The organism is Diaphorobacter sp. J5-51 (genome assembly GCF_001023515.1).
Lineage (GTDB): Bacteria > Pseudomonadota > Gammaproteobacteria > Burkholderiales > Burkholderiaceae_C > Diaphorobacter > Diaphorobacter nitroreducens.
The window spans coordinates 1-57,671 of sequence record NZ_JSYI01000032.1 but is presented as its reverse complement, the minus strand read 5'-3'; the positions used below and the strand labels follow the sequence as shown (position 1 = coordinate 57,671).

The window sequence follows — 57,671 nt, the reverse complement described above, 5'->3', positions numbered from 1 at the left end:
TTTCCTTGGCCAGGTAGCCGGCGGCCATCGCGGCGGCGGCCTTTTGCTGGCTGGCCAGGGCCATGCGGTCTTGCGCTTCGCGCTCGATCTTGAAATCGTCAGCCACGTTTTCGGCCGTCTCGGGCATCGAATCGACACCGTACTGCGCCTTCATCAGCTTGTTGACGAAGCGCCAGCCGATGGTCGTGTCGTACACGGCGTTGTTGCGGCTGAAGGCGCTTTCGGCCTTGGGCATCACGAAGGGGGCGCGGCTCATGGATTCCACGCCGCCGGCGATCATCAGGCGCGTTTCGCCGGACTTGATGGCGCGCGCGGCGGAGCCCACGGCATCCAGGCCCGAGCCGCACAGGCGGTTGATGGTGGCGCCCGGCACGTCGATCGGCAGACCGGCCAGCAGGCTGGACATGCGCGCCACGTTGCGGTTGTCCTCGCCGGCCTGGTTGGCGTTGCCGTACAGAACATCGTCCACCGCGGCCCAGTCCACGCCGGGGTTGCGCTCCATCAGCGCCCTGATGGGGATGGCGCCCAGGTCGTCGGTGCGCACGCCGCTCAGGGCGCCGCCGTAGCGGCCGAAGGGGGTGCGGATGGCGTCGCAAATGAAGGCTTGTTGGGCTTGGCTCATGGTGTCTCCAGAGTGGATTGATCTCAAAAATGTGAGCTGCCAGCGCTTATCCCATAAGCGCTGGAGGCGGTTTTGATGCTTGCTTTTATGCCGATGCTGCGGCGGGCTGAATCGGCAGGCCGACGATGCCCTCCAGCGCCTCGTGCGACAGGCCAGGCACGGTGTCGATCAGGCGCAGGCCCTGGGGCGTGCATTCCAGCGTGCACAGGTCGGTGTAGATGCGCTTGACGCAGGCCAGGCCCGTCAGGGGGTAGGTGCAGGCCTCGACCACCTTGCATTCGCCAGCCTTGCTGACCAGATCCATCATCACCCAGGTGGACTTGGCGCCCACGGCCAGGTCCATGGCGCCGCCCACGGCAGGAATGGCGCCGGGCTCGCCGGTGCTCCAGTTGGCCAGGTCGCCCGTGGCCGACACCTGGAAGGCGCCCAGCACGCAGATGTCCAGGTGGCCGCCGCGCATCATCGCGAAGCTGTCGGCATGGTGGAAGTAGCAGCCACCGGGCAGCAGCGTCACGGGCTGCTTGCCGGCGTTGGTCAGGTCATAGTCCTCCTGGCCCTTGGCGGGCGCGGGGCCCATGCCCAGGATGCCGTTCTCGGAATGCAGCACCACCTCGCGGCCTGCGGGGATATGGTTGGCCACCAGGGTCGGCTGGCCGATGCCCAGGTTCACATAGGCACCGTCGAAGATGTCCTGGGCCACTCGTGCGGCCAGTTCGTCCTTGGTTCGTTTTTGATAGCTGCTCACGCTGTATCTCCTTGGGCTGAACGGGCTTTACTTCTTGAATCCACCGGCCTGGGTGGCCACGCGCGGCACCTGGACGACCTTGCTCACGTAGATGCCGGGGGTGACCACGGCCTCGGGGTCCATCTCGCCCAGCTCCACCAGCTCATGCACGGTGGCCACGGTGTACTTGGCCGCCATGGCGCACACGGGGCCGAAGTTGCGCGCCGACATGCGGTAGGTCAGGTTGCCCCAGCGGTCGCCCTTCTCGGCCTTGACCAAGGCCACATCGCCGTAGATGGGGTACTCCAGCACGTAGTGCTTGCCGTTGATCTCGCGGGTTTCCTTGCCTTCGGCCAGCTGCGTGCCATAGGCCGTGGGGCAGAAGAAGGCGCCGATGCCAGCGCCCGCGGCGCGCATGCGCTCGGCCAGATTGCCCTGGGGCACCAGTTCCAGCTCGATCTTGCCGCTGCGGTACAGCTCGTCGAACACATAGCTGTCCACCTGGCGCGGGAAGCTGCAGATGATCTTGCGCACCTGCCCGCTCTTGAGCAGCGCGGCCAGGCCGGCATCGCCGTTGCCGGCGTTGTTGTTGACCACGGTGAGGTCGCGCGCGCCTTGGGCGATCAGGCCGTTGATCAGTTCAATGGGGTTGCCCGAAGTGCCAAAGCCGCCAATCAGTACGGTGGCGCCGTCCTGCACGCCCGCGAGCGCCTCGGCAACGGAATCCGCAATCTTGTTGATCATGTGTTGCTGGTCCAGTGAGGGGAAAAGGAGCCGGCCCGGGCCGGCTGTCGTGATCGTGTCACTTTGTTCGTATATAGAACAAATGTTCGTATAATGAATTTTAGGACGAACAGCCATGGATGACACTCCCCTTTCCGTAAGTAATACCCACAAGCCGGGGGATAGCTACGTGCAGTCGTTTGCACGCGGGCTGGAGGTGATCCGCTCCTTCAGCGCGGCGGCGCCGCAGCAGACCCTGAGCGAAGTGGCGGCACGTACCGGCCTGACGCGCGCAGGCGCGCGCCGCATCTTGCTGACGCTGCAGACGCTCGGGTATCTGGAGAGCGATGGCCGGCTGTTCCGCCTCACGCCGCGCATCCTGGACCTGGGCTTTGCCTACCTCAGTTCCATGCCCATCTGGGACCTGGCCGAGCCGCTGATGGAGGCCCTCACCGACCGCGTGCACGAGTCCTGCTCCGCCGCCGTACTGGACGGGCTGGACATCGTCTATGTGCTGCGCGTACACACCCACAAGATCATGAGCACCAACCTGGCCGTGGGCTCACGCCTGCCGGCGTTCTGGACGTCGCTGGGCCGCGTGCTGCTGGCCGAGCTGCCCGAGCAGGACCTGCGCGCCCGGCTGTCCGCGCTGCCGCGCCAGCAGTTCACGCGCCACACGGTGCTGGACGATGCGACGCTGCTCGCGCGCATCGCCCAGGCACGCGCCCAGGGCTGGTGCCTGGTGGATCAGGAACTGGAAGAGGGTTTGATTTCGGTGGCAGCGCCACTCAAGAACCGGGCGGGCCAGGTGGTGGCGGCCCTGAACATCAGCGGCCAGGCCAATCGCACCAGCACCGAAATGCTGCGCGAGCAGTTGCTGCCCGAACTGCTGGCCACGGCCCAGACCATCTCGCGCATGCTGGGCACGCGCCGGCCCTGACGCACGTAGGACCTGGGCCAACGCCCGCGCGCACGGCGCAAACCGTGCGCGGCCATGGAACCTGCGTCAGGGCTTGCGCATGCTGAGTACCAGCACCAGGGCGCCCACGGCGATCGCGCCAATGCTGAGCCATTGCGGCACATTGACGGATTCTTTTTCCTTCACCGACAGCTCCAGCGGCCCGATGCGGGCCTGCGTGGTTTCCTTGGTGAAGCTGAAGCCCCCGGTGAAGAACCCGGCCAGGCCCAGAATCAGCAAGATCACGCCCAGAATGCGCATGCCCGTCATGGTGTCCACCTCTTTTTTATGTTGGTCGTAGGGTCGGCAACCGCCAGCGGCGCCCGCCGCTACTGTAGAGCTGGGCGTAACCCCGCCGGCGTAGGAGGCCACCGCGACATCCCGCGGCAGAGCCGCCACGTTGCATGCTACTCTGGAATCCATGTTCAATCCCACCCAAGCCGACGTACGCCGCTTCTTCTGCGCCACGCATGCCAAGCAGCAGGCCGGCCAGCCCATGGAGGCCATCGAGACGCTGGCCGGCCTGTGGATCGCGGAGCACCCCGAGTACCAGCCCGAGCTGGCCGATGTAGATACCGCCCTGGCGCGCAACTACGACGAGACGCCGGACCGCACCAACCCCTTCCTGCACCTGTCGATGCACCTCTCGATCAGCGAGCAGTGCAGCATCGACCAGCCGCGCGGCATCCGCCAGGCCGTGGAACTGCTGGCCGCGCGCTTGGGGTCGTTGCACGACGCGCACCACGCCGCCATGGAGTGCCTGGGCACCATGCTGTGGGAGGCCCAGCGCGCGGGTCGGGCACCCGACGGCGACGCCTATATCGCCTGCGTCCAGCGGCGCGCCACGCGGGGCTGAGACGTGGTGCCGCGCGGTGCGGCGCCAGCGTAGTCGTGCGGGTACACCAGCACGTCGCAGCCCACACCCCCCAGCAGCCGCTGGGCTACGCTGCCCAGCAGCAGATCCAGCATCCATCCCCGGCGCCGGTGCATCAGCGCCACCAGCTCCGCGCCCGAGCGCTCCTGCTGCACGGCCACCTGCCGCGCCACATCGCCCATGCCGACGGTCATTCCCACGCGATTGCGCCGCGCCTCAAAGGCATCGGACAGCCGCACCAGCCGGTCGTGCGCATGCCGCTGCATTTGCGCGCGCCACGCGCGCACGGCCTGGGCCGATGCCTCGGCACTGCGCAGCTTGGCCTCATCGCGCAGGTCCACGGCATGGAACAGCTCCACCGCAGCGGCAGTATCCAGCCCGCTCGCGTAGCGCACCATGGCATCGGCCGCCGGCGAAAAATCCACGGCCAGCAGCACATGCGCATAAGCCTCGCGCGCCGCACGCTGCACCACCAGCACGGGGCACGGACTGCGCCGCAGGATCTGGCTCAACGTGCCACCGCGCCACAACTGCTCCACGCCCTGGTGCGCGCGCTTGTCCAGCACCAGCAGGTCGGCGCCCACGGCCGCGCGCAAGACCTCATCCACCACGCCGGCGCCGCGGTACGCCAGGGCCTTGACCGGCAGGTCGTGGCGGCGCGCCAGTTGGCGCGCGCGCTGCTCCAGCCGCGCCTGCGGGTCGACGAACTTCGGGTCCGGCTGCTCCGCACCGAACAGAAGATGCAGGCGCGCCTTGTGCTCGGCAGCCAACAGCGCGGCACGGTCAAGCGCATGCTCCGCCGCGGTCGAGAAATCGGTGAGGGCCACAATGGTCTGAAGGCGCATGGTCAAAACTCCTGGTCAACAAGCGGGAACAACGGCGCACAAAGCGACCGTCAGCGGCGCGTCATCGGCGGGAAGAAGGTGCGCATTCGGGATGCCGCACGGCGGGGCGCGCGGCAAGCAGGCCCCAGCGCACCGGAGCTGGCTGCCCGGCGGTACGCGTGACGCTTGGATGAAAGGAGTGGAGAACCGCCGGGCCTAGTGATCTGCGGCCGGCGAAGCTGGTTTCAGAACACCCATCCTGCGCATGGCGCGCGCCATCACGACGGCTGCAGATGCAAGCCGCGCGATACGGACGCACGGGGTGGAAACCAGGAAACGCATAGGGCCGATTGTAGGAAGTCCCTCTCTCTGGGGCAACCATTGCGCACCTGGGCGTGCCAGATAAGGGAACCCGGCCCGCTTGCCTCAACCGGGCGTAAAAAAACCCGCGTTGGCGGGCTTCTTCGGGTGCGTGCCACGGTCAGCGAAAGCGCGGCTGCGGAACGACCTGCAGGTCTCCATCGAGCGAACCCAGGTAACCCGCCAGCGCCTTCAGCTCGGCGTTGGAAAACTGCTTGGCGATGCCGGCCATCACGCCGTTGCTGCGGCCCACGTACGCGCCCTTGTCGGTCTTGTACGACTTGAGCGCCACGAACAGGTAGTCCGCATGCTGGCCCGCGATCTTGGGATAGGACGGGTCGATGGGCTTGGCGAAGTTCTCGCCGTGGCAGGACACGCAAGCGCCCTTTTGCAGCAGCTGCGCCACCTGGGCATTGGGTTCGCGCGAGGGCTTGGCGGGTGCCCCGGCGCTCGTGCCGTGCTCGGCATAGTAGGCCGACACATCGGCGATGTCCTGCTCGGACAGCGAATCGGCGATGCCGCGCATGGTGGGATGCTTGCGATCGCCCTTCTTGTAGGCGTCGAGTGCGGAGGCGATGTACTTGGCACCCTGGCCGGAAATCATCGGCACCTTGTGCACTTCGGGGAAGCTGGCCTGGTAGCCCGGGATGCCGTGGCACCCGATGCACATGGCGATCTTTTGCGCCCCAGCTTTGGCATCTCCCTTGATCTCCTCGGCATGGAGAAAACCGGTCGCACAAGCGACAGACAGGCCGAATATCGTGGTCAGTGTCTTCTTCATTTTGCGCGCACAATCAGGCGATTGGTTGTCTCCGCGTTCTAGTTCGTGGACGATTATAGCCAGCGCTTGTCAAGCCCTTTCATCAACGATTTCCCTATTCCCAGGCCCATGAAATTCCAAGGATCCCAGAATTACGTTGCCACCCAGGACCTGATGCTCGCGGTGAATGCAGCCATCACACTGCAGCGCCCGCTGCTGGTCAAGGGCGAGCCCGGCACGGGCAAGACCATGCTGGCCGAGGAAGTGGCCCAGGCGCTGGACATGCCGCTCCTGCAGTGGCACATCAAGTCCACCACCAAGGCGCAGCAGGGCCTGTACGAATATGACGCGGTGAGCCGCCTGCGCGACTCGCAACTGGGCGACGAGCGCGTCAAGGACATCCACAACTACATCGTCAAGGGCGTGCTGTGGCAGGCCTTCACGGCCGACAAGCCGGTGGCCCTGCTGATCGACGAGATCGACAAGGCCGACATCGAATTCCCCAACGACCTGCTGCGCGAACTCGACCGCATGGAGTTCTACTGCTACGAAACGCGCGAGATGATCCGGGCCAAGCACCGCCCGCTGGTGTTCATCACCTCCAACAACGAGAAGGAGCTGCCCGATGCTTTCCTGCGCCGCTGCTTCTTCCACTACATCAAGTTCCCCGAGGCCGAGACGATGAAGAAGATCGTCGACGTGCACTTCCCCACGCTCAAGAGCGAACTGCTCACCGTGGCGATGAAGACCTTCTACGACGTGCGCAACCTGCCCGGCCTGAAGAAGAAGCCCTCGACCAGTGAGCTCATCGACTGGCTCAAGCTGCTGGTGGCCGAGGAGATCCCTCTCGAAGCCCTGCAAAGCGCCGACAACAAGGTGGCCGTGCCGCCGCTGGTGGGCGCGCTGCTCAAGAACGAGCAGGACGTGAGCCTCTTCGAGAAGCTGGTCTTCATGAACCAGCGCAACCGCTGAGCCAGAGCCCGTCATGAGCACTGCACAGCGGCTTCTGATGGAAGGTGCGTCCGACGCGGTAGGGTTCGTGGGCGGCGCGCTCGCGGGCTATGGCGTGGGCCTGCTGCTGGGGATGGATATCTTCAGCGAGGGCTACGGGGCGGCCAGCATTGCAGGCATCGCCTTGGTGGGCATCGGGGGCGGGCTGGGCCTGCACCTGGCACGGCGCTGGCGCGCGGCCCGCAGCGCGCGGAAAGAATGAGCAAGGAGCGACAGTCCATGGCCTTCGTCGAGCCCGTCACCCTGCGCCAGAGCAGCCTGCGGCTGGAGCCCCTGGCCCTGGCGCATGAAGCCGGCCTCGCCGCCGCCGCGGCCGACGGCGAGCTGTGGAGACTGCGCGTCACCAGCGTGCCCGAGCCGCAGGACACGCGCGCCTACATCGAGACGGCGCTGCGCATGCGCGACGAGGGCAACCGTTTCGCGTTTGCCGTGCTCGACGATGCCACCGGCCGCGTGCTGGGCACGACGAGCTACCACGACATCCTGCCCGCCGTGAAGCGGGTGGAGATCGGCTACACCTGGTACGCCCAGAGCGTGCATCGCACGCATGTGAACACCACTGCCAAGCTGCTGATGATGGGCCATGCCTTCGACACGCTGGGCTGCCACGTGGTGGGCTGGCGCACGGACAACTTCAACTTTGCATCGCAGCGCGCCATCGAACGCCTGGGCGCGAAGAAGGACGGCGTGATCCGCGGCCATGCGCTGCGCCGCGACGGCACCATCCGCGACACGGTGATGTACAGCATGCGCAGCGGCGAATGGCCCGAAGCGCGCGCGCAGTTGCTATACCTTCTGCAGCGCCATGCGCCCGCTGAATAAGCGCTGGAGGCCTGTTTCATGTTGATCGACTTCTTCTACACCCTGCGCGCCGGCAAGCTGCCGGTGTCCGTGAAGGAATTCCTCACGCTGCTGGAGGCGCTGCAGGCCGGCGTGGTCGGCCCCAAGTCCGACGACGCCTGGAGCCTGGACGACTTCTACTACCTCGCGCGCACCGCGCTGGTGAAGGACGAAAAGCACTTCGACAAGTTCGACCGCGCGTTCGCGGCCTACTTCAAGGGCGTGGAGATGCTGGCCGACTTCCGCAAGGAGATCCCCGCCGACTGGCTGCGCAAGATGCTGGAGCGCGAGCTGACGCCCGAGCAGAAGGCCGCCATCGAGAAGATGGGCTGGGACGAGCTGATGGAGACGCTCAGGAAGCGCCTGGAGGAGCAGAAGGAGCGCCACGAAGGCGGCAACAAGTGGATCGGCACGGGCGGCACCAGCCCCTTCGGCCACGGCGGCTACAACCCGCAGGGCATCCGCATCGGCGGCGCGGGCAAGAACAAGAGCGCCGTGAAGGTGTGGGAGCAGCGCGCCTACCGCGACTACGACGACACGCAGGAGCTGGGCACGCGCAACATCAAGGTGGCGCTGCGCCGCCTGCGCAAGTTCGCGCGCGAGGGGCATGAGCTGGAGCTGGACCTGCCGGACACCATCCGCGCCACGGCGGCCAACGCGGGCTGGCTGGACATCAAGATGGTGCCCGAGCGCCACAACAACGTGAAGGTGCTGCTGCTGATGGACGTGGGCGGCACCATGGACGAACACATCCAGCGCGTGGAGGAACTCTTTTCTGCCGTGAAGAGCGAGTTCAAGCACCTGGAGTTCTACTACTTCCACAACTGCGTTTACGACTTCATGTGGAAGAACAACCGCCGCCGCTTCGCGGAGAAGTTCCCGACCTGGGACATCATCCGCAAGTACAACAAGGACTACAAACTCATCTTTGTGGGCGACGCCACCATGAGCCCGTACGAGATCCTGCAGCCCGGCGGCAGCGTGGAATACAACAACGAGGAGCCCGGCGCCGAGTGGTTGCAGCGCCTCACGCACGCCTTCCCCCGGTTCGCGTGGATCAACCCCGAACCCCAGGGCGTGTGGCGGTACCGCCAGAGCATCAGCATCATCCAGCAGCTCATGGGCAACCGCATGTACCCTTTGTCACTCAAAGGCCTCGAAGAAACGATGCGGCTTTTGTCAAAATAGCCCGCATGACCAAGCCAAGCTCAGCGCCGGCCCGGCGGCCGGCGTTGCTGTTTCTGCTGATCGGCCTGGCCCTCTTGCAGGGCTGCAGCCTGCTGCAGCGCCCCTCCCCCGCGCCGCACGACGCACCCTCTTCCATCACCTCCGAGGCGGGCCCGGACACCGGCCCCGATGCGTTCGCGCTGGATGTGCAGGTGGAGGACGACACCCTGCGCGAGTACCTCACGCGCCATCTGGAGCTGCAGCGCTTTCGCCAACTGCCCGACCTGCAGGCGCATGAACTCACGCGGCTGCTGGGTTCGGCCGACGCGAACGCCCGCGACCTGCTGGCCACGCAGGGCTACTTCAGTCCCGAGATCACCATCGAGCTGCGCGAGCAGGCCACCGACGCCGACGCGCCGCCGCGCACCGTGCTGGTCAGCGTGTCGCCCGGCCCGCGCACCCACATCGCCAGCGCCGACATCACGCTGATGGGCGAGGACGGCCACGGTGCCGACGCGACCGAGCTCGCGCGCCGCCAGGCCCGGTTGCAGCGCGGCTGGTCGCTGCCGCCCGGCGAGCCGTTCACGCAGGAGGGCTGGGACAGTGCCAAGAACCAGGGCCTGCGCGATCTGCAGGCGCGCCGCTACCCCACGGCGCGCATCGCCAGCAGCCGCGCCGAGGTGGACGCCGACCGCGCCGAGGCCAAGCTGCAGGTGGCCTACGCGCCTGGCCCGGCCTACCGTTTTGGCACCCTGCAGATCCAGGGTGGCGAGCGTTACGACAACGAGGGCATGCGCCGCATTGCGCGCCTGCCCACGGGCGAGGTCTACAGCGAGGCGCGCCTGCTGGACACCCAGCAGCGCCTGGCCAGCAGCGGCTATTACGACGCGGTGTTCCTCACGCTGGACACCGAGCACGGCGATCCGCAGTCCGCGACCGTGATCGCCCAGGTGCGCGACGCGCCGCTGCAAAAAATGGTCTTCGGCGTCGGCATCTCCACCGACAGCGGGCCGCGCCTGTCCATGGACCACACGCACAACCGCCTGCCGGGCTTGGGCTGGCGCGCCGTGAGCAAGGTGGCGGTGGACAACAAGCGCAAGCTGCTGTCCACCGACTGGACCGGGCTGCCGCATGCGAACGGCTGGCGCTGGTTCACCGGCCTGCAGCTGCAGCGCGAGGCCACGGGCAGCTACGACGTGGACAGCTCGCGGCTGCGCGCCGGGCGCACCAAGAGCACGGACCGCATCGACCGCAGCTACTTCCTGCAGCACGACACGGCCAAGAACCGCGGCGAGGACGCACCGCCGTCCAGCAGCGCGATCTCCGCCAACTACGGCTGGACGGGGCGCTACTTCAACAACAACACCAACCCCACGCGCGGCTGGGGCCTGGCGGCCGAGCTGGGCGTGGGCACCACGCTGCGCCCGGAGCGCGACCCCTTCGTGCGCACCCTGCTGCGCTGGCAGTCCTTCGTCGGGCTGGGCCGCGTGGACCTGGGGAACAACGTGCGCCGCGGCAGCCGCCTGTCGCTGCGCCTGGAGGGCGGCGCGGTGCTGGCGCGCGACGGCGCCGACATCCCCGTCACCCAGCTGTTCCTGACCGGCGGCGACACCACCGTGCGCGGCTACGGCTACCGCAGCATCGGCGCGCGCACCGACGCGGACAAGCTCTTCGGCGGGCGCTACATGGCCGTGGGCAGCGCCGAATGGCAGCGCCCCATCACCGTGCGCGGCAACCGCACCGACTTTGAGAGCGCGCTGTTCATCGACGCCGGCGCCGTGGCGGACAAGCCCGGTGAGCTGACCGCGCGCGTGGGCGTGGGCGCCGGCCTGCGCTGGCAAAGCCCGGTGGGCCCGCTGCAGGCAGACCTGGCCTACGGCCTGCACACGCACCAGGTACGGCTGCACCTGCGGCTGGGCTACACGTTCTGACATGCAAAAAAGTGAGCTGCCAGCGCTTGATACACAAGGGATTTTGATAGTTTTCATTCCGAATTCCTTTTCTGGCAAGCGCTAGCAGCTATTGTTTTTAAACCTCCATGACCCACCCCTTTAGCCACCAGCCCTACGCCGCAGGCGCGACGCCCACGCCGCGGCCGCCGCCGCGCCGCCGCGTCGGGCGCTGGGCGCTGGCTGCGCTGGGGGGCCTGCTCATGGCGGCGCTGGTGCTGCTGGGCGGGCTGTGGTGGTGGGCCGGCAGCAACACCTCGCTGGCCAGCGCACTGGCGCGCGCGGCGCAATACCTGCCCGAGGGGCAGAGCCTGCAGGCGCGCGACGTGAGCGGCTCGCTGCGCTCGGGCGGCACGATTGGCTGGCTGCGCTGGAGCAGCCCCACGCTGGCCGTGGAGGTGCACGACGCGCGCATCGCCTGGAGCGTCGCGCCGCTGCTGCGCCGCCAACTGCGCCTGGGCGAAGTGCGGGCCGCGCAGGTGCTCATCACGCCGCAGGACGTGCCCGGCCCGCAGGAGCCGCCCACTCCGCCGCTGCAGCAGCTGGTGCTGCCACTGCGGATCGAGCTGCCCTTCCACGCGGACCGCATCGACTGGGCCGGCAGCACCGTCGCCGAGCAACTGGAGGGCACCTACCGCTACGACGGCGAGCAACACCGCCTGGCGGTGGACCAGGTCACGCTGGCCCAGGGCCGCTACGCGCTGCTGGCCACGTTGCAGGCCCAGGCGCCCATGGCGCTCACCGCCACGCTCAACGGCACGCTGCGCACGCCGGTGCCCGGCAGCGCGCAACCCTTGCAGGCCCTGGCCCAGGCCAGCGCGCAGGGCACGCTGGCCGGCGCGGGCGCACAGATCCAGCTCACGGCCCAGCTGCGCGGCACCGATGGCGCAGGCCCCACCCATCCACCGCTGCGCGCCGACCTGCAAGCGCGCATCGCCCCCTGGGCCGACCAACCGCTGCTGCAGGCCGCGGCCGAGGTGCAGGCCCTGGACCTCGCCGCGCTGTGGCCGCAGGCGCCCGCCACCCAACTCAGCGGCACCGCCGCGCTGGAGCCCGCCGAGGCCAACGCGCCCGGCTGGCAGATCCAGGCCGCGTTGCGCAACGCCCTGCCCGGCCCGTGGGACCAGCAGCGCCTGCCTGTCGACACACTGCAGGCCCGCGCCGCGTTCGATGGCGCCACCTGGACCGTGTCCGAATCGCTGGCGCGGGTGGGCAGCGGCAGCGTCACGCTGCAGGGCGCCTACACACCCGCCACGCGCGCGCTGCAGGGCCAAGCCGAGGTGCGCACCCTCAACCCTGCGGCGCTGCACACCCTGCTGGACGCTGCGCCCGTGAACGGCACCGCCAGCGCCGAAAGCCGCGACGCTGCCGAGGGCGGCGCCGTGCGCTTCAGCGCCGACCTGCGCGCCGCCGGCCGCCCCGCCCCCACGGCCGCGGCGAAGGCGGGCGCCCCCGCGCCGCTGCGCCTGGACCAGTTGACCGTGCAGGGCCAGTGGCAGGGCGATCGGATCGACATCGCCCGCCTGCAGCTGGACGCCCTGCGGGCGCAAGTGCGCGCCCAGGCGCTGCGCATCGACCTGGCGGGACCGGCCGTGCAAGGCGCGCTACAGGCCACGCTGCCCGGCGCCAGCGCGCAGTTCGACGGGCAACTCGCACCCCAGCGCGGCAACGGCACGCTGGACCTGCGCATGACGGACGCGCAACGCGCGCAGCGCTGGCTGCAGGGCCTGCCGGGCCTGCCCGCCGCATTGGCGGGCTGGAGCCTGGACGGCAACGCCACGCTGGCCGCCACCTGGCGCGGCGGCTGGCACGACCTGCAGCGCCAACTGCAGGCCGCGGGCCTGCCGGCAGGCACGGCCGTGGCTGCCGCAACCGCGCCGCAGCGCTTTGACCTGCAGGCCCAGCTGTCCGCGCCGCGCCTGCAGATCGCGCGCGCACCCCAGCCCGGCACGGACGCGGGCCCCCTCACGCTGGAACTGCGGCGCACCACCGCCACGCTGCAGGGCTCGTTGGCGCGCGCCGCGCTCGACTGGGATGGCGAGCTGCGCCACGGCCCGCAGCCTGACGAGGGCCCTTCCGCCCGCAGCGCCACCCTCACGGGCCAGCGTGCCCAGTTGCGCCTGCGCGCCACGGCGGCCAGCCGCGGCGCGGGCCAATGGCAGGCCCAGTTGGAATCCCTGCAGATGCAGGCCGACGCGGCCGGCCAGCCCGGCCCGTGGAAGCTGCGCCTGGCCGAGCCGGTGGCCATCCAGCTGCGCCAGTCCCCCCAGCTGGTGGTGGAGGCCGGCGCCGGCCAGGCCTTCGTCGAAGGGCCGCGACCCGGTCATCTGCAACTGCGCTGGCAACCCCTGCGCTATGCCCAGGGCGCGCAGGGTGCCCTGCAGCTGCGCAGCCAGGGCGAACTGAAGGGCCTGCCGCTGGACTGGGCCAACGCCTGGCGCATGGACGGCGACGGCATGCTGGAGCGGGCGGGCCTGGCGGGCGACCTGCTGCTGGACGGCACCTGGGACATCGACGCCGGCGACACGCTGCGCGCCAGCGCCAGCCTGCGGCGCAGCGGCGGCGACCTGCGCATCCTGACGCTGGATGCGACGCCCACCACCGTGGTGCACAGCAGCGGCCAGGGCAAGGGCGCCCAGGCGGCGCAGGCCGTGCCCACGCGCGGCACACCCGCCGGCGTGCGCCGGGCCGAACTCACGGTCAGCGCCGAAGGCCCGGCGTTGCGTGCCCGACTGGACTGGGACAGTGAGCGCGCCGGCCAATTGCACGCCGAAGGCAGCACCCAACTGGCGCGCACGTCCGACGGCTGGACCTGGCCCGCCGAGGCCCCACTGGCCGCCACCGTGCGTGCCGAACTGCCCGACGTGGGCGTGTGGTCCGCCCTGGCGCCGCCGGGCTGGCGCGTGCGCGGCACGCTGAGCGCCGACGCGCGCCTGTCCGGCACGCGCACCGCGCCGCAGTGGAGCGGACAGCTGGCGGCGGACCAGTTCGCCATCCGCTCGCTGCTGGACGGCGTGGACCTGCAGGACGGGCGCCTGCGCGCCGCGCTGCAGGGCGACCGGCTCACCATCACCGAGCTGAGCCTGCACGGCGGCCAGGGCAGCCGTGCACGCATCGCGGGCTACAGCGGCAACCGCACCGCGGCGCCGCAGGACGGCGGCACGCTCACCGGCAGCGGCACCGTATCGTGGGGCACGGCGGGCGAAGGTAGCTCCGGCATCCGCATGGATCTGCGCGCGCAGGCACGGGCGCTGCAGTTGCTGGTGCGCGCCGACCGGCAGGTCAGCGTCTCGGGCGACCTCACGGCGCGGCTGCAGGGCGGGCAATTCACGCTGCGCGGCCAGCTCACTACCGACCGCGCCACCATCATCCTGCCCGAGGCGGGCGCGCCCACGCTGGGCAGCGACGTGGTGGTGCGCTCCGCCGCATTGGACAAGCAAGCCGCCGCCAAGGCCGCGCGCGACGCGCAGCAGGCCCAGAAGGCCGAGGCCGGCGGGCAGGTGCAGGCCGCGCGCCCGCCCGACATCGCCGTCACGCTGGACCTGGGCAACGACTTCGCCCTGCAGGGCCACGGCATCACCACACGCCTGACGGGGCAGCTGGACATCCGCAGCAGCGGCACGGCCGGCGCCCCGCCGCGCGTGACCGGCGAGGTGCGCACCGTGCAGGGCCGCTACCGCGCCTGGGGCCAGGCGCTGGACGTGGAAACGGGCTTGCTGCGCTTCAACGGCCCCTACGACAACCCGTCGCTGGACGTGCTGGCCATCCGGCCCAACATCAGCGTGCGCGCCGGCGTGCAGGTCACGGGCACGGCCCAGTCGCCGCGCGTGCGCCTGTATGCCGACCCCGACCTGCCGGACGCCGAGAAGCTCTCGTGGGTGGTGCTGGGCCGCAGCGCCGCCAGCGGCGGCGCCGAGGCCGCGCTGCTGCAGCAGGCCGCGCTGGCCCTGCTGGGCGGGGGCTCCGGCAGCGGCACCGGCGGTATCGCCAAGCGCGTAGGTCTGGACGAGATCGGCTTCAAGGGCCCCGGCACGGGCGAGGACGCGAGCGCCGCTGCCCTCACCTTCGGCAAACGCCTGTCCAAGGACCTGTACGTGACCTACGAGCGCAGCCTCTCGGGCGTGCTGGGCACGCTGTACATCTTCTACGACCTGTCGCAGCACCTCACGCTGCGCGGCCAGACGGGCATGCAAAGCGCGGTGGACCTGATCTACACGGTGCGCTACGACTGAAGTTCTATGCCAAAAATCGGCCGTAACGCTTTCCCTTCAAGCGCATGCAGCTATTAAATAAATAGCATAAGGGCGGCATGGCACCGCCCTTACAATCTTGCCTCCCTCTCCGTAGTTCAATGGATAGAACGAGCGCCTCCTAAGCGCTAGATACAGGTTCGATTCCTGTCGGAGGGACCACTTTCCGGGCAAATGCCGGTGCAGGAACTAGCGCTCGCCGTCCGTCCCGGCCTTGGTGTCGGTTTCCGGTGCGGTGGGGTCGGTGTCCACCAGCCGGCCCGCCGCAGCGCCGCCCAGCGCCCCCGCCACACTGCCCGCCAGGGTGCCCACAAAGACGCCCACCGGCCCCGCCGTGGCAGCGCCTACGGCCGCGCCGGCAGCTGCGCCCGCCATCGCGCCGCCGCCCATCAGCACCGATTTGGATTCACGCTCCTGGTCTTCGGGCGGCAGGGGCTGCTGTGCCTGCGGCTCCGGGTCTTGCGACGGCACGCCGTGGCCGGGTCGTGCCTGTTCGGCCAGGTCGGGGTCGATGGGTGGGTTCTGGGGAAATCGCGGATCGGTGGCGTTCATGGCGCACTCCTTAAAACAGTGGTGGACGCACGCTGCGTGCGCCCGATACCCCCGTTGTAGTGTGGAGGTGGCTGCGGGCGTGCCCGCCAGCCGGCCGCAGGCGTGTCGGACGAGGGCGCCACCGCATCACTGTACGGCCCCGATCGCGCATCCCACGCCCCATGGGTCCGAAGGGACGTGCGGCGCACCTGTGCCGGGCAACCCGGGCACCACGACTACCCATCGCAGCCGCGCCGCCCAACAGCGAACGCGCCGGCCTACCCTTCGCCTGCACGGGCGCGACAGCCGCCTAGAGCTGAAAGCCCACCGAGCGCACCACGCCTTCGATGACGTCGCGCAGCCAGGAGGGCGCACGCGCGTGGTAGGGGCGCGCGCTGGCCAGCAGCTGGTCGCTCCACTGCGCCAGCCAGTGCAGTTCCTGCGGGCCGTAGAACACGGTCATGGCCTCGTAGTTCAGGAACAGGCTGCGCGCGTCCAGGTTGAGCGAGCCTACGAGAGCCAGTTCGTCGTCGATGAGCACCGCCTTGGCATGCACCATGGCCGGGGACAGCCATACCCGCGCACCCGCGGCGGCCAGCTGGCGCAGCGCGCGCTCGCGGGCCAGGTCTGCCAGGCGGTGGTTGGAGCGCGCCGGCACCACCACGCTGACCTGCACGCCGCGCCGGCAGGCCAGGCACCAGGCGTCCAGCAGCGCGTCGTCGGGCACGAAGTACGGCGTGACGGCCACGATGCGCCGCTGGGCATGGTAGGCAGCCGCCAGCAGCAGCGCATGCACGGTGTCGTCGGCATGGTCGGGACCGCTGGGCAGCCACTGCGCCAACGGGCCGTGTGCGGGCGGCGCGGGCAGCGCCGGCGCGGCGGTGCTCCGCGCCTTGCGGCGGCGGCGCAGCACCAGGCCGCGCGCCACACGCCAGTCGGTGGCGAACTGGGCCTGCGCCTGCGCGGCCAGCGGGCCATGGACCTCGTAGCTCAAGTCCGCCCAGGCGGGGTGGCCCGGCCGGTCGATGAAGTACTCGCAGGCCAGGTTGCGTCCGCCGCTCCACAGCCGCTCGCCGTCGGCCACGACCAGCTTGCGGTGGTTGCGCAGGTTGGTGCGCCCGTGCAGCGGGTTGTGCAGCAGCGGCATGAAGCGGCGCACCTGCAGGCCCTGGCGCCGCAGCGCGCGCAGCATGCCGGGCGGCGTGCGCATGCTGCCCAAGGCGTCCACCAGCAGGCGCACGCGCACGCCGCGGTGCACGCAGTCCAGCAGCGCGCGCGCCACCTCTCGCCCCACCTCGTCGTAGGCAAACACGTAGGTGCACAGGTCCAGCCGGTGGCGGGCCGACGCAATGGTGGCCAGCAGCCCCTGCAGCGCCTGCGTACCGTCGGCATGCAGCACCACCTGCGCATTGCGCACGGCGGGCGCCAGCTCCAGGCTGGCCAGCAGCCGCGTTGCCCAGGGCGGCCCGCCTTCCGTTGCCTCCAGCGGCGGGCCGTGCGGGCGGCGTGCGGGCCGCGCGAACTTGCGCGTGCCGAACAAGAGGAACAGCGGTACGACCAGATAGGGAAACGTGACGATGCCCAGCACCCAGCCCATGGCGGCCGAGGGATGGCGGCGCTGGTGGCCGATGCGCGTGCCCATCACGTACACCAGCAGCCCCACGGCCACGAAGATCGCGTGGCCCAGGCCCGAGAGTACGGCCACGCGGATCATGCGCGGGGGTGGAGCACGCGGCGAGGGCCCGCCGACGACCATTGCTGCACAGCGCGCGCCGCGGCCGCACGGCCAGCGACCGCATGCATGGGCCCCGCATGCGGGGCGCATTCTTCTGGCGGTACGGGTGGTGTCATGGCGCTCTCCCACGGCCCGGAACAGGCAGCATGCCGCCCAGCATATCGGCCCGGCGCCGCGCGCGACTGTAGGAAAGCGGCGCGGCGCCAGGGAAAATGGGTCTTTTTGCTATTTATTTAATAGCTATTAGCGCTTGAAACATAAGCGTTACAGGCCAATTTAACCGAAATACCCGAAATTCCGATGGCCCGGTATCAGAGCAACTCCAGCACCCGCTCGGGCGGGCGGCACAGCAGGGCACCGCGCGGCGTCACGACGATGGGGCGGTTGAGCAGCACCGGGTGCGCGGCGATGGCGGCGATGAGCTCGGCATCGGTGCGGCCCGGGTCGGCCAGATCCAGCGCGGTGTAGGCGGCCTCCTTGGTGCGCATGACTTTGCGCACGGGCACGCCCAGGCGCGCCACCAAGGCGGTGAGCTGGACGGCATCCAGCGGCTGGGCGAGATAGTCCACGACGGTGGGCTCGATGCCGCGCTCGCGCAGCAGCGCCAAGGCGCCGCGCGAATTGCTGCAGCGGGCGTTGTGGTAGATGGTGATGTCGGCAGGGGTCATGCGCGCAGTGTAGGCCGCCACGCTGGGCCGTACCGGGCCGCCTCGGTGTCCAATGAGGCGGCGCCGGGTCAGCGCGACGACGCGCGCAGCGTGCGGCTCAGCAGGATCACCGGCACCAGCCCCACGGCCACCAGCGCCAGCGAGGGCAGCGCGGCCTCGCCCAGGCGCTCGTCGCGGGCCAGCTGGTAGGCCACCACGGCCAGGGTGTCGCTGTTGAAGGGGCGCAGCACCATGGTGGCGGGCAGCTCCTTCATCACGTCCACGAACACCAGCAGCGCCGCCGCCGCGGTGGAGCGCTTGAGCAGCGGCCAGTGCACGCGCGTGAGCACGCCCAGGCTGCCCACGCCCAACATGCGCGCCGAGTCGTCCAGGCTGGGCGAGACGCGCGCGTAGCCGCTTTGCACCGACTGCAGCGCCACCGCGCAAAAACGCACCAGGTAGGCCCAGACGATACCCACGGCCGTGGCGGTGATGATCGCGGGCAGCCCCCAGCCGGGCGCCGCGGCCTGCATCCAGCCCACGGGCAGCAGCAGACCCACGACGATCACGGCACCGGGCACGGCGTAGCCCAAGCTGACCAGCTGCACCACGCCACGCGTGAGCGCATCGCGCCGGCGGCGCACGGCAAACGCCAGCACCAGGGCAATGCCCACGGCCAGCACGGCCGTAATGCCCCCCAGCCGCACACTGTTGCCCGCCCATTCGATGAAACGCGACCAGGGCAGCACCGACCAGTCGGCCGCCAGCGGCCGCAGCATGAACAGCACCGGCGCCACGAAGCCCATCAGTACTGGCAGGGCGCACACCAGCCACGCCGCCACGGCGCTTGCACCGTGCAGCCGCGTGGGCTGCGCCTCGGTCGAGCCGGCGCGGCCCACGCCGCCCGTGGCAAAGCGCATGCGCCGCTGCGCGCGCAGCTCCAGCTGCAGCAGCAGCACCACCAGCACCAGCAGCACGGTGGCCAACTGCGCTGCGGCGAGCCGGTCGTCCATGGACAGCCAGGCCTTGTAGATGCCCGTGGTGAAGGTCTGGATGCCGAAGTACGCCGCGACGCCGAAGTCGGCCAGCGTCTCCATGAGCACCAGCGCCACGCCCGCGGCCACCGCCGGGCGTGCCAGCGGCAGCGCCACGCTGCGGATGCGCCGCGCGGGCGATGCGCCCAGCAGACGCGCCGCCTCCATGAGGTGCGCCGCACGCTCGCCCAGCGCCGTGCGCGCCAGCAGGTACACGTAGGGGTAAAGCGAAAAGATGAACACCCACACCGCACCGCCCAGGCTGCGCACCTCGGGCAGCAGGCGGCCCTCCAGGCCGAACGTGGCGCGCAGCCAGACCTGCAGCGGGCCGCTGAACTGCAGGAAGTCGGTATAGGCGTAGGCCGTCACATAGGCCGGCATGGCCAGGGGCAGCAGCAGCAGCCACTCCAGCGAGCGCCGGCCACGGAAGTCGAACAGCGTGACCGCCGCGGCGCAGGCCGTGCCCACCACGGCCGCGCCCACGGCCACGGCGAGACCCAGCCACAGCGTGGTCCACAGGTACCCCGGCAGCACCGTGGTGGCCATGGCGCGCAGGATGGCACCGGACTGCGCGCCGCCCTCGCCCCAGGGCAGCCACGCCCCCAGCACGGCCAGCAGGGGCAGCGTGAGCAGCAAGGCCAACAGGATCAGTGAAGTGGAGCGCAGGGCGCGGCGGATTCGTGGCAGCAAGGGACGGCCGGTAGCGAGGTGCAAGGCGAAGAGAGCGCATCCACCGCCTGCCCGGTGAACCCTGGCAGTTGTGATGCAAATGGGAACAATTCTACGCAACCGCGGGCCGCAGGTCGGCCGCGCCCTACCAGCATGTGGGCCCTGGGGCGGCGCGCCCAGGCGGCGCAGCGCGGGGCCACGCCTGCGCAGTACGGCGCTGTGGCGTGGGGTCATTCAGGGCGGGACACGCCCTAAACTCACGCCATGTTTCTGGAAGTGTCTCAATTGGACGTGCGGTACGCCAACCGCCCGCAAGCCGCCGTGCGCGGCGTGACCCTGGGCCTGGCCGCCGGCGAGATCGGTGTGCTCATCGGCCCCTCGGGCTGCGGCAAGACCACCCTGCTGCGCGCGGTGGCGGGGCTGGAACCCGTCGCCGAAGGAGCCATCCGCCTGGGGGGCGAGGTGGTGGGCGCGCCGGGGCGCAGCATGCCCCCCGAGCAGCGGCGCATGGGCATGGTGTTCCAGGACTATGCGCTGTTTCCGCACCTCAGCGTCGCGCGCAACGTGGCTTTCGGCATCCACGCACTCCCCCGCGCGGAGCAGGCCGAACGCGTGCGCGAGTCCCTGGCCCTGGTGGGTCTGGAGGGCAGCGAGGCGCGCTTTCCGCACGAGCTCTCGGGCGGCCAGCAGCAGCGCGTGGCATTGGCGCGCGCGCTGGCACCGCGCCCGCGGCTGATGCTGCTGGACGAGCCGTTTTCCAACCTGGATGTGGACTTGCGCGAGCGGCTGGCCCACGAGGTGCGCAGCATCCTCAAGACCGCCGGCGCTACGGCACTGTTCGTCACGCACGACCAGTTGGAGGCCTTCGCCATCGGCGACCGCATCGGCGTGCTGGAGGGCGGCCACCTGCACCAGTGGGACGATGCCTACTCCCTCTACCACCGCCCCGCCACGCGCTTCGTGGCCGACTTCATCGGCCATGGCGTGTTCGCCCCCGCCACGCTGGTGCAGCAGGGCAGCCATGTGGTGGCGCGCACCCCGCTGGGCGACCTGACCGACATCGACGGCTGCCTGCTGCCGGCAAGCTACCCCGGCGGCGAATGCGACGTGCTGCTGCGTGCCGACGACGTGGTGCATGACGACAGCTCACCCGTGCGGGCGCGCATCGTGCGCAAGGCCTTTCGCGGTTCGGAATTTCTGTACACGCTGGAACTGGCCAACGGCCTCACCGTGATGGCCCACGTGCCCAGCCACCATGACCATGCCATGGGCGAATGGATCGGCATTCGCACGCAGGTCGACCACGTGGTGGCGTTCGCACGGGAGAGCGCCGCACGCTGACCGCGGCTCCCTCAAGCGCCCCTGCCGTCGGGGGGCGCCAGGCTCAAGACTTGTCCTTGCGCGGCAGGTTCTCCAGCGCGGCCAGGTCGATCTGGCCCATGAAGCCCTGTACGTCCTTCAACGGCAGGTTCTCCGCCTCCACCGTGACCACCACGCCGTTCTTGAGCACCGCGCGCAGTTCCGCCTGGCTGCCGTCCTTGGCGTAGCTGTGGTGCAACGTGCGGCCATTCTCCTGCCAGGTCTTTTCCACGATGCCGTCGCTCTCGCGCTCGCCCTGCACCATGCCTGCCAGCTGGGCCAACTGGCCGAATGCACCCGCATCCACGACCGAAATGCGCACAACCTTGTCACCGTTGCCGTACTCGGCCTCCGCCTGGCTGGTCGGCAGGCCTGTGGCAGCGCCGTCGTGGACCTCATAGCTGGTGCGTTCCAGCGAACCCAGCTTGGCGGGCAGCGCGGCCTTGAGCGCATCGACCCCCACCGTCTGGTGCTTGGCACCTCCCATGGCCGCCGCCATCGCCTGCCCTGCGGCTTCGGTCATCTGTTGGGTATCGCCGCTCTTGTGCGCCTGCTCCATGCGGCGGGCAGCCTCTTCCATCTTCTTGCCGGCCTCTTCCAGCTTGGCGGTATCCAGCGTGACCTGCCCACGCGGCGTGTCGATGACCACGGCCGGGCCGCCCGCACTGCCCCACATGGCGGGGCCATGCGGCATGAACAGCGAACCGATGGCCGCAATGACGATGCCCAGCACGATGGCCACCACCACGACCACCGCCGTGTAGGGCACGGCGCGCGCAGCCGGGCTGCGCATCAGCAGCGGCAGGCCCAGGTACAGCAGGTACAGCGAATACAGCGCCGCCACCAAGCCCAGGATGGCCAGCGCCGGCAACAAGCTGAACACGCCGCCCAGCATGGCGGCCGTGCTGGCGTAGACCGCGACCTTGAGCGCCTGTCCCTGGTTCTGGGTGCCGCCGAACATGGGTGCCAACGCATTGATGACCAGGGCCAGCACATACACGCCGACCAGGCTCAACACATAGGATACGACCATGTTGGCCAGCCCGGCGAGCACCGGCACGCGCATGCTGAAGCCAAAGCCTCCCATGCCGATCAGCGACATGCCGATGAATCCGCAGACGGCCGGAATGGCCGCGAGGATCATCAGGTAGCCCGTGAACAGGCGTGCCGTATCGGCAGGCTCCCCATCAATGGCGGCCCAGGTCTCGCGGGGCTTGAGCAAAATCCCCTTCACGCGCTCCATCAGTTGCATGCATCCCTCCCTCGGTTATTGGCAAAGAGGCGCACCATACTGCAGGCGCATGTCGATGCGATGGATGTAAACAGACCGTTACAGCCCCGTTGCACACACATGTGCACTTTTGGCGACAGCAGGAGGCTATTCAGCGTTGGCGCAGATCGTCCACTGCGGCATGCAATGCCTGGCCCCACACCCGGCGGTCGCGCCCCTGCGCACGCTCGGGAATGCCGAAATGCGCGACCGCCGTGATGGGCGGCGCGGTGAGCGTGCGCCAGATGGAGCCCACCAGCGTTTCGTCGCCGATGTAGCTCGGGGCGTGGGTGGTCTGGCCGCTTGCGCGGTCCACGAAGCGCAGGCCGATGGGCTGCACGGGCACGTCCGCCTGCAGCGCAGCCTGCAGCAGGTTGGGGTGAAAGGGCAGCAGCGTGCGCCCGTCGCCGGTCGTGCCTTCGGGAAACACCGCCAGTATTTCGCCCCGCAACAGGGCATCCCGCATGCTGCCCACCATGCGCAGGGCATCGCGCCGCGACGCGCGCTCGATGTACAGCGTGCCCGCTGCCGTGGCGAGCGTGCCGACGATGGGCCAAGCCTGCACGTCGGACTTGGAGATGAAGCGGCAGTAGCGCGCCGCATGCATCACCGGGATGTCGAGCCAGGACAGATGGTTGGCCACCAGCAGCACCGGCCCCTGGCTCGGCGGGGTGCCGCGCACCTCCAGCGTGACCCCCGCGCAGGCCAGCAGGCCCAGCGCCCACGCCTGCACCCGCGCCTGCTGCTGCTCCACCGATAGGCGGGGAAAGCGCAACGCCACCACCAGCAACCCCTGTGCAGCGTGCAGCACCAGCCGCAACACCCGCCAGCAGGCCCGTAATCCCCGCAGCATGTGCGTGTGCCGGCGTCGCTCAGCCGCGCTCGAACGCGACCTGGCCGCCCACCAGCGTGCAGCGCACCCGGCCCTGCAGTTCATAGGTCGAGAACGGCGTGTGCTTGCCCTGGCTGGCCAGTGCGTCGGCCTGCACGGTCCAATGCGCCGCAGGGTCCAGCACGCACAGGTCGCCCACCCCGCCTTCGATAATGCGGCCCACGCTGGCCTGCAGCGTGCCCAGCGACGTGCCCAGCACCCGCGCGGGCTCTGCGGTGACCACGGCCAGCGCACGCTGCAGCGGCGCGCCGCCTTCCTGCGACCACTTGAGCGCCACGGACAGAAGCAACTCCAGCCCCGTCGCGCCGGGCTCGGCCTCGGCAAATGGCAAAGCTTTGGCATCCTCGTCCACAGGCGTGTGGTCGGACACCAACGCGTCGATGGTGCCATCCAGCAGCGCCGCGGCCAGCGCATCGCGGTCGCGCTGCTGGCGCAGCGGCGGCGTGAGGCGCGCGCGGCTGTCGAAGTAGCCGATGTCCGCATCGGTGAGCATGAGCGAGTTGATGCTCACGTCGCAGCTCACCGGCAGGCCGGCCGCCTTGGCCTGACGCACCAGATCCACACCCGCGCTGCTGGACAGGCGGCACAGGTGCACGCGCGCGCCCGTGGTTTTGAGCAACTCGAAGATGGTGTGCAGTGCGATCGTCTCCGCCGCCACGGGCACGCCCGACAGGCCCAACCGTGTGGCCAGGGGGCCGCTGGCGGCCACGCCCTTGCCCAGGTGCAGTTCCTGCGGGCGCAGCCAGACGGTGTAGCCGTAGGTCGCGGCGTACTGCAGCGCGCGCTGCAGCACCTGGGTGCTGGTCAGCGGCACCTCGGCCTGGCTGAAGCCCACGCAGCCGGACTCCGTCAGCTCGGCCATCTCGGTCAGCACCTCGCCGGCCAGCCCACGCGTGACTGCGCCCAAGGGGAACAGCCGCGCCTGGTGCAGCTTCTCGGCGCGGAACTTGAGCATCTGCACCAGGCCAGGCTCGTCGAGCACCGGGTCGGTGTCGGGCGGGCAGACCAGGCTGGTCACCCCACCCGCGACGGCCGCTGCCATCTCGGACTCCAGCATGCCCTCATGCTCATGCCCCGGCTCGCGCAGGCGCGCCGCCAGGTCCACCAGACCCGGCAGCACCATGCAGCCGCTGGCATCGATCACGCGGGTGGGCGTGAAACCCTGGGGCTCGCGGTCCACCGCGATGATGCGGCCCGCCGCCAGCGCCACGTTGCACACCTTGTCGAGGCCGCTGGCGGGGTCGATGACGCGGCCGTTCTGGATGAGGATTGTCATGGTTCTAAGCCAAATTGGCCGCTAACGCCCGTCCCACAAGCGCTAACAGCTATTAAAACAATAGCAAATGAGTCATCCGGGTGATCCATGGCGCCGTGCGCCACCCACACCCCATGAAACTGGGGCAACCCAGGTCGGGGCCGCCGTGCAAGGGCCGCCCCGCCGTGTTCGCGGCGTCCCCCGGGGGGATTGCGCGAAGCGGCTCAGCGAGGTCATGCTTCATTCCCTGCCACGATGGACATGACCGCCATGCGCACCGCGATGCCGAAGGTGACCTGCGGCAGGATCACGGCCTGCGGACCGTCCACCACGGCGGAGTCGATCTCCACGCCGCGGTTGATGGGGCCCGGGTGCATGACGATGGCATCGGGTTTGGCCAGCCGCAGCTTCTCGGGCGTGAGTCCGAAGCTCTTGAAGTACTCTTGGCTGGAAGGCAGCAGCGCACCGCTCATGCGCTCGTTCTGCAGGCGCAGCGTGATGACCACGTCGCAGCCTTTGATGCCTTCCTCCAGGTTGTGGAACACCCGCACGCCCATCTGCGCCATGTCGGAAGGCACCAGCGTGCGTGGGCCCACCACGCGCACCTCGGCCGCGCCCAGGGTGGTCAGGGCATGGATGTCCGATCGCGCCACGCGCGAATGCAGCACGTCGCCCACGATGGCCACCGTGAGGTTGGAGAAGTCCTTCTTGTAATGGCGGATGGTGTACATGTCCAGCAGCCCCTGCGTGGGGTGCGAGTGCCGGCCGTCCCCGGCGTTCACCACGTGCACGTGCGGCGCCACATGCTGTGCGATCAGGTAGGGCGCGCCCGATTCACTGTGGCGCACGACGAAGATGTCCGCCGCCATGGCGCTCAGGTTGTCGATGGTGTCCAGCAGCGTCTCGCCCTTGGCGGTGGAGCTGCGCGCGATATCCAGATTGAACACGTCGGCAGACAGGCGCTTGGCCGCGATCTCGAACGTGGTGCGCGTGCGCGTGCTGTTCTCGAAGAACAGGTTGAACACGCTCTTGCCGCGCAGCAGCGGCACCTTCTTGACCTCGCGCTCCTGGACGCTGACGAAGTTGGTGGCCGTGTCCAGGATGTGCGTGACGATGTCCTTGGGCAGGCCCTCGATCGACAGCAGGTGGATCAGCTCGCCGTTCTTGTTGAGTTGGGGGTTGCGCTTGTACAGCACCGTCAGACCTCTTTGACGTCGAAATGGAAAGCGCCGGCCTCGCTGCGGGCCAGTGCCAGCGATTGCGTGGGCGGCAGCGCCACGCGCGCCGCAGCGAACTCGGCGGCCACCGGCAGCTCGCGGCCGCCGCGGTCCACCAGCACCGCCAGGCGCACGCGCGCCGGGCGGCCGTAGTCGAACAGCTCATTGAGTACGGCGCGGATGGTGCGGCCGGTGTAGAGCACATCGTCCAGCACCAGGATGTCCGCACCATTCACGTCGAACGGCAGCGTGGTCTGCGCGCTGGAGGCCAGGCCCCGCTGGGAGAAATCGTCGCGGTGCATGGCGGACGACAGCACCCCGGCCTGGCCCGGCAAGCCCAGGTCCTTTTGCAGACGCTCGGCCAGCCAAGCACCGCCCGAGGCGATGCCCGCCAAGTAGGTGTCAGATTCGCGCAGCATGCGCACGCCGCGCAGCAGCTCGGCGTACAGCGCCTCGGCATCCAGCGTGAGATGGCCCGGGCGCGTGGCACCCGGCGGGGTCGTAGCAGAACTCATGGCAGGTTCCTCAAAAACTGTTCCAGGATGATGCAGGCCGACGCGGCGTCGGCATCAGCCGCGCCCGCAGAAAGGGCCTCGGTGGTGCTGTAGCGCTCGTCCACCTCGAAGACCGGCAGGCCGAAGCGCCCGCGCAGCTGGCGCGCGAACTTGAGCGCACGGGCGGTGTTCTCATGGGCAGCCCCGTCGGGATGCAGCGGCACGCCCACCACCAGGGCATCGGGCTGCCATTCGCGGATACGCTCGGCCACCTGGGCGAAGCGGGCATCGCCCTCCGCGCGGATCGTGCCCTGGGGCGTGGCGCTGCGCAGCATGCGCGTACCCACGGCGACGCCGGTGCGCTTGAGCCCGTAATCGAAAGCCAGAAAGGATTGGAAATGCGCGGGGACGACGGCTGGAGCAGGCTGGCCGCTCATGCATGCCCCGCTTCGGGCGACAGCATCCACGACTGCAGGCCCAGCAACCCCAGTGCACGGTCATAGCGCTCTTGCACAGGCGTTTCAAAGATGACCGACACGTCCGCACCCACGGTGAGCCAGCTGTTCTCGGCCAACTCGGACTCCAGTTGGCCTTCGCCCCAGGCCGAGTAGCCCAGCGTCACGAGGACGCGCCGTGGGCCCGCACCATGGGCCAACGCCTCCAGCACATCCTTGGAAGTGGTCATTTCCAGCCCGCCGGGGATGGTCATCGTGGAGGCGTAGGGCGACTCGTCCTCGCTCTCTTGCGGGCCGCGCATGGCCTCGTGCAGCACGAAGCCGCGCTCGGTCTGTACCGGGCCGCCCTGGAATACCGGCTGCAGCGTGAGATCCTCTCGCCCGAGGGACAGGTCCACCTTCTCGAACAGCCCTTCCAGGCTGATAGGCGTGGGTTTGTTGATGATCAACCCCAGCGCGCCGCGCTCGCTGTGCTCGCACAAATACACCACACTGCGCGAAAAAGAGGCATCTTCCACGCCCGGCATGGCGATCAGGAAGTGGTGCGTCAGATTCATGGGCGCGGTATCGGCAGGCATGCGGCAATTTTACGGCCAACCACCGCATCGGCCCGTTATCCGAGGGCATCGCCCCGGCGCACAAAAGACAAGGCCCGGCAGGCGTGCAGCCTGCCGGGCCTGGGTGACACTGGACTGCGTCGCCGTCAGGCGGTCACTGCCTCCGTGTTCAGGCTGGCGTAGTGGCGCACCAGGCTCATCAGCTCCTCGTCGGAGTAGGGCTTGCCCAGGTAGTGGTTCACGCCGAGTTCCATCGCATGGTCGCGGTGCTTCTGCGCAATGCGCGAAGTGATCATGATGATCGGCAGGTCCTGCAGCGCAGCATCGGAGCGGATGTTGCGCGCGAGATCAAAACCGTCCATGCGCGGCATCTCGATGTCGGACAACACGACCGCGGGGCGCTCTTCCTGCAGGCGCTCCAGCGCCTGCAGGCCGTCGGCCGCCAGGGCCACGCGGTAGCCTTCGCGCTGCAGCAGGCGCTGCGTGACGCGGCGCACGGTGATCGAGTCGTCCACCACCAGGATCAAGGGCACCTGCTGCACCGGCACCAGCAGCGAAGCGGCGGGCGTGCCGCCCTCGGCAGCCACCACCGCGCCGGCTTGGTCCACCGCCGGTGCGTGCGTGGCCGCGCGCACCTGGTCGCCGTACACCGTGGCCAGCGCCACCGGGTTGTAGATCAGCACCACGGTGCCCGAAGCCAGCACGGACATGCCCGCGAGGCCTGGCAGACGCGACAGCTGCGGCCCCAGGTTCTTCACCACGACTTCCTGGTTGCCCAGCACTTCGTCCACGTGCATCGCGATGCGCTGAGACGCGCTGCGCAGGATCACCACGGGGCGGCTCTTGCCCGTGACCTCCGTGCTGCGCGAGGACGACTGGAGCAATGCACCCGCCCAGTAGAAGGGCAGATCCTCCAGGCCATCCGAGAAGGTATGGCTGGCGTAGGCAGCGTCGAGCTCGGTGCCGGAACTGCGGCGCACGATCTCCACCAGGTTGGCTGGCACGCCGATGGTCAGGTTGCCCGCGCGCAGCATCACCACCTGGGTCACCGCTGTCGTGAGCGGCAGCACCATGCGGAAGGACGTTCCCTTGCCCGCCTCGGTAGAGGTCTCGATGCGGCCACCCAGGGCATTCACCTCCGAGCGCACCACGTCCATGCCGATACCACGGCCGGAAAGGCCCGTGATCTCCGACGCCGTGGAGAAGCCCGGCATGAAGATCAGGTTGGCCGCCTCGCCATCGCTCAGCTGCGCATCGGGCGCAATCAACCCTTGCGCCACGGCCTTGTCCCGGATGCGGGCGATGTTCAGGCCTGCCCCGTCGTCGCGGAACGCCACCGACACGTCGTTGCCCTCGTGCCGCAAGTCGATGGAGATCGAGCCCACAGGAGCCTTGCCGGCAGCAGCGCGCGTCTCGGGTTCCTCGATGCCGTGCCCCACGCAGTTGCGCAGCAGGTGTTCGAAAGCAGGGGTCATGCGGTCCAGCACGCCGCGGTCCATTTCGATGGAACCGCCCGAAATGTCCAGCTTGATCTGCTTTCCCGTTTCCTTGGATGCCTGGCGCACCACCGCATAGAGGCGTTCCGAGATGCCCTCGAACTCCACCATGCGCGTGCGCAGCAGGTCGCGCTGCAACTCACGTGCCTGGCGTCCCTGGGCGATCAGATCGTCTTCGGCGTCTTCCATCGCACGTTGCATGTTGCGCTGCACGGTGGCCACGTCGTTGACCGACTCCGCCATCATGCGCGTCAGTTCCTGAACGCGGGTGAATCGGTCGAATTCCAGCGGATCGAAGCCCGCCGCCATGTCCTTGGACAGGGCCAAGCGGGACTGCATCTGCGATTCCGCCTGTACCTCGATGTCACGCAACTGCTGGCGCAGGCGCTCCAGGTTGCCCGACAAATCGGTCAGTGAACTGCGCAGTTGCGACATGCGCACGTCCAGTCGTGAACGCGCGATCATCACTTCGCCAGCCTGGTTCACCAGCCGGTCGAGCAGTTGCGAACGTACGCGCACGGAATGCCCACCTGCCGCACGCAGGGGGGCCGGCGCAGGGGCCGCACCCAACGGCGCACGCAACGCAACGGGCGGAGCGAGCGGCTGGGAAAGCCCTGGCGCGGGAGCGGGAGCGGGAGCGGATTGGACCACCTGTGCGTCCTGTCCATGCTCAGCGGCCGGTACCGCCGGCTCCGCTCCAGTTGCGCGCAGCGCGTCGAAACTCGCCTGCAACGCGTCGAAGTTGACCAGCAAGGGCTCAATGTCTGCGGCCGCCACGGTTTCCGTGTCGATCTGCTCCACGGCCGTTTCCATGCGGTGCGCCATTTCGCCAAGCCGCATCGCGCCTGCCAGGCGCGCACTGCCCTTGAGGGTGTGCAGGGCGCGCAGCAGTTCGCTGCGTGCGCCCAGGTTCTCCGGCCGGGACGACCACTGGCGCAACGCCCCACCCAGCGTGGGCAACAGTTCAACCGCTTCTTCCTCGAAAATGGGGAACAGATCGGGGTCGATGTTGTCCAGCGCATCGATGTCGTCATCGATATCGACGGTGGTCGACACGGCAGGCGCGGCAGTATCGCCAATCACGCGGTCGTGGCCTACGGGGAGCGTAGGCGCCACCACGGGCGATGGGGCAGCCGGCTCGTCGACGGCCGTCGCATGCGCCGTGCCCTGAGGCGTTGCCGGAGCCGGCTCCAGCGTCTCAAATGCCTGTGCCTGTGCCTCTGCCTCGGCGAAAGCACGGTCTTCCAGCGACACCATGCCGCTGATCACTTCGGTCTGCAGGATCTCGTTGAGCTGTTCCAGCACCGAGGCGCTGGGCTCCTTCAGGAAGCCTGCGGCGAACTGGTGCAGCAACCTCCGGATGTCCTCGGCAGCGGCGTTGAATGCCTGCGCATGCTCGGGGAGACCCTGCTGCAGCAGTTGAACATGCTGCAGCGTATGTTCCAGGGTACGCGCAAGATTGGACAGTGCCGAGAACCCGACAGTGGCAGAGCTGCCTGCCAGCGAGTGCGCCAACGCCACCGCGCTGTCCGGCAGCGGCTGGTGCAATTCCAGCGACCATTCCTGCAACGCAGTCACGAGGCGGCGCGACCATTCGTCGGCCTCGTTGAGGTACACGTTGTACAGCGGTATGCCGATGCGCAGGTGCTCGATGACCTTGACCGCTTCGTCGACCGCTTCCTCCACCGGACCGTCCGTCCCAGCCGCGGTTTCAGCGGCTTGCGCAGACGGTACGTCCGCCGCTGGCTCCTCGTCCAGGATGAACTCGGGTTGGACGCCATCCGTGCCGATAAAGAATGTCTCGTCCTGCCGCACCGCCGATGCGTTATCCGCCGGCTCCGCCACCGTGTCAGCCGCTACTGTTGAAGCGGGTTGGCCGACCTCCTGTGCTGGCGCATCGGTGGCTTGCAGCGCAGCCTCGAACAGGGAGAAATCCACCTCCTCCGTCACCGTCTCGGGAGCTGCGGGCACCTCCTCCACCGGCAACACGGCCTGGTCGGCCTCATCCGCATCGATGAAGGTGTCGACAAAGTCGCCGCCCACTTCCTCATGGCCCGCCGTCGCGTCCTGAGACGGCACGTCGACATCCGGCAGCACCAGATCAAACTCCAGCGCGGCAGCGTTGGCGTGGGCGTCAACCGCTTCGAGCGGTGCAGGCGGTTCAATGGCAAATGCTTGTGGTTCGGCCGCGGGCTCCGGAAGGTCTGGCACCGACAACACGGGCTCGTCAGGCAGCAGCGGTTCTGCGGGCACTTGCGGCGCCAAGGCCGCAGTGGTGTCCGCGGAGTCGGATGAGGGCACGCCCAGTGGCAGCAGCGTGCCATCCGTGCGCATCGCATCCGCCGCAACCCGGAAGGCTTCGGCCTTCCACGGGTCGGCAGCTCCTGCTGCGATGTCATCGGCCCATCGACCAAAGGCGCCCAACGCCTCGGAGGAGAGTTGCAGCAGCGCGTCCTTGATGGGTTTTTGCTCGGCCAGCCAGGCATTGAGCGTCTGCTCCATGGACCACGCGGCTTCACCAAATTCGTTCAGTCCCACCATGCGCGAGCTACCCTTGAGGGTATGGAAGGCCCGCCGCAGCGTGGTCTGCTCGCTCAGGTCACCCGGTGCAGCACGCAGCGCGTCGATGGCCGACAAGCCGGTGGCGACAACTTCGCGCGCCTCTTCCAGGAAGATGTCGAGCAGTTCATCCTCGCCATCGTCCTCCGGCAGGGCTGCGGCAGCGACGTTGCTCGAAGGAACCACTGGAAGCGCGGGCTCTTCCGGAGCGACCACCGCCGAAACGGCGCCTTCCGACGTCGCCACGTCCACGTCAAGCAGCGAAAAATCAATGTCCGCCAGTGCAGACGGCGTGGCGCTCTCGACCACAGCCGCAGCCGCGGGTTCGGGTGCGTCGGGGAATGGGAGCTCCAACGCGGGCACGGCTGGCGCTTCCTGATCATGCGCGCCCGGATGAGGCAGTTGCGCACGCGCCCGCCCCATGAGGACACGCAACTCGCCCAGCTCTTCGTCGTAAACGAAGAGCTTGCGCGCCATGGCACGCTGGTAGCTCAGCATGTCGATGAGAAAGCCCAGCGCTCCTAGGCTGTTGCCCAGTTTCTCGAAAACCTGCGGGCGCTCTTCCTCGGGCAGGTCGTTGGTCAGCATGCGCTCGACCGTGTCGCGCATGCGCACCACGGCCAAGGAGGCCTGATCCAGTCCCAGCACGGACAGCACGCCGCGCATCTGCTGCAAGCTGCCAGGCACGGAGGCAAGCAGGGTCATGTCTTCCGGGCTGCGGAAGAACTGGTCCATGGACTTCTCTGCCTCTGCCAGAGTCGCACGCAGTTCACCGACCACGCTACCCATGGTCTGGTGGTCGCTGACGCGGCGATACAGCTCTTCCATCCAGGGTTCAAGAGGCTGCGATTCCCCGCCGGCAACCACGCTGTCCAGTCGCTCGGACAGCCGCGCAGCTCGCTCCGCCATGTACTGCTGGGCGGCATCCAGTTCCTCGAAGGACGCTTGCAGATACAGCACAGAGGTGGCCACTTCCATGGCCAGCGCTGCCGAAGGAGGCTCGCCCGACCGTGTGGTGGCCTCCAGGGCACGCGTCAGGGCCAGTGCCAGGCTTTCGCTGTCCGGGTGCAGTTTGCGCAATGAATCGCACACCAGGCTGAACTGGTCCGCTGCCGGTTTGAGCTTGTTGCGGTCTCCACCCGCAAGTGCGGACCAGGTTTCCGTGGCTGCGGCAATGCGCTTGCGCGCCTGCGCAAGAATGGCAGGGTCGAAAAGACCGAAGCGCGGCTGGTCATAGTCCACCGGCTGGTAGCGATTCAAATCAAACGCGCGCCGTACGGCCGTCAGTACCGGCATGCGGGAAGCTGCATCCGCCGTCGCAGGCACCACGGCCTGGGCGCAGAAGAACAGAAGATCCTGCACCAGACGGTCGCTGATCGCCGTGTCCCCCTTGGCCAAGGTGGCGTATTGCATCAGCACGCGCGAAGCGACGCGCTTGGCATACAGGTCCGGATTGAGTGCCTGCTGCGCCAACGCCTCGAAAAAGCCTGCACAGATCTTCCAGAAAGCGCGGGCCTGGCGGTCGGTCTGCGCCGCGGCGAAGCCCAGGCAGGTTGTCTGCATGTCTGCAGCGGCGCCCGGGTCCGCATTCTTCACCAGCCGCAGTACCGCGCTGTCCAGCCGCGCACGCGCTTCCGATCCATAGGGCAGCGGCGCAGCGGCAACCGGCACGTCAGGATCATGGAAGCGCCGCTCCACGGGCCACAAGTCCGCTGGATGCACCCGCTCGCCCCCCGCCAGCGTCTGCGCCTCGCGGTACTGGGGAAACAGCGCCACCGGCGACACGGACTTGCCTGCGAGCACATGCTCCAGGTATTCGATCAAGGCAAAGCTGGCGCGCTCGATGACGGCCGCTGCATCATCGCTGCAGGTCTCCGGCCGCTGAACGAACCGCTGGACCGCAGTTTCCATGGCGCGCAACACCAGGGCCGGAGGCGCCATGCCCACCATCTCCAGCGCGCCGCTGGCCTGGTGGAGTTGCTGGCGTGCGATGCGCAAGGGCCCCGCGTCCAGTGAGGCGAGATCGGACTCCCGCGCTATCTCGGCATCGCGCACGAAACGGCGCATGGCCTTGACGGCACCATCCAAGGATTTGCGCAGTTCATCGAGCACCCATGCGAGCGGCCCAAGATCCTGCTCGCCCTGGGCCCAATCGGCGCCCTGTGCGTTTGCGGCGTCAACAGATGACATGGATTCGTCCCCGGCTGATCCGGAGCAAGTTCGTTAATGGAAGACGTCAGGCAATCTTGAATCGCGCCACCGACTGGCGCAGTTCCTCGGCCACGTGAGACAGTTCACGCACCTGCTGCGCAGTCGTACGGGTACCTTCTCCGGTCTGCTCCGTCACCGCAAAAATATGCTGGATGTTGTCTGCCACGCCGTTGGCGAGGTCCGCTTCGCGGGAGGCTGACGATGAGATCTGCTCAATCAGCTCGGCCAGCCGCCGCGACACGCGGTCGATCTCCGAAAGCGCCGTTCCTGCGCTGTCCGACAGACGCGCTCCTTCCACCACGCCCTGGGTGGAACGCTCCATAGCGGCCACCGCGTCTTGGGTGTCGGTCTGAATGGCCTTCACGAGCGCCGAGATCTGGCGCGTGGCGTCTGCGGAGCGCTCCGCGAGACGCTGCACTTCTTCCGCCACCACCGAGAAGCCGCGACCGGCTTCACCGGCGGAGGCAGCCTGGATGGCCGCGTTCAGAGCCAGCACGTTGGTCTGCTCGGTAATGTCCGAGATCAGCTCGGTGATTTCGCCAATCTCCTGGGATGACTCGCCCAGGCGCTTGATGCGCTTGGACGTATCCTGGATCTGGTCGCGGATGGCGTTCATACCACCGATGGCGTTTTGCACGGCCTGCAGACCCTGGTCGGCGGCCTGCAGCGACTGGCGGGCCACCGAGGCGGATTCCTGCGCTTGCGAAGACACGTCGTTAATACGCCTTGCCATCTCGAGCACCGAACGGCCCGTTTCACGGATTTCTCGCAGCTGCTCGGTGGACGCTGCGAGCAGCTCCGTGGAGGTGTTGTCCACCATGGCCGTCGTCTGCGCCACCCGGGTTGCCGTCTTCTGCACGCTGCCCACCAGTTGGCGCAGTTCTTCCACCGTGTAGTTCACCGAGTCGGCGATGGCGCCCGTGATGTCCTCCGTCACGGTGGCTTCCTGCGTCAGGTCCCCTTCAGCGACCGATTGCAGTTCGTTCATCAGTCGCAGAATGGCCGCCTGGTTGGCGTCGTTGATGCGCTTGGCTTCCTGTTCCTGGCGCTTGGCATCACGCTGCTGCGCTTCGGCCGTGGCTTGGCGGCTGCGGCTGTCCAGCAGCTGCACGCGCGAAATACCCACGCCGCACAGCAGCACGAAGATACCGGCCACGGCGAGCGCGGCGAACTGGCCCGCCCCCATGCCCGATTGTGCCGACAGCTTGCTTTGCAGACCTTCCAGTTGACGGCGCAGCGGTTCGCTGTCTGCCAGGATGGCCGACTGCGCCTCACGTGCGGATACCAGACCCTGGAGGTTGCCCAGGATGGCGCCGGCTTGCGTACGCATCTGCTCATACAGCTTGATGAGCGACTCCAGTTGCTCGCGGGTTTGGGCGTCGCGGGTGGCAGCCAGGCGGAGGTCGGCGCTACCGTCCAGCATGCCCTGTGCGATTTCCTTGAAGGAGTTCAAGTCCTTGCCCAGCAGGAACACCGCCTCGGGGCTCACGCCCTCCGTCGTTTGGAACTCGTTAGCCGACTTGCCGATACGCTGGGTCAACATCACCAGCTGGCCTGCGGCAGAAATCTCGGAGGCCGGCGCATTTTGCTGAAGCTTCAGGGACGAGACCGTCTCCGCGATCTCCAGCAGGTCCGAGGACTGGCGGTTGATGGTACGCAGAGCGTCGCCCACCTGCGTCAGGATCTTTTGCTGACCCATCACCACGCCCGCGTTGCGCTCGGCACGCTCCACCAACGGCGTGATGGCATCCAGTTCGGGGCGGAAAGGCTCACCCAGTGCCTGCACATCCAGTTCGTTGTCGCCACCGTTGAGTGCGCGCACGTTGCGCGCCAGCACGCCCGAGCTCTCCACCACTTCGGGGAAGGCCTGGGGGCTGCCCACCAAGGCCTGCGACACGGACTTTGCAAGCCGCTGCGACTGCATCAGCGACTGGCCGGTCGCCGTCAGCTGCTGCGCCGAGCGGTTGGCTTGCTGCAGCACCCAGCCGGCAATCAAGGCGAGCACCACCAAGCCAACACCCAGCAGCATCAGCAGGCGGCGCTGGTGGACGGCAGTGGTTGCGCGGCCCAGCAGAGGCAGCGAGACCAAGTCTTCATCCGCAAACTCCCCTTCGGGATATTGCGCCGCATCGCCGGGATCGCCCTGCACGCTGGCCATGCCATCGGTCTGGTACGCATCGGCAAGCAGTCCGCCCGCCGGGTGCTGCGCCAAGTCAGCGGGGTTCAGCTCAGCATCCGGGTCGGCGGGCTTGCGGTTAAACAATTTTCCAAATGGATTGACGACGGACATGGTGCTGCCTTACAGAAATAATCAAGCGCTGATGCTGAGAAAAGCGGGATGCTGGGAAAGAGCGTGCAGGTTCAATTCCTGCCAACGCGTGCCCTGTGCATCAAGATAGGTGGTGCCGAAATAGGGGGGCGCATCGGCCTCCGGCGGCTCGGAGGCGACGAAGGCCTCCATTCCCCGCAGGCCGGACAGCCGGTCCACGAGCAAGGCGGCATTCACGTCCAGCGCACCATTGAAGGCCAGCAGGCTGGATTCTGCCAAGGCCTGCTCCGTGCGCATCTGCGCGGCGCCAAGGAGGCCCGCCAGATCCACCACGCCGGTGAGCGCGCCACGCAGGTTGGCCACGCCCAGGAACCACGGTTGGGTATACGGAACGGGCTGCACCCCGCCCCAGGAGAAGATCTCCCCCGATTGTCCAAGGGGGAGAAGGAAATAGCGTCCGGCAGACTCCACGGCCAACCAGGACGACACGGACACACCCTCGCCTCTGGCAGCCTGCAGCCGGGCGGCAAGTCGTGTCTGTAGCTCTTTCAGGGCTTCGCGGTTAGCCATGGGTATGCAGCCGGCCTCAGTTCAGCGCGTCGATCTTGGCCTGCAGTTCTGCAGGATCGACTGGCTTGGTGATGTAGCCGCGCGCGCCCTGGCGCATGCCCCACACGCGATCGGTTTCCTGGTTCTTGCTCGTGCACATGATGATGGGCACATCCGCATACTGCGGATCGCGGGTAATGGCACGGGTCAGCTGGAAACCGTTTTGGCCGGGCATGACCACGTCCATCAGGATCAGGTCCGGCTTTTCCTCGGCCAGACGGCGAAATGCCTCTTCGGCATTCTCGGCGGTACGCACTTGCATGCCCTTTTTCTGCAGCAAGTCGGTCAGAAACATCAACTCGGTCTTCGAGTCGTCCACGACCAAAACTTTCTGAATCGGCATTACAAAACTCCTTATTGGGCATTTCCAAATTGCTGCACAGCCTGCAGCAACTGGTCTTTGGTAAATGGTTTGGTCAGATATTCCTGGCAACCGACCATGCGGCCGCGCGCCTTATCGAAAACCCCGTCCTTGGATGAAAGCATTACCACGGGCGTATCAGCAAAATGCGCGTTGCGTTTGATGATGGCGCAGGTCTGATAACCATCCAGCTTGGGCATGAGGATGTCGCAGAAAATCAGCTGAGGCTGGTAATCATTGACTTTGGCCAAGGCATCGAAACCATCGTCGGCCAATAAAACCTCGTGCCCTCCCTGCTTGAGGAAAATTTCGGCGCTGCGCCGTATGGTATTGCTGTCGTCCACCACCAGGACACGGAAGGTGGGACCGGTCGTCGTCGTAGCCAATTTCTCACTGCTCCTGAGGAACGAAAAAACAACGCTGGCAGGAGCCGCGCCTCAAATCTCGACCATCTCGAAGTCTTCCTTGCGGGCGCCGCATTCGGGACAGGTCCAGTTCATGGGAACGTCTGCCCAGCGGGTGTTGGGGGCAATGCCGTGCTCGGGGCAGCCCGCAGCTTCGTCATATATCCAACCGCAAATCAAACACATCCAAGTTTTTGGGTCCGTCACAGCTTAAGGGGCCTTCACATACAATGCAACGATTGTATCTAGTCATCACTGCCGGATGCAGCTTTCGTGCCACCGGTTACGCTGGCACCCACCCATGCAATCGAATACCCCTTCAGCACCCGACAGCCCAAGCTTGACGGCGGATGACAGCGAATCCACCGCCCCCACCATCTGCGTGATGGTTTTCAATGCAAACGACCCCAGCGGCGCGGGAGGATTGGCGGCCGATATTTCGGCGGTGTCCTCGGTCGGGGGGCATGTCGCGCCGGTGGTGACCGGGACCTATGTGCGTGACAGCGCCGAGATATTCGACCATTACGCCTTCGAAGACGAGACGGTCGCCGAGCAGGCCCGTGCCGTGCTGGAAGACATGCCGCTGCACGCGATCAAGGTCGGCTTCGTGGGGAGCCCCGAGAACCTGAGCGCCATCTCCGAGATCGCCGCCGACTATGCGGACGTGCCCGTCATCGCCTTCATGCCGGACCTGTCGTGGTGGCAGGACGACCTCATCGACCAGTACCACGACGCCTTCCGCGAGCTGTTGCTGCCGCAGACATCGGTGTTGGTTGGAAACCACAGCACCCTGTGGCGCTGGCTGCTGCCGGACTGGGGCAGTGAGCGCCCACCCTCGGCACGCGACCTGGCCATGGCAGTCGCGGAGATAGGCGTGCCCTACCTATTGGTAACCGGCATTCCCGCGGCGGAGCGGCATATCGACAATGTGCTCGCCTCACCGCAGACGGTGCTGGGCAGCGGGCGCTTCGAACGCTTTGAAGTGACTTTCATCGGAGCGGGCGACACCCTGTCGGCCACCCTGGCGGCGCTCATTGCCACCGGCAGCGACCTGGGCGAGGCCACGAGCGAAGCGCTCACTTACCTGGACGGCTGCCTGCAGCACGGATTCCGCCCCGGCATGGGCCATGTGCTGCCCGACCGCATGTTCTGGGCGCAGCCCGACGATGAGGACACCGACGACGACGTATCTCCCTCCGCGGTCGTGGAGGGCTTCGATTTGCCACCCCATGACACACAACACTGACCTCAATCTCCCCCTTTTCGAACGCGCCAAGGCGCTCATCCCCGGCGGCGTGAATTCGCCGGTGCGCGCGTTCCGCGCCGTGGGCGGCACGCCCCGCTTCATCACGCGTGCCCAGGGCGCCTACATGTGGGACGCCAACGGCCAGCGCTTCATCGACTACATCGGCTCCTGGGGACCCATGATCCTGGGCCATGGCCACCCGGCCGTGCTGGAGGCCGTGCAGAAAGCAGCCCTGGAGGGCTTCAGCTTCGGCGCGCCGACCGAGCGTGAAGTGGAGCTGGCCGAGGAGATCATCCGCCACGTACCCTCGATGGAGATGGTGCGCCTGGTCAGCTCCGGCACCGAGGCCGGCATGAGCGCCATCCGCCTGGCGCGCGGTGCCACCCGGCGCAACAAGATCATCAAGTTCAACGGCTGCTACCACGGCCATGCCGACTCGCTGCTGGTCAAGGCCGGATCGGGCCTGGCCACCTTTGGCCACGCCACCAGCGCGGGTGTTCCGCAAGAGGTGGTGCAACACACCCTGGTGCTTGAATACAACGACGTGGCCCAGCTGGAAGAGGCCTTCACGCTGCACGGCCCCGACGTCGCCTGCGTGATCATGGAGCCCATTGCCGGCAACATGAACTTCGTGCGCGCCAGCGTACCTTTCATGCGCCGCGCGCGCGAGCTGTGCACGCAGCACGGCGCGCTGCTGGTTCTTGACGAGGTCATGACCGGTTTTCGCGTGGCGCTGGGCGGCGCGCAAAGCCTGTACGCACAGGCCATCCCCGGCTTCAAGCCGGACATCACCGTGCTGGGCAAGGTGATTGGCGGCGGCATGCCGCTGGCGGCGTTTGGCGGCTCGCGCGCGGTGATGGAGCAGCTGGCGCCGCTGGGCCCGGTGTATCAGGCGGGCACGCTGTCGGGCAACCCGGTGGCCACGGCCTGCGGACTGGCCACGCTGCGCGAGATCGCCAAGCCCGGTTTCTACGACGCCCTGGGCGCCCGCACCCGCGCCCTGATCGACGGCCTCGCGGGCGCTGCCAGCGCTGCGGGTGTGCCGTTCTGCGGCGACACCCAGGGCGGCATGTTCGGCTTCTTCCTGCTGTCGCAACTGCCGCAGAACTACCCCGAGGTGCTCAACACCGACGGCATGCGCTTCAACACGCTGTTCCACGGCCTGCTGGACGGCGGCGTCTACATTGCCCCGGCGCTCTACGAAGCCGGCTTTGTGAGTGCCGCCCACACCGAGCAGGACATCGCCGACACCGTGGCCGTGGCGCGCGACGTGTTCCAGAAGCTATAGTTTTCATAGCTTCCAGCGCATGATGGGAAAGCGCTGGAGGCATAAAACGTGCTTACTCGCCCGCGACCATCCTTGCGGGTGACCGGCGGATGGGCGCACTGACGCGTGCGCGACGGTGGTTCATGAAACCGTCATCCCTTGCTGCGAGCCTTGGCGGGTTCATCACCTTTCACCCGCCCGCCATGCAGCGACACGACGATTCCAAGCCCCTCACCAACCTCCTGCAGGCTGCGCACGCCAGCACCCCGCCCGCCGCAGACGGCGGGCGCCGCCGTTTCGTGCGGCAGATCACGCTGGGCGCCGCCGCGCTGGGCACCCTGCCCCTGGCGGCCTGTGGCGGCGGCGACGATGACGCACCCACCGTACAGTTCGCGCACGGCGTGGCCAGCGGCGACCCACTGGCCGACCGCGTCATGCTCTGGACGCGCGTCACGCCGCCCGCCGACTTCAGTGCCGAGATCCCCGTGCAGTGGGAGGTGGCCAGCGACGCCGCCTTCGCCAGCATCGTGGCGCGCGGCGAGGTGCGCACCAGCGCCGCGCGCGACTACACGGTCAAGGTGGACGCCACGGGCCTGAAGCCCGCCACCGCCTACCACTACCGCTTCAAGGCCTTCGAGGCCACCTCGCCCACGGGACGCACCCGCACCCTGCCCACGGGCAGCGTGGCCCAGGTGAAGCTGGCCGTGTTCTCGTGCGCCAACTACCCGGCCGGCTACTTCAACGTGTACGCCGATGCCGCCCGGCGCGGCGACCTGGACGCCACCGTGCACCTGGGCGACTACCTCTACGAATACGGCCAGGGCGGCTACGCCTCGGGCAACGCGGCGGCGCTGAGCCGCCTGTCCCAGCCGGCCAACGAGATCCTGAGCCTGGCCGACTACCGCACGCGCCATGCCCAGTACCGGACCGATGCCGACCTGCAGGCGCTGCACGCCGCCGCGCCCATGATCGCCGTGTGGGACGACCACGAGATCGCCAACGACACCTGGATGAACGGCGCGGAAAACCACCAAGCCGCCGAAGGCAGCTTCTCCGCGCGCAAGGCCGTGGCGCTGCAGGCCTACCACGAGTGGATGCCCACACGCAACGCGCAGCCGGACGTCATCTACCGCAGCTTCGCCTTCGGCAACCTGCTGGCGCTGCACATGCTGGACACGCGCGTGGTGGGACGCGATGCGCAGGTCGACTACGCCGCCTTCTTCAAGCCCGGCGGCTTCGACGCAGCGGGCTTCACCGCGGCCGTGGGCAATCCCGCGCGCCAGTTGCTGGGCACCGCGCAAACGCAGTGGCTGCAGCAGCAGATGACGGCCTCCAGCGCTACCTGGCAGATGCTGGGCCAGCAGGTGCTGATGGGCCGCATGAACATCCCCGCGCCCATCCTCATGGAAACGCTGCAGCCGGGCAGCGGCGTGACGGTGTCGCGCTACGCGGCCATCGTCGCCAAGGCGCGCACGGCGCCCGCCACGCTCACGCCCGAGGAGCAGGCCATCCTGGCGCAGCCCTCCATCCCCTACAACCTGGACGCGTGGGACGGCTACCAGGCCGCCCGCGAGACGGTGCTGGGCATGGCCCGCGCCATGAACAAGAACCTGGTGGTGCTGGCGGGCGACACGCACAATGCCTGGGCCAGCGAGCTGAACGACATGAACGGCAACCCCGTGGGCGTGGAGTTCGCCACCTCGTCGGTGAGCTCGCCCGGCTTCGAGGAATACCTGCCCAATGAAAACCCGGCCACGCTGTCGGCGGCGCTGCTGCAGCTGGTGGAGCCGCTCAAGTACTGCGACACCGCGCGCCGCGGCTACATGGTGGTGACCGCCACGGCCACTGAATGCCGCGCGCAGTGGGTGTACGTGAACACCATCACCAGCCGCCAGTTCACCACCAGCGCCGAGACCACGCTGGCCGTACAGGCCGGCACGCCGGGCCGCCTGCTGAAGGTGTGAGCGGGACGGCGCAAGCGGTGCCGCCGTCCGCGCGAGGGTTTACAGCGTTTTTTGGCTCTAACGCCCGTCCAATAAGCGCTAACAGCTATTGATTCAATAGCGCACCACCCCCTCGTCGGGCGGCAGCGCCAGCAGCCACTGCGCCATCTGCAGGGCCTGTGCCTCGGTGATCTGGGGATGGCGCGGCATCAGCGTGCGGCCCCACACGCCCACGCTGCCCTCGCGGATCCTGCCGGCCAGGTACGCAGGCGCATCACTGCGGCCGGCGTAGCGCAAGGCGATCTGGCGAAAGCCCGGGCCTACGGCGTGCCGCTCCAGGCCATGGCAACGCAGGCAATCCGATGCCTCGACCAGCGCGCGGCCCGCGGCCCGTTCCGGGTGCACCTGCTGGGCGGCGTCCAGCGCCTGGGCTGCGGGCCCCGGCTGCAGGATGCGCCAGCCCACGTTGAGCACGCCCAGCACCACCAGCACCATGAACACCACCAGCGCCCAGCCCAGCCAGCGGGGCCGGGGCAGCGGTGTGTCGTCGTGCAGCGGGTCTGGGTCCACCGGCATGCGGCGTGGTCAGCGCGTGTCAGTGACGGAAGTGGCGCACGCCCGTGAAGACCATGGCCACGCCGCGCTCGTTGGCCGCGTCGATGACCTCCTGGTCGCGCATGGAGCCGCCGGGCTGGGCCACGCAGGTCGCGCCCGCGTCGACCACCACGTCCAGCCCATCGCGGAACGGGAAGAAGGCGTCGCTGGCCACCACGGTGTTCTGCAGGGACAGGCCCGCGGCCTGCGCCTTGATGCTGGCGATGCGCGCCGAATCCAGCCGGCTCATCTGGCCCGCACCCACGCCCATGGTCATGCCGCCCTTCACGAACACGATGGCGTTGCTCTTGACGTACTTGGCCACCTTCCAGGCGAACATCAGGTCCTGCATCTCTTCCTGCGTGGGCTGCTTGAGGGTCACCACCTTCACGTCGGGCAGTTGCAGCTCATGGTTGTCGGCCGTCTGCAGCAGCAGGCCCGAGCCCACGCGCTTGGCGTCCATCAGGTTGCGCCCCTGCTCCCACGCCGTGGCACCGCCGGAGGCAGGCAACGCGATCTTCATCAGGCGCACGTTGGCCTTGGCCTTGAACACCTCCAGCGCCTCGGGCGTGAAGTCGGGCGCCATCAGCACTTCGACGAACTGCTTGGCGATCTGCTGCGCGGCCGCGCCGTCCACGGGGCGGTTCAGCGCGATGATGCCGCCGAAGGCGCTCGTCGGGTCGGTCTGGAAGGCCTTGCTGTAGGCCTCCAGCGCGCCCGTGCCCACGGCCACGCCGCAGGGGTTGGCATGCTTGACGATCACGCAGGCCGGCAGCTTGAAGCTCTTGACGCATTCCCAGGCGGCGTCGGCGTCGGCGATGTTGTTGTACGAGAGGTCCTTGCCCTGCAGCTGCACGCCGGTGACGATGGAGCCGGGCGCGGGGTGCAGGTCGCGGTACAGCGCGGCCTGCTGGTGGCTGTTCTCGCCGTAGCGCAGGTCCTGGATCTTGGTGAAGATGCCGTTGCTCTGGCCGGGGAACAGCGCGCGTTCGGGCACGTAGCTCTCGGACAGCTTGGCCTCGTCGAACTGGATGGACGACAGGTAGTCGCTGATGGCGCCGTCGTACTGCGCGATGCGGTTGAACGCCGCCACCGACAGCGCGAAGCGCAGCTTGTCGGACAGCTTGCCCGCGGCCTTCAACTCGCCCAGCACCGCGTCGTACTGGTCGGCCGAGGTGACCACGCCCACGTCCTTCCAGTTCTTGGCAGCGCTGCGCACCATGGCGGGGCCGCCGATGTCGATGTTCTCGATGGCGTCGGCCAGCGTGCAGCCGGCCTTGGCCACCGTGGCCTCGAACGGGTAGAGGTTGACCACCAGCAGGTCGATGGTGTCGATGCCGTGCTCCTTCAGCGCCGCCATGTGCGCAGGCAGCTCGCGGCGCGCCAGCAGGCCGCCATGCACCTTGGGGTGCAGCGTCTTCACGCGGCCGTCCAGCATCTCGGGGAACTGCGTGACCTCAGCCACCTCGGTGACGGGCAGGCCGCTCTCGGCCAGCAGCTTGGCGGTGCCGCCGGTGGACAGCAGGCGGATGCCCAGCGCATGCAGTGCCTGGGCAAATTCGACGATGCCGGTCTTGTCGGAGACGGAGAGGAGTGCGTTCATGGGGGACTCGTGATGGTTTTGATGAAATCGGGCTGTAGCGCTTGATGGGCAAGCGCCACCAGCTATCCTTTTAGAAGCAACATCAGAGCAGCTTGTGCTCCACCAGCTTCTTGCGCAGCGTGTTGCGGTTCAGCCCCAGCCATTCGGCGGCGCGGGACTGGTTGTTGTCGGCGTGGCTCATCACCACCTCCAGCAGCGGCTTTTCCACCAGGCGCACGACCATGTCGTACACGCCGTCGGGCGTCTCGCCGCCCAGGTCGCGAAAGTAGCCCTGCAGGCTCTCGCGCACGCATTGTTCAATGTTGTTCCGGCTCATGCTCTGTTTCCCTCAGGGGCGGGACCGCGTCGGCGCCGTCGTGTGCGGACGGCAGCCGGTCCATCTGCGCGCCCAGCGCGCTGAAGAAATCGGCCACCGCCTGCCACTGCGCCGCGCAGTCCTCGATGGTGTTGATGTGTTGTCGCAGTGCCTCGCCGCCCGGCAGCGCACGCACATACCAGGCGATGTGCTTGCGCGCACTGCGCACGCCGCTGGCCTCGCCGTACAGGCCGTAGTGGTCCTGCAGGTGCTCCAGCAGCAGGCGGCGCACCTCGGCCACCAGCGGCGGCGCGAGGTGCTCGCCAGTGGCGAGGTAGTGGCCGATCTCGCGGAAGATCCACGGCCGGCCCTGGGCCGCGCGCCCGATCATGACCGCGTCGGCGCCTGTGGCGGCCAGCACCGCCCGGGCTTTCTCGGGCGACGTGATGTCGCCATTGGCCACCACGGGCACGCGCACCGCGGCCTTCACGGCAGCGATGGTGTCGTACTCGGCCTGGCCCTTGTAACCCTGCTCGCGCGTGCGGCCGTGCACCGTGAGCATCTGGATGCCCACGTCTTCGAAGCGGCGCGCCAGCACCACGGCGTTCTTGTGCTGCTGGCACCAGCCGGTGCGCATCTTCAGTGTGACGGGCACGCCGCGCGGTGCGCAGGCGGCCACCACGGCCTCGGCGATCTCCACGGCCAGGGCTTCGTTCTGCATCAGGGCGGAGCCCGCCCACTTGTTGCAGACCTTCTTGGCGGGGCAGCCCATGTTGATGTCAATGATCTGTGCGCCGCGGTCGATGTTGTAGAGCGCGGCCACGGCCATCATGGCCGCGTCGGTGCCGGCGATCTGCACCGCGATCGGGCCGGGCTCGCCCTCGTGGTTGGCGCGGCGGCTGGTCTTGAGGCTGTTCCACAGGTCCTTGCGCGAGGTCACCATCTCACTCACCGCATAGCCCGCGCCCAACCGCTTGCACAGCTGGCGGAACGGCCGGTCCGTCACGCCCGCCATGGGGGCGACGAACAGGCGGTTGGCCAAGGGAATGGGGCCGATCTGCATGGACGGTACGGGCGGGCTGGGGGTGTGTGGGCGAAGGGGCGGATTCTACCTGCCCAAAATTTCAGCAACCGAAAAGCCAGCACTGGGATTGCGCATGTTGCGCCCGCGGGTGGCGACGCAGCCAGCGCACCGCTGCCCCTACACTTGCAGCCCTGCTATGGAAATCTGGATGCACCAACTGCTGGACCTGCTGGCTCTGCCCCAATTCGGCCTGAGCACGGTGTTCATCGTGGCCTTCATCTCCGCCACGCTGCTGCCCGTGGGCTCGGAGCCGGCGGTGTTCGGCCTGGTCAAGCTGAACCCCGAACTGCTCTGGCCCGCGATCCTGGTGGCTACGGCCGGCAACACGCTGGGCGGCGCGGTCAGCTGGTGGATGGGCCTGGGCGCGCACCGCGCCTGGGACGCCGCGCGCCGGCACCGCCACGCGGGCCATGCGCAGCCCCCCGCCAAGCCCGCCCGCGAACTGAGCCGCACCGAACGGCGCGCCCGCGTGTGGCTGCGCCGCTGGGGACCCAAGACCTGCCTGCTGAGCTGGCTGCCCGTGGTGGGCGACCCGCTGTGCGCCGTGGCCGGCTGGCTGCGCATGCCGTTCTGGCCCTGCCTGCTCTACATGGCGATTGGCAAGTTCTTCCGCTATGCCAGCATGACGGCCGGCCTGCTGTACCTGGTGCCGGGCGACTGGGTACGCTGGCTGCATCCCTGATCGCACGGCATACGGGCGCGCCACTCGCACCCGGCGCCGGGAGTCACGCGAGGGGACGCACGGCGCGCCACAGCTTCAGCAAGTGCGGCAGCGCGGGTGCTGGCTCCCGCGCATGCACACCAGGCACCGCGGACTTTCCTGGGCCTTTGTGCCCGACAAGCGGGCGCTGCCAGCCGAAGTGCGGGTCAGACGTTGATCACACGTTTAAACGTTGATCGGTCGGCAAAGGCCCGTGAATGCTAGGTTTCGCGGGGAAATCGCGGCACGGCCTTTGCGGGAATCGCTGGAAGTACCCCCAGTTGTACCCCCAAGGGGGTATCGGGATGATAGATCAGTCTGGATGCGGGTGCCAGCGCTGCGCCTGCCGGATAAAACGGTTATGGCGCAGACCGCATTGTTGGCTGACGCCTGGAACGGTACGCGATGAGATGCAGGGGAACGGGCCGCCGTGGCCCAGACCTTGGAGAACCCTCATGGCAGACCATCACACCCGCCATAACCCGCTGGGGCAAGACGCCCTATTCGCCACGCCGGCCTCGCTCATGCTCGATGCCCGCCTCACGCCATTGGAGCGCAATGGCTGGCAGGTTCTCCGCATGCTGCGCTCTGCTGAGGGCATCAGCCCACTGGCGAATCTGGGGCAGTTGCGCCGCTATCTCACCTCTACCCCGCTGGGGCAGCGAGCCGGGTACGAGACGGCCCGGCGTGTTCTCGTCGTGCTTCGGCTGACGGGGTGGATCAGTCTAGTGGGCCAGCAACGCGATCCTCTGACCGGCCATGTGCTCAGCGAGCTGTATCAGGTTCACGAAAGCGCCCTCCACTTCCAGCAGGCCTGCGCGCTCGATGCCAGTCTGCCCGCGCTTTTGCAAGCCTCCATCGGCCACGAAAACAACCAGGTGGATCGGGTGGCCGTCCACATTCAGGCAACGCTGGCGCAAGCACCGGAAGCCGCTTCCATTGCGACGCACGATCAGCGCCGCGATGACGATGATATGCCCCCTACGCCGCCGTCGCAGACAAGCGAGGCAACCGACCCACTGCCATTGTCTGGCGATTCCGCTGGCAGCACGCTTGTTCCGCAACAGACCGAGCACGCTCGCCACATGACGGCTGAGCAGAGCAGTACGTATAAGACGTATATGTATAAAAAAGAACGTACGTACCGCGCGCGCGAAGGCGACGGCGATTTGGCATCTCAGTCGGTGAGCTTGCCGCCTTGCCTGAGCAATGCCCAGGCAGACCAGAAAAAGGACGTGCAGGCTGCCTTGAGGCGGCTGCCGCCGCAGCATCGCCAGGAAGTACTTGATGAGTTGCAGGCACGCAGCCAGAGTGGTGTCGTGCGCAATGTCGTGGCCTACTTCTTCGCTTTGGTGAAGCGCGTCTTTGCTGGCGAATTCCGCCTGTGGGCAGGTCGCAAGGAGACATCTGCCACCCCACGGCCTGTCGAAAATCGGTCTGCCGGTGTGCCACGCACCGAAGACCGCCCAGAACCGACTGCGCCACCGGCATCGCGTGAAACCGCCCTGGCGCACATCGCCAACATCCGCAAGATGCTGAATGCCCCGACGAACGCTGGGGACATCGCAGTGCAGGCAGTGCAGGCCAGGGGATGGCAGCCGCATCCTGCGTAGCAAATGCTGCCGCAAAACGGGGCGTCACTGCACGCCGCAGTGACGCCCCGCGCAACACCGCAAACAATGCGGGCGAAAGCCAGTTCCTATTGCATGCGGCCTACATGATGATGTCCGCATTACATTGACCGAACAGTTGCCAAGACCGATGGGCTTCGTACATCGGCACCCCCAACAGCGCAGGTTCCTGCAAGCGCTGGCCCGACAGGGTGGAACCACCCCAGGTATGCCCAGGCTCCGACCGCATACCGGCCCTACCCAGGGCGGAGCCTTCTTCGTCTGTTTGAACTCATCCCTACCGCGCCGCCTGGCGCACTGTCCTTTGCGGCAATTGCCTCTGTGCAACGCACATGGCTCCCGCTGCATTTCTCATCCCACTCACTTCATAGGAGGACTCGTCCACGTTCGCATCACTTTCGTCTTGCAGTACCTCCGTCCGAGCTTCCAGCAGGGAGCAAGACGGACGCCTCATTCGAGGCCCTGGTGTCTCCTGAACACCATGCCCTTGCCCTCACGGGATCTCGCCTTGGCGAGCTGGCACCAACACTAACCATTGAGTTTCAGGACAACGCAGTACAGCGCTTTACTGGGAGGCCGGAAAATGGACGATTTGACCTACACCCTGCGGCAGCTTTGCCAGCGCAACCGTGACGGCGGCCACAACACACAGGCTGACCGGATGCGTTCTCTCTCGCTGGCTGCGCGGCAACTACGCGAGGCCGGTTTCCGGCAGATGAAGGCATCGTCGCTCAAGGGCAAGCACGTCCAGACGCTGCTGGATCGCTGGCAGGGCGAAGGTTTGTCGTCGGGCACCATCAAGAATCGGCTCTCTCATCTGCGCTGGTGGGCCGAGAAGATCGGTAAGGCCGGCATCCTGCCGGCGGACAACACGCAACTCGGCGTGGCCGAGCGCCGCTATGTGACCAACATCAGCAAGGCCCGCGAATTGGGCACAGGTCTTGAGCAGGTCACCGATGTCCACGTGCGCATGAGCCTTCAGTTACAGGCCGCCTTCGGATTGCGTCGGGAGGAAGCGATCAAGTTCCAGCCCTGCTATGCGGATCGGGGTGATCACATCGCCCTCAAGGGATCGTGGACGAAGGGCGGCCGGGAGCGAACTGTGCCCGTCACCACGTCAGAGCAACGCGACGCGCTCCACGCAGCACACCGCCTGGCGGGCACAGGATCACTGATCCCGGCAAACAAGACCTACATCCAGCAGCGGAACGTCTACGATGGACAGTGCAAGGCGGCGGGTCTGAGTCATATGCATGGCCTTCGCCATCAGTACGCGCAAAGCCGTTATGAGACGTTGACGGGGAGGCCGCCGCCAGTGGCAGGTGGACCATTAGTCACGGAGTTAAGTCCAACGCAGCACATAGAAGACCGCCATGCTCGTCAGACCATCAGCCGTGAGTTGGGACACGAGCGCGTTCAAATCACTGCCATCTACCTCGGCAGCTAGGTCAGGGAGTATGAGGCCCCCTGGCCTACATACACAGCCGTCCACCGGCTCAATCTGTAGGCCCAACAAACGTATTCAGTGCCGTTGCAATCCTCTTGCGTCGCTCAAGCAAGAAAGCCTTGTAGCTTTCCACTTCCAGCAGCGATGCCTCAACCGGGATGCACTGTGCTGCGAACGCTGGCTCGCCAAGCTGGTCCACCAGCGGGGGCAGGTAAACCGCCGGGACCTTATCGCTGATCGCGCGATTCGTCTTGCCGCCGATGAAGGCCAGATTGGCGATGTCATCCGCCTCGCGGGCAGTGAAGCTGGTCTTCAGTACGGCTTTGGGAAAGATGTGATGGAACTGCAAGCGATGCTGGGCGCCCGAATGATCCAGAGCAATGGTCAGATGGCTGCGCCAATCTTTCGCACCGGCAGCGCGGAAAGCCAGGAACATGGTCTTGAACAGCGCACTGCGCTGGTTGCGGCCTTCCAGCTCCTCCGCGGTAATGTCCAGGCGGCCGAACTGCAGGCGCAGCCGGTCGATCAGCTCGCTCACCGCTCCGCCCTGACGAATATTTGCCAAATCCTGATCCAGAATGGTTTCGCTGGAGCCTCGGGAGAAGCGGCCTTTGGCATTGGCCATCAGCGCCCAGTAGCGCAGTTGGCGGGCCTCATCGTTGCTCAGCGCATAGTTGCGGCTATGCCCGAAATACGCCAGCACCACCAGCAGGAAAGGCGACGACAACAGTGCCGGGCTATCGATGCCAAGATTACTGCGCAGGAAGTTGAGCGCGAATTCCATGCCATCGCAGGCTTCTTTCCATGCCTTCTGCAGCTTCTCCACATTCAGGCTACCCACGATCTGGAAACGTGATTGACCGGTGGCAAACGCCATCAGATTCTTCAAGTGCAAACCGAGATCAAGGTCAAAGCCCGTCTTGGCGCATGCCTTCTGGAAATCCTGGAACGTCTGCAGCGAGTGCCGCCACTTGGCGGTGATCTGAGCCAGAGCCAAGTCGGAACTGCGCAGCTTGGCGCCCAGTGAATTGACCCGGACGAAGATCTCCGTGACCTCATCGTAGGAAAGCGTGCGTTCCAGCACGTCCATCCGATAAACGTACTTGCGGATGCCACGTAGCCGGGCCAGGCGCTGGCTGTACTTCTCGTACCGCGGATCGTCAAAACCACTGATACCGGCACGTTTGAGGAAAGGCGCATCGTTGTCCGTCTTGAACACTTCCGACACCTTCACCCAATGCGGCAACTGCTCCAGCTTCCTCGTGGCCACCACGAAAGTCATCTTGTTGAAGCGCTTGAGCAGTTCGTCCTCGGTCGAGTCCGTCTCATCGCCAATCAGTTCGCTATCGTCGTCGGCATCGTCCTCGTCGTCGCCGTTCTCTTCCACTTCGGTCACGACCGCCAACTGGTCGGGATGCTCCAAGTTGAACAGCAAGTCGATAGGCCGACGACGGCCACGCACCGATACTGGCTCGCCGCGAATGACGGCAGAGAGCGATGTCAGACGCTGCTGACCATCCAGCAGAAGCCGCGTGCTCTGGTAAGGATTCGTGCTCTGGCTGACCGCGAAATCCTGCAGCGGCACAGCTTCATCCGTTTCCCAAAGCAGGATTGCGCCCGATGGGTAGCCGCGATACAGCGAATCCAGCAGATCGCGCACTCGCGTGGAGCGCCACACATACTGGCGCTGCATCTCTGGCAAGCGCAGCTCGCCCCGCTCGATCATTGATACCAGTTCTTCGACGCTTGCTTCGGCCTTGGCCATGTTTTTCCTTCGATCAGGCACCGAGCAGGAAGCGCTCGCGGTGCCACTGTAAATAATGCCGGTGCTCGCTGGCCAGCCAGCGCAACGTCATTCCCGAATGAATGCCAAGCCCAGGCAGATCGCTTTGGGACAGTCGGGTGCTGGTCAGCAGATGCCCGGCATCGTCGAAGCTGATCAAAAAGCGATCGAACAGCGCATCGAGATTGGCCACCAGCAGAAAGCCGTTGAAGGCATCCAGCCGCTCGGCATCGTTGGCGCATTCGGCCCAGGGTTTGGCATGGCTGGCACGCAGCACCTCAGGCACATTGATGCCGGTTACCGCACAGGCGCCACCCCAATAGGTGAGCAAGGCATCGCGGTAACGCGCCTGTCCCACACGCTGACGCACCAGGCGCTCGACTTCCGTGCCCCGGGCCTCGGCGGGTATCGCTTCGACAGCCTGCGCCACGGCGGCGTGGTAGTCGCGCACGGCCTGATTCGGCAAGGCCTGCGACAGGCTGGCCGCACGGCGCAACAGGGCGGCCAGATCAGCTAGGGTGGGCACACAGAACACGCCAGCAGCACCGGCCCAGGGCTGAAAGCTGCGCAGCAGCTCCGGCAACAGTGCGAGTGTGGCCGGCTGAAAGCGCACTTCAAAGCCTTCGGCCAATGCTGTCACCACTGCCTGAGTGCGATGACGGGCCGAAGCCAGTGTCACCGCATCGCCTGCCGGAGATAGCACGTGCTCGAAGCCATTGTCGTGGCCGGCTTTTTCGATGAGGGTGCGTTGCAGGGGGTTCATGTCTGCGCCCAATCCACCCGGTTCCACTCGATGGTGCGCTTGCGCCAATGGGTATCGATGGCTTGGACAAAATCCGGGTGTACCAGCTTGGCGCGAGCCTCGCACCAGTCGATCGATTCCCGCCTCACTACGACGCCTTCCAGCGGTTGGACGGCGCGATAGCGGCTATGTGTATCCATGACCAACTGCTTCGGTGCCGCCAGGGTGGTGCGGTCAATCGATACCCGGGGCACGGTAGACAGTCCACCGTGCATTTCCTCGTCGACCCCATCGCTGGACAACAGCGCTTGCGCTTCGGCGGGCGAAAACATCTTGTCATCGCTTGGAATACCGTCCTTGGTCAGCCAGGCCAGCTGCGTGGAGGAGGGGAAGCGGAAGAAGTCAGGCATCGCCAGCTTCCCTGCCCTGATTTCCGGCTGCTTGTCTGGATGGTAATCCGCAGCTATAATTTGGGCACTCATCAGCCCAAGGCTGAAGGAGCTGGGCCAACGCCGTGTGCGTTGGCCTTTCTGTTTTCAGCGCATTCATCTCAGCCGTCTCTGCCATTTCTTGCGCAAGGTGCGGCGCTTGCTTTCATAGTCCACCCAGTAAGCAGTGATCAAGCGTCGTTGACCATCTGGATAGCGTTTCATCACGATCACGTAGTCCAGCGCCTCCAGCCAGAGGTAGGTTCTGACATCGCCGTCACCCTCTTCGTAATCCCACGCCTTGACCTCTGGCGCACCAACGTTGTCGAGCATGGCGCGTGCCCAGGGCAGACGCTCGCAACGCCGGAAATCAGGCAAACGGTTGCCAGAACGGGGCGGGTCTTCACGCTCCACAAGGTGCCAGAAAATCAGTTCCTTGCCGCGATCAAGCTCGGGGAAGAACCAGACCCTGTAGCCCTGATAGAGCGCGGGATTGTCGATGAAGTCCCGCCGGAACAACGCGTATAACGCCTCCATGACCTCTTCGCTCCAGGGCGACATGGGCCACAGCGGCGGCAACCAGTGCGGATGGCTGCTCATGCTCACAATCCCTGGCGTGGCTGAAAAGGGAATACGTTGAACTTCTGCTCACGCAGTGACGTCGCCTCCAGCAATCTGCGCCCCAGCCTGGTCTCCAGCCGCTCGATCACCGCCAGTTTGGCGGCATTTCCGTGCAGTTCCCGATGCCGGTATGCCAATGCGCCAGTGAAGTAATCGGCCAGTTGCGTCAGCTCCATCTCGTGAGAATGGACGTTCTGGATATGACCGATCATCTCGCTGGTGAAGTCGAACACGTTATTGCACAACACCTCACGCAGTTTCTGCAGGCGCTTTCGGCTGCGCGTATCCTTGATATCCAGATAGATCGCATAGCGCCTATTGGGTGAAAGAATCTTGCTCAACAGCGAAAACTGCATCTTGTAATAGAACAGGTCGTGATCACCCTCATTGAAAGCGTTGTGATCCAGTGCCTGCTTGTTGCGGACCACCACGCCCCGATAATGCAGCGCTTCCTCAGCCAGAAACCAATCCACGACCTCCAGATAAAACGATTGGCGGGAGGCAGAGGTTTTGGACCACTTCAATTCACCCCGGGCACGATGCCGCGCCTTGATGACGCGAAGCTCGTCAGACAGCCGCTTGGCTTCACTCTTGGGGCACCAGACAGCTCCCAGCACCATAACGGGCTGCCGATCATTGGGCAGATGACAGGACTCATCGCAGTAAACGTTGTAGAACTCGGGTTGTTCCACGTTCATACCAATGCTCCTAGATTGACTCTGCCCCACGCCTCCAGCACCAGCCGTCGCGTACGGTATTCGCCATACTCACGAATTTCTTTTTCCTTGAGAACGCGGAAGGTTTCGCTGGGGTAGTCATCGCCCATGACGTCGGCGGGGTCGAGGATGTAGCGCAGTTCTTCCTCGGTGAGGCCGTAGAGTCTCGCGTAGTAGGCGTCGAGTTCGGCGCGCAGGGTGGCGCGGCGGTCGGGGTCATAAGGGAAAGGGGTGAGCGGCGAGCGGCGGATGGCCTCGGGGGTGCCGGGCTTCCAGTCGCCGGTTTCCGTTTTCCATGCGCTCACCAACTCCTCGGCCCAGGGCTGCAAATCCCGGGCGGTGTAGGTCAGCTCCAGTACGCGAGGGACGATGAAGGCGAGGTCGGCTTCGGTGTAGCGGTCTGGTGGAAAGACAGGCAACTGCTTGGGGATATAAAAATTAAAATTTGCCCCACCGATTTTCTGCCTAGCAACGAAATCAAAAACCAAAGAAGAAATATTCATCAAAAATGCAGCTACTTTGCCAGCTGCTATTGATTCAGATGTCTGCACAAGGTGGCAACTGTTTCCGACGCCAGAAAAAGGCATAACGGTGCCAATCACACTTCGCTCATTCGTCGCATTTGTAATACCTCGCCACCCCATCAACCACTGCGGGCAGGCGGCCTGCAGCCAGCGTTCGGCCAGGTTGAGCACGTCGGGTTCGTCCGCCAGCGGGGCTTCCGGCGCCGGCAGATGGCCGTAGTCGGCGGCGAGCGCGAGTATGGCGTGCTCGGCGTCGGGGTCGGTGGCGTACCAGGCTGTGGCGTTGCGGGCGCCGGGCGTGTAGGGCTGCACCCTGGCTTCGCTTTCGGCGGGCAGGTAGTCCTCATTCAGCGGTTGCAGACATGGGGGGTTATCTCCGACGAAGCCCAGTGATGTGGGGGCGATGGTGCGTGCATAGGGATGCTGGGCGACAAAGGCTTTCCATTCAGGGTAGAGGCCCATGCCCGGATGGGTGCGACGCTGTTCGGCCAGGTAGCGCCCGAACAGCAACTGGGTGACACACAGCACGGCGGCCTGGGTGTTGCCGTCCTTGAGGGCCTTCATCAAGCCTTCGGGCAGGCGGGCGACGCGCAGCCAGACTTCGCGGGCGTCTACCCAGTAGCGCGGGGTGACGGTGAAAGCCGGGTCGGCCTTTTCCGCCGGCGTGACATCACGGCTGTTGCCGTCTGGCGTGTAGGTGGCCCAGCGGTGGTCGAACTGGTGGATCAGTTTGGCCTCGTACAGCGGTAGGCGATCGGCAGCTGGCTCGTCCTTGAACAGGTGGCTTGCGCTGGTCATGTTGAATAGACCTTGCGAGAACGTAATGCCCCACGGGTTTTGCGCGGGTTCCACCACCTTGGCCTGCTTGCCCTCGCCTGCGATCACGGCATCGCGCATCAGCACCGGGGCGGCGCGGTAGAGCTTCTTGGTCAATTCCGCATCGCGCTCGCTGCGGAATACCGGGCAGGTGAGCGTGTTGGGGTTGATGAGGCGGAATTCGTCGGGCGTGAGGGTGAAGCGACGGCGCGGGTCGGCCAGTTGGCTGACCTGAGTGGCGAAGCAGACGAATTCGGCCTGGTCCGCTGCGCCCAGGGTAAGCAGGCAGAACTTGTAGCTGCGGTGTACCGAGGGGAATACCGCCTCGCGGTTCTCGATGTCGTACAGGCTGACCAGCCGCCGGTTCTGGGTGATGTGCCCGAAGTAGGCCTTGGTGCTGTCGTCGGTGGCGATGCCGGTGGGCACGACGAAGCCGGCGCGGCCACTGTCGGCATGGATTTGCAGGATGGTTTCGGCAAACAAGGGATAGGTGTTGAGCTTGCCAACAGCCGTCAGCGGAAAGCGTCCCGATTCCCGATAGAAGTTGTTGGCGGCCGCAATCCGTTGGCTTTCTTTGACAAACTCATCCCACAAACGCGGATCGGTTTCAGGCAGTGCAGCAATGGCTTGTTTGCGCGCATCGCCCGCCAGTTCTGCAATGTGCTGTGCTCGCGTGGCGAAGAATTCCTCCTCGCCCATCTGCGACACCTCCCACGGCGGATTGCCCAGCACACAGTCGAAGCCGCCCTGCGCAAACACCTGCGGGAAGGCCAGCGGCCAGTGGAAAACGCGGGCCTGTTCGCAGGCCGCGCGTGCGGCGGCGATGGGCGCGGCGTGCTCGGTCTGGGCGCGTTGCGGGTCGGTCAGCAGCGCATGCAGGGTGATGCTGGTGGGCACAGTTTCTGCCGTGTTTTCCGTCTTGGGCAGCAGGTAGGCGCCCACCAGCGCATCGGCGGCGTGGGCCAGCGGGCTGTGGGCGGAGTCTTCCAGAAAGCGGCGCCAGGCCTGTTCCTTGGCGGCCACCTGCTCGGGGGTATCGGCGGGCAGGGTTTCGATGGCGCGCAGGGCATCGAGGCCGCTGCGGTTGTCCACACCCAGCAGCATCTGCTTGCCTTGCAGGTCTTTGGCAATCTGCTTGAGACCGGCGGCGTTGGCCTTGGCCAGCTCCTTGCAAACGTCCTTGTCGTCGCCGCTCAAGGGCTTGAAGGCATCCTTGGCGATGCCTTGTTCCAGCGCGTTCAGGTCGGTCAGGCCCAGCAAGGCGTCGCCCACTTGCAGGTGGTGGTCAAGAAAGCCCAGCGGGCGGCCTTCCTCGTAGCCTTCGAGCCACAGCGCCATGCGCGCCAGTTCGATGGCCATGGGGTTGCGGTCCACTCCAAAGATGCAGCGGGTCACCACCTCGCGCAGGGCATGGCGGTAGTCCTGCGGCTGGATGGCGCCTTCCTGCCCACCTTCGAGACTGCGCAACTGGGCCAGTTTTTCGGCCAGACGGCGAGCGGCGGCGAGCAGGAAGTGGCCGCTGCCACAGGCCGGGTCGATGACGCGGATGGACAGCAGCGCTTCGGTGGGGTTGGCCGGGTTGGCTGCCAGACGCTGTTCGATGACGGGGTCGAGCGCGCTCCTGATCAGCTCCTGCACCAGGCTGTCGGGGGTGTAGTAGCTGCCGGTGAGCTTGCGGGCGTTGCCGGCGGTGCTGCCTTCCTCGGTGCGGCCGACGAAGCCGAAGGTGCGGGCGGGCAGGTCGATGGCGGGTACCAGTTCCAGCAGGCTTTCGTAAACACTGCCCAGCTCTTCCGGGCCCATGTTGCGATAGTCCACCGGCACCAGGCTTTGCGCGCCGGTTGGCTTGGCCCAGCGCAGATGTTGCAGGGCGGCCAGCAGGTGGGCGTTGTCCAGGCTGGCGGCATCCAGATCGGGGCATTGCGCGGGAGCGAACAGGCCGCCCAGGGCGGGCAAGGCCAGACGCGGCTCGCCTTGTGCCAGGCCACGGAAGACGATGCGGATGGCCTGCCACTGGTCGTCGTGCCGGGTGCGGGCACGGCGTTTGAGGCACAGCTCGCGCAGGCGGGCCAGGGCGTAGCCTTCGGCATAGGCGCGGCGGGCGGCTTGTGCTTCGGCGCTATCGTCCTGCGGATGCAGCACGCCGCGTTCTTCCACGGTGAAGACGAAGATGAGCCGGTAGACCAGGCGCAGCAGTTGTTGGAAAAAGGCGTCCTTGCTGAGTGTGCCGTCATGCAGGGCGGTGCGCAGGGCGTGGTTGTCGGGGTGTTGCAGGAAGCCCTGACCGAAGGTCAGCAGCGCCTGCTCGACGCCATCGCGCAGGCCGTCGCGTACGCGGGTGCCTTCTTGCTGGCCTTCGCTGCGCCATTGTTCCCAGATGCACGCCGTAGCGCCTTGGCCGGGGCGGAATGCGCGACTGGCATGCAGTAGACGCCAAACGTTGGCGAATTCGGCATAACGCTGGCCGCCGAGAAGGTCGGCCAGATCGACTTCGAGAAAGCTGGGACGGGTGAGCGAGGCAGCGTCGCGCAGCAGACGCAGTTGCTTGCCGTTGCTGACGATGCCCCATTGCAGCGCTTCGCTGGCGTTGAGCAATTCCTGCATCGCCTGGAACGGGGCTTTCTTGCGGTTGCCACCGCCCTGCACGGCAAATCGCGCGTCGGCCTCATCCAGGCCCAGAGTGTGCGGGGCCACCAGCACGGGTAAAGTGCCTGCCATGAGGCTGACCGGGTAACGCAGTTCACCCACTTGCTGTGCTGACGTGGCTTGCAAAGCGGCGTAGCCAAAGGCGTCGCGCAGCAGTTCGTGGATGAAGGCGGTGGTGAGTTGCGTGGCATCGACGTCGGCGCGTTCCATCTGCGCGGCGAAGTGCTGCCATTGAGCGCAGGCGATCTGGAAGGCGCGGCTGTATTCGTCCTTGAGCTTGACGCCCTTGGGGGTACCGTAGTCGGCCTCGCTCTGGGCGCTGGCGCGGCCCTGAGCGGCTTTTTCCAGTTGATCGGGCAGGAATAGCCCGCCTTCGAGCTTGAGGGTGGGAAGGTTCAGCGTGGTCTGGGCCTTGCGGATGCGTTTCATGGTTGTTCTTCTCCAGGCCGAGGCTTATCAGGCCGTTGAAAAAGTGCTTTTCGAACGCATCAGGGACGCT

Annotated in this window: 48 protein-coding genes and 1 tRNA gene (1 of these 49 running past the window's edge); 16 read left to right on the top strand and 33 right to left on the bottom strand. The window is 66.9% G+C overall.

Features of this window, described 5'->3' with window-relative positions; translation table 11 throughout:
- The 3 genes from pcaF to OX89_RS04570 form a co-directional block, all read right to left on the bottom strand.
- Positions 1-622, bottom strand: partial view of a 3-oxoadipyl-CoA thiolase gene (gene pcaF, locus OX89_RS04580; protein WP_047349746.1) — the 5' portion only. The gene continues 590 nt to the left of window position 1, outside the view; the window shows 622 of its 1,212 coding nt (coding positions 1-622); the start codon lies at positions 620-622; the stop codon falls past the left edge of the window.
- An 85-nt stretch (positions 623-707) separates the two neighbouring features.
- The gene (locus OX89_RS04575) at positions 708-1,367 is read right to left on the bottom strand and encodes a 3-oxoacid CoA-transferase subunit B (protein WP_047349745.1); all 660 of its coding nucleotides are present in this window, start codon (positions 1,365-1,367) and stop codon (positions 708-710) included.
- Between the two features lie 27 nt (positions 1,368-1,394).
- Positions 1,395-2,090 (bottom strand): 3-oxoacid CoA-transferase subunit A, encoded by a 696-nt coding sequence (locus tag OX89_RS04570; protein ID WP_015914175.1) that lies wholly within the window; start codon positions 2,088-2,090, stop codon positions 1,395-1,397.
- Positions 2,091-2,205: 115 nt separating this feature from the next.
- Between OX89_RS04570 and OX89_RS04565 the strand changes: the two genes are divergently transcribed.
- A complete protein-coding gene (locus tag OX89_RS04565; protein WP_047349744.1) occupies positions 2,206-3,009 on the top strand; it encodes an IclR family transcriptional regulator in 804 nt (267 codons plus the stop codon).
- Positions 3,010-3,075: 66 nt separating this feature from the next.
- Here the strand turns inward: OX89_RS04565 and OX89_RS04560 are convergent, their stop codons facing one another.
- A complete protein-coding gene (locus tag OX89_RS04560) occupies positions 3,076-3,297 on the bottom strand; it encodes a hypothetical protein (protein WP_015914177.1) in 222 nt (73 codons plus the stop codon).
- 151 nt (positions 3,298-3,448) lie between these two features.
- Here OX89_RS04560 and OX89_RS04555 point away from each other — a divergent pair, with 151 nt between their 5' ends.
- Positions 3,449-3,883, top strand: coding sequence for a DUF1841 family protein (locus tag OX89_RS04555; RefSeq protein WP_041836092.1), 435 nt, complete (start codon positions 3,449-3,451; stop codon positions 3,881-3,883).
- On the opposite strand, the gene OX89_RS04550 is transcribed toward OX89_RS04555, so the two are convergent.
- The gene (locus tag OX89_RS04550) at positions 3,844-4,746 is read right to left on the bottom strand and encodes a universal stress protein (RefSeq protein ID WP_047349881.1); all 903 of its coding nucleotides are present in this window, start codon (positions 4,744-4,746) and stop codon (positions 3,844-3,846) included. The genes OX89_RS04555 and OX89_RS04550 overlap by 40 nt on opposite strands.
- A gap of 460 nt (positions 4,747-5,206) precedes the next feature.
- The gene (locus OX89_RS04545) at positions 5,207-5,866 is read right to left on the bottom strand and encodes a cytochrome c (protein WP_011806652.1); all 660 of its coding nucleotides are present in this window, start codon (positions 5,864-5,866) and stop codon (positions 5,207-5,209) included.
- A 108-nt stretch (positions 5,867-5,974) separates the two neighbouring features.
- On the opposite strand from OX89_RS04545, the gene OX89_RS04540 reads away from it, so the two are divergent.
- From OX89_RS04540 to OX89_RS04510, 7 genes are all read left to right on the top strand, one after another.
- Positions 5,975-6,817 carry a MoxR family ATPase gene (locus OX89_RS04540; RefSeq protein ID WP_011806653.1) on the top strand — a complete coding sequence of 281 codons (843 nt, stop codon included), beginning with the start codon at positions 5,975-5,977 and terminating at the stop codon, positions 6,815-6,817.
- A 13-nt stretch (positions 6,818-6,830) separates the two neighbouring features.
- On the top strand, positions 6,831-7,058 hold the full coding sequence (locus OX89_RS04535; RefSeq protein WP_047349743.1) for a hypothetical protein: 228 nt from the start codon (positions 6,831-6,833) through the stop codon (positions 7,056-7,058).
- A 17-nt stretch (positions 7,059-7,075) separates the two neighbouring features.
- Positions 7,076-7,678, top strand: coding sequence for a GNAT family N-acetyltransferase (locus tag OX89_RS04530; RefSeq protein ID WP_047349742.1), 603 nt, complete (start codon positions 7,076-7,078; stop codon positions 7,676-7,678).
- An 18-nt stretch (positions 7,679-7,696) separates the two neighbouring features.
- On the top strand, positions 7,697-8,884 hold the full coding sequence (locus OX89_RS04525) for a VWA domain-containing protein (RefSeq protein WP_047349741.1): 1,188 nt from the start codon (positions 7,697-7,699) through the stop codon (positions 8,882-8,884).
- Positions 8,885-8,889: 5 nt separating this feature from the next.
- A complete protein-coding gene (locus tag OX89_RS04520) occupies positions 8,890-10,794 on the top strand; it encodes an autotransporter assembly complex family protein (RefSeq protein WP_047349740.1) in 1,905 nt (634 codons plus the stop codon).
- Positions 10,795-10,901: 107 nt separating this feature from the next.
- Complete coding sequence (locus tag OX89_RS04515; protein WP_047349739.1) at positions 10,902-15,044, top strand: translocation/assembly module TamB domain-containing protein; 4,143 nt, start codon at positions 10,902-10,904, stop codon at positions 15,042-15,044.
- Positions 15,045-15,149: 105 nt separating this feature from the next.
- A tRNA-Arg gene (locus OX89_RS04510) sits at positions 15,150-15,224 on the top strand.
- A gap of 27 nt (positions 15,225-15,251) precedes the next feature.
- Here OX89_RS04510 and OX89_RS04505 read toward each other — a convergent pair.
- The 4 genes from OX89_RS04505 to OX89_RS04490 all read right to left on the bottom strand — a co-directional run bounded on the left by OX89_RS04505 (position 15,252) and on the right by OX89_RS04490 (position 19,699).
- Positions 15,252-15,614, bottom strand: a complete 363-nt coding sequence (locus OX89_RS04505; RefSeq protein ID WP_011806659.1) for a hypothetical protein — start codon at positions 15,612-15,614, stop codon at positions 15,252-15,254.
- A 289-nt stretch (positions 15,615-15,903) separates the two neighbouring features.
- Complete coding sequence (locus OX89_RS04500; RefSeq protein WP_047349738.1) at positions 15,904-17,307, bottom strand: phosphatidylserine/phosphatidylglycerophosphate/cardiolipin synthase family protein; 1,404 nt, start codon at positions 17,305-17,307, stop codon at positions 15,904-15,906.
- A gap of 332 nt (positions 17,308-17,639) precedes the next feature.
- Entirely contained in the window at positions 17,640-17,996 is a 357-nt protein-coding gene (arsC, locus tag OX89_RS04495; RefSeq protein ID WP_047349880.1) for an arsenate reductase (glutaredoxin), read from the bottom strand.
- Between the two features lie 68 nt (positions 17,997-18,064).
- Positions 18,065-19,699 carry an iron ABC transporter permease gene (locus OX89_RS04490; protein ID WP_199856208.1) on the bottom strand — a complete coding sequence of 545 codons (1,635 nt, stop codon included), beginning with the start codon at positions 19,697-19,699 and terminating at the stop codon, positions 18,065-18,067.
- Positions 19,700-19,942: 243 nt separating this feature from the next.
- On the opposite strand from OX89_RS04490, the gene OX89_RS04485 reads away from it, so the two are divergent.
- Positions 19,943-21,019: an ABC transporter ATP-binding protein gene (locus tag OX89_RS04485; protein WP_047349737.1), complete on the top strand. Its 1,077-nt coding sequence runs from the start codon at positions 19,943-19,945 to the stop codon at positions 21,017-21,019.
- A 43-nt stretch (positions 21,020-21,062) separates the two neighbouring features.
- Here the strand turns inward: OX89_RS04485 and OX89_RS04480 are convergent, their stop codons facing one another.
- The 13 genes from OX89_RS04480 to OX89_RS18005 form a co-directional block, all read right to left on the bottom strand.
- Complete coding sequence (locus OX89_RS04480; RefSeq protein ID WP_047349736.1) at positions 21,063-22,289, bottom strand: Yip1 family protein; 1,227 nt, start codon at positions 22,287-22,289, stop codon at positions 21,063-21,065.
- Positions 22,290-22,419: 130 nt separating this feature from the next.
- A complete protein-coding gene (locus OX89_RS04475) occupies positions 22,420-23,160 on the bottom strand; it encodes a 1-acyl-sn-glycerol-3-phosphate acyltransferase (protein ID WP_047349735.1) in 741 nt (246 codons plus the stop codon).
- A 19-nt stretch (positions 23,161-23,179) separates the two neighbouring features.
- A complete protein-coding gene (locus OX89_RS04470; RefSeq protein WP_047349734.1) occupies positions 23,180-24,475 on the bottom strand; it encodes a dihydroorotase in 1,296 nt (431 codons plus the stop codon).
- Between the two features lie 212 nt (positions 24,476-24,687).
- Positions 24,688-25,650, bottom strand: coding sequence for an aspartate carbamoyltransferase catalytic subunit (locus tag OX89_RS04465; RefSeq protein WP_011806667.1), 963 nt, complete (start codon positions 25,648-25,650; stop codon positions 24,688-24,690).
- Positions 25,651-25,652: 2 nt separating this feature from the next.
- Entirely contained in the window at positions 25,653-26,186 is a 534-nt protein-coding gene (pyrR, locus tag OX89_RS04460; protein WP_011806668.1) for a bifunctional pyr operon transcriptional regulator/uracil phosphoribosyltransferase PyrR, read from the bottom strand.
- Positions 26,183-26,602 carry a Holliday junction resolvase RuvX gene (ruvX, locus tag OX89_RS04455; protein ID WP_015914192.1) on the bottom strand — a complete coding sequence of 140 codons (420 nt, stop codon included), beginning with the start codon at positions 26,600-26,602 and terminating at the stop codon, positions 26,183-26,185. The genes pyrR and ruvX overlap by 4 nt, the downstream gene beginning before the upstream one ends.
- Entirely contained in the window at positions 26,599-27,198 is a 600-nt protein-coding gene (locus OX89_RS04450) for a YqgE/AlgH family protein (RefSeq protein WP_011806670.1), read from the bottom strand. Before OX89_RS04450 ends, ruvX begins: the two co-directional genes overlap by 4 nt.
- A 125-nt stretch (positions 27,199-27,323) precedes the next feature.
- Positions 27,324-33,422: an Hpt domain-containing protein gene (locus OX89_RS04445; protein WP_047349733.1), complete on the bottom strand. Its 6,099-nt coding sequence runs from the start codon at positions 33,420-33,422 to the stop codon at positions 27,324-27,326.
- Between the two features lie 46 nt (positions 33,423-33,468).
- Entirely contained in the window at positions 33,469-35,733 is a 2,265-nt protein-coding gene (locus tag OX89_RS04440) for a methyl-accepting chemotaxis protein (RefSeq protein ID WP_047349732.1), read from the bottom strand.
- A 21-nt stretch (positions 35,734-35,754) separates the two neighbouring features.
- Complete coding sequence (locus tag OX89_RS04435; RefSeq protein WP_047349731.1) at positions 35,755-36,282, bottom strand: chemotaxis protein CheW; 528 nt, start codon at positions 36,280-36,282, stop codon at positions 35,755-35,757.
- Positions 36,283-36,298: 16 nt separating this feature from the next.
- Positions 36,299-36,664 carry a PleD family two-component system response regulator gene (locus OX89_RS04430; RefSeq protein WP_011806674.1) on the bottom strand — a complete coding sequence of 122 codons (366 nt, stop codon included), beginning with the start codon at positions 36,662-36,664 and terminating at the stop codon, positions 36,299-36,301.
- Between the two features lie 11 nt (positions 36,665-36,675).
- Complete coding sequence (locus OX89_RS04425; protein WP_011806675.1) at positions 36,676-37,068, bottom strand: PleD family two-component system response regulator; 393 nt, start codon at positions 37,066-37,068, stop codon at positions 36,676-36,678.
- A gap of 51 nt (positions 37,069-37,119) precedes the next feature.
- Positions 37,120-37,272, bottom strand: coding sequence for a rubredoxin (locus OX89_RS18005; RefSeq protein WP_011806676.1), 153 nt, complete (start codon positions 37,270-37,272; stop codon positions 37,120-37,122).
- A 115-nt stretch (positions 37,273-37,387) separates the two neighbouring features.
- Here OX89_RS18005 and OX89_RS04420 point away from each other — a divergent pair, with 115 nt between their 5' ends.
- The 3 genes from OX89_RS04420 (at position 37,388) to OX89_RS04410 (ending at position 41,563) form a co-directional block, all read left to right on the top strand.
- Positions 37,388-38,332 carry a bifunctional hydroxymethylpyrimidine kinase/phosphomethylpyrimidine kinase gene (locus tag OX89_RS04420; protein ID WP_015914197.1) on the top strand — a complete coding sequence of 315 codons (945 nt, stop codon included), beginning with the start codon at positions 37,388-37,390 and terminating at the stop codon, positions 38,330-38,332.
- Positions 38,316-39,620 carry a glutamate-1-semialdehyde 2,1-aminomutase gene (gene hemL / locus OX89_RS04415; RefSeq protein WP_047349730.1) on the top strand — a complete coding sequence of 435 codons (1,305 nt, stop codon included), beginning with the start codon at positions 38,316-38,318 and terminating at the stop codon, positions 39,618-39,620. The genes OX89_RS04420 and hemL overlap by 17 nt, the downstream gene beginning before the upstream one ends.
- A 182-nt stretch (positions 39,621-39,802) precedes the next feature.
- Positions 39,803-41,563: an alkaline phosphatase gene (locus OX89_RS04410; protein ID WP_047349729.1), complete on the top strand. Its 1,761-nt coding sequence runs from the start codon at positions 39,803-39,805 to the stop codon at positions 41,561-41,563.
- 93 nt (positions 41,564-41,656) lie between these two features.
- Here the strand turns inward: OX89_RS04410 and OX89_RS04405 are convergent, their stop codons facing one another.
- From OX89_RS04405 to dusB, 4 genes are all read right to left on the bottom strand, one after another.
- The gene (locus OX89_RS04405) at positions 41,657-42,118 is read right to left on the bottom strand and encodes a c-type cytochrome (protein WP_047349728.1); all 462 of its coding nucleotides are present in this window, start codon (positions 42,116-42,118) and stop codon (positions 41,657-41,659) included.
- A 19-nt stretch (positions 42,119-42,137) separates the two neighbouring features.
- Entirely contained in the window at positions 42,138-43,739 is a 1,602-nt protein-coding gene (gene purH / locus OX89_RS04400; protein WP_047349727.1) for a bifunctional phosphoribosylaminoimidazolecarboxamide formyltransferase/IMP cyclohydrolase, read from the bottom strand.
- A gap of 82 nt (positions 43,740-43,821) precedes the next feature.
- Positions 43,822-44,055, bottom strand: a complete 234-nt coding sequence (locus tag OX89_RS04395; RefSeq protein WP_011806682.1) for a Fis family transcriptional regulator — start codon at positions 44,053-44,055, stop codon at positions 43,822-43,824.
- Positions 44,036-45,097: a tRNA dihydrouridine synthase DusB gene (gene dusB, locus OX89_RS04390; RefSeq protein ID WP_047349726.1), complete on the bottom strand. Its 1,062-nt coding sequence runs from the start codon at positions 45,095-45,097 to the stop codon at positions 44,036-44,038. Before dusB ends, OX89_RS04395 begins: the two co-directional genes overlap by 20 nt.
- Positions 45,098-45,266: 169 nt before the next feature.
- On the opposite strand from dusB, the gene OX89_RS04385 reads away from it, so the two are divergent.
- The 3 genes from OX89_RS04385 to OX89_RS04375 all read left to right on the top strand — a co-directional run bounded on the left by OX89_RS04385 (position 45,267) and on the right by OX89_RS04375 (position 48,896).
- Positions 45,267-45,800, top strand: coding sequence for a YqaA family protein (locus OX89_RS04385; RefSeq protein ID WP_047349878.1), 534 nt, complete (start codon positions 45,267-45,269; stop codon positions 45,798-45,800).
- A gap of 473 nt (positions 45,801-46,273) precedes the next feature.
- A complete protein-coding gene (locus OX89_RS04380) occupies positions 46,274-47,431 on the top strand; it encodes an STY4528 family pathogenicity island replication protein (RefSeq protein WP_047349725.1) in 1,158 nt (385 codons plus the stop codon).
- A 601-nt stretch (positions 47,432-48,032) separates the two neighbouring features.
- A complete protein-coding gene (locus OX89_RS04375) occupies positions 48,033-48,896 on the top strand; it encodes an integrase domain-containing protein (protein WP_047349724.1) in 864 nt (287 codons plus the stop codon).
- 49 nt (positions 48,897-48,945) lie between these two features.
- Here OX89_RS04375 and OX89_RS04370 read toward each other — a convergent pair whose 3' ends face one another.
- The 6 genes from OX89_RS04370 to OX89_RS04345 form a co-directional block, all read right to left on the bottom strand.
- A complete protein-coding gene (locus OX89_RS04370; RefSeq protein WP_047349723.1) occupies positions 48,946-50,661 on the bottom strand; it encodes a DUF262 domain-containing protein in 1,716 nt (571 codons plus the stop codon).
- Between the two features lie 13 nt (positions 50,662-50,674).
- On the bottom strand, positions 50,675-51,442 hold the full coding sequence (locus tag OX89_RS04365) for an HNH endonuclease (RefSeq protein ID WP_047349722.1): 768 nt from the start codon (positions 51,440-51,442) through the stop codon (positions 50,675-50,677).
- Positions 51,439-51,903, bottom strand: a complete 465-nt coding sequence (locus tag OX89_RS17795) for an RNA ligase family protein (protein ID WP_052952240.1) — start codon at positions 51,901-51,903, stop codon at positions 51,439-51,441. Before OX89_RS17795 ends, OX89_RS04365 begins: the two co-directional genes overlap by 4 nt.
- 63 nt (positions 51,904-51,966) lie before the next feature.
- Entirely contained in the window at positions 51,967-52,449 is a 483-nt protein-coding gene (locus OX89_RS18815; RefSeq protein ID WP_199856207.1) for a hypothetical protein, read from the bottom strand.
- A 2-nt stretch (positions 52,450-52,451) separates the two neighbouring features.
- A complete protein-coding gene (locus OX89_RS04350; RefSeq protein WP_047349721.1) occupies positions 52,452-53,168 on the bottom strand; it encodes a DUF3800 domain-containing protein in 717 nt (238 codons plus the stop codon).
- Positions 53,165-57,601, bottom strand: a complete 4,437-nt coding sequence (locus OX89_RS04345; protein WP_047349720.1) for an N-6 DNA methylase — start codon at positions 57,599-57,601, stop codon at positions 53,165-53,167. Before OX89_RS04345 ends, OX89_RS04350 begins: the two co-directional genes overlap by 4 nt.
- Positions 57,602-57,671: the final 70 nt, after the last annotated feature.

Excerpts from the sequence above, each read along its gene's own strand:
- OX89_RS04555 (WP_041836092.1), top strand. The coding sequence starts at position 3,449 with ATGTTCAATCCCACCCAAGCCGACGTACGCCGCTTCTTCTGCGCCACG.
- OX89_RS04435 (WP_047349731.1), bottom strand. The coding sequence starts at position 36,282 with ATGGCTAACCGCGAAGCCCTGAAAGAGCTACAGACACGACTTGCCGCC.
- OX89_RS04365 (WP_047349722.1), bottom strand. The coding sequence starts at position 51,442 with ATGAACCCCCTGCAACGCACCCTCATCGAAAAAGCCGGCCACGACAAT.
- OX89_RS04515 (WP_047349739.1), top strand. The coding sequence starts at position 10,902 with ATGACCCACCCCTTTAGCCACCAGCCCTACGCCGCAGGCGCGACGCCC.
- OX89_RS04560 (WP_015914177.1), bottom strand. The coding sequence starts at position 3,297 with ATGACGGGCATGCGCATTCTGGGCGTGATCTTGCTGATTCTGGGCCTG.
- OX89_RS04545 (WP_011806652.1), bottom strand. The coding sequence starts at position 5,866 with ATGAAGAAGACACTGACCACGATATTCGGCCTGTCTGTCGCTTGTGCG.
- OX89_RS04450 (WP_011806670.1), bottom strand. The coding sequence starts at position 27,198 with ATGCCTGCCGATACCGCGCCCATGAATCTGACGCACCACTTCCTGATC.
- OX89_RS04550 (WP_047349881.1), bottom strand. The coding sequence starts at position 4,746 with ATGCGCCTTCAGACCATTGTGGCCCTCACCGATTTCTCGACCGCGGCG.
- OX89_RS04410 (WP_047349729.1), top strand. The coding sequence starts at position 39,803 with ATGCAGCGACACGACGATTCCAAGCCCCTCACCAACCTCCTGCAGGCT.
- OX89_RS04350 (WP_047349721.1), bottom strand. The coding sequence starts at position 53,168 with ATGAACGTGGAACAACCCGAGTTCTACAACGTTTACTGCGATGAGTCC.
- OX89_RS04370 (WP_047349723.1), bottom strand. The coding sequence starts at position 50,661 with ATGGCCAAGGCCGAAGCAAGCGTCGAAGAACTGGTATCAATGATCGAG.
- ruvX (WP_015914192.1), bottom strand. The coding sequence starts at position 26,602 with ATGAGCGGCCAGCCTGCTCCAGCCGTCGTCCCCGCGCATTTCCAATCC.
- OX89_RS18815 (WP_199856207.1), bottom strand. The coding sequence starts at position 52,449 with ATGAGCAGCCATCCGCACTGGTTGCCGCCGCTGTGGCCCATGTCGCCC.
- OX89_RS18005 (WP_011806676.1), bottom strand. The coding sequence starts at position 37,272 with ATGTGTTTGATTTGCGGTTGGATATATGACGAAGCTGCGGGCTGCCCC.
- OX89_RS04565 (WP_047349744.1), top strand. The coding sequence starts at position 2,206 with ATGGATGACACTCCCCTTTCCGTAAGTAATACCCACAAGCCGGGGGAT.
- OX89_RS04405 (WP_047349728.1), bottom strand. The coding sequence starts at position 42,118 with ATGCCGGTGGACCCAGACCCGCTGCACGACGACACACCGCTGCCCCGG.
- OX89_RS04475 (WP_047349735.1), bottom strand. The coding sequence starts at position 23,160 with ATGCTGCGGGGATTACGGGCCTGCTGGCGGGTGTTGCGGCTGGTGCTG.
- OX89_RS04485 (WP_047349737.1), top strand. The coding sequence starts at position 19,943 with ATGTTTCTGGAAGTGTCTCAATTGGACGTGCGGTACGCCAACCGCCCG.
- OX89_RS04535 (WP_047349743.1), top strand. The coding sequence starts at position 6,831 with ATGAGCACTGCACAGCGGCTTCTGATGGAAGGTGCGTCCGACGCGGTA.
- OX89_RS04530 (WP_047349742.1), top strand. The coding sequence starts at position 7,076 with ATGGCCTTCGTCGAGCCCGTCACCCTGCGCCAGAGCAGCCTGCGGCTG.
- OX89_RS04375 (WP_047349724.1), top strand. The coding sequence starts at position 48,033 with ATGGACGATTTGACCTACACCCTGCGGCAGCTTTGCCAGCGCAACCGT.
- OX89_RS04525 (WP_047349741.1), top strand. The coding sequence starts at position 7,697 with ATGTTGATCGACTTCTTCTACACCCTGCGCGCCGGCAAGCTGCCGGTG.
- OX89_RS04420 (WP_015914197.1), top strand. The coding sequence starts at position 37,388 with ATGCAATCGAATACCCCTTCAGCACCCGACAGCCCAAGCTTGACGGCG.
- OX89_RS04570 (WP_015914175.1), bottom strand. The coding sequence starts at position 2,090 with ATGATCAACAAGATTGCGGATTCCGTTGCCGAGGCGCTCGCGGGCGTG.
- arsC (WP_047349880.1), bottom strand. The coding sequence starts at position 17,996 with ATGACCCCTGCCGACATCACCATCTACCACAACGCCCGCTGCAGCAAT.
- OX89_RS04440 (WP_047349732.1), bottom strand. The coding sequence starts at position 35,733 with ATGTCCGTCGTCAATCCATTTGGAAAATTGTTTAACCGCAAGCCCGCC.
- OX89_RS04505 (WP_011806659.1), bottom strand. The coding sequence starts at position 15,614 with ATGAACGCCACCGATCCGCGATTTCCCCAGAACCCACCCATCGACCCC.
- OX89_RS04470 (WP_047349734.1), bottom strand. The coding sequence starts at position 24,475 with ATGACAATCCTCATCCAGAACGGCCGCGTCATCGACCCCGCCAGCGGC.
- OX89_RS04500 (WP_047349738.1), bottom strand. The coding sequence starts at position 17,307 with ATGATCCGCGTGGCCGTACTCTCGGGCCTGGGCCACGCGATCTTCGTG.
- OX89_RS04395 (WP_011806682.1), bottom strand. The coding sequence starts at position 44,055 with ATGAGCCGGAACAACATTGAACAATGCGTGCGCGAGAGCCTGCAGGGC.
- pyrR (WP_011806668.1), bottom strand. The coding sequence starts at position 26,186 with ATGAGTTCTGCTACGACCCCGCCGGGTGCCACGCGCCCGGGCCATCTC.
- OX89_RS04480 (WP_047349736.1), bottom strand. The coding sequence starts at position 22,289 with ATGCAACTGATGGAGCGCGTGAAGGGGATTTTGCTCAAGCCCCGCGAG.
- OX89_RS04345 (WP_047349720.1), bottom strand. The coding sequence starts at position 57,601 with ATGAAACGCATCCGCAAGGCCCAGACCACGCTGAACCTTCCCACCCTC.
- purH (WP_047349727.1), bottom strand. The coding sequence starts at position 43,739 with ATGAACGCACTCCTCTCCGTCTCCGACAAGACCGGCATCGTCGAATTT.
- OX89_RS17795 (WP_052952240.1), bottom strand. The coding sequence starts at position 51,903 with ATGAGTGCCCAAATTATAGCTGCGGATTACCATCCAGACAAGCAGCCG.
- OX89_RS04445 (WP_047349733.1), bottom strand. The coding sequence starts at position 33,422 with ATGTCATCTGTTGACGCCGCAAACGCACAGGGCGCCGATTGGGCCCAG.
- OX89_RS04430 (WP_011806674.1), bottom strand. The coding sequence starts at position 36,664 with ATGCCGATTCAGAAAGTTTTGGTCGTGGACGACTCGAAGACCGAGTTG.
- OX89_RS04520 (WP_047349740.1), top strand. The coding sequence starts at position 8,890 with ATGACCAAGCCAAGCTCAGCGCCGGCCCGGCGGCCGGCGTTGCTGTTT.
- OX89_RS04385 (WP_047349878.1), top strand. The coding sequence starts at position 45,267 with ATGCACCAACTGCTGGACCTGCTGGCTCTGCCCCAATTCGGCCTGAGC.
- OX89_RS04540 (WP_011806653.1), top strand. The coding sequence starts at position 5,975 with ATGAAATTCCAAGGATCCCAGAATTACGTTGCCACCCAGGACCTGATG.
- hemL (WP_047349730.1), top strand. The coding sequence starts at position 38,316 with ATGACACACAACACTGACCTCAATCTCCCCCTTTTCGAACGCGCCAAG.
- OX89_RS04380 (WP_047349725.1), top strand. The coding sequence starts at position 46,274 with ATGGCAGACCATCACACCCGCCATAACCCGCTGGGGCAAGACGCCCTA.
- dusB (WP_047349726.1), bottom strand. The coding sequence starts at position 45,097 with ATGCAGATCGGCCCCATTCCCTTGGCCAACCGCCTGTTCGTCGCCCCC.